General features: G+C 59.8%; 44 protein-coding genes and 3 pseudogenes (1 of these 47 cut by a window edge). 26 read left to right on the forward strand and 21 right to left on the reverse strand.

What is annotated here, in order from left to right:
* A protein-coding gene (locus ASTEX_RS18895) for a Tn3 family transposase (protein WP_013481240.1) crosses the window boundary here: on the reverse strand, nucleotides 1-2,964 show its 5' portion. It extends 15 nt beyond the left edge of the window; only the first 2,964 of its 2,979 coding nucleotides appear in the window; its start codon is at nucleotides 2,962-2,964; its stop codon lies off the left edge, out of view.
* Nucleotides 2,965-3,038: 74 nt separating this feature from the next.
* On the opposite strand from ASTEX_RS18895, the gene ASTEX_RS18900 reads away from it, so the two are divergent.
* From ASTEX_RS18900 to ASTEX_RS18930, 9 genes and pseudogenes are all read left to right on the forward strand, one after another.
* Nucleotides 3,039-3,371, forward strand: coding sequence for an ArsR/SmtB family transcription factor (locus ASTEX_RS18900; RefSeq protein WP_013481241.1), 333 nt, complete (start codon nucleotides 3,039-3,041; stop codon nucleotides 3,369-3,371).
* 15 nt (nucleotides 3,372-3,386) lie between these two features.
* Complete coding sequence (locus ASTEX_RS18905) at nucleotides 3,387-3,878, forward strand: arsenate reductase ArsC (protein ID WP_013481242.1); 492 nt, start codon at nucleotides 3,387-3,389, stop codon at nucleotides 3,876-3,878.
* 13 nt (nucleotides 3,879-3,891) lie between these two features.
* Nucleotides 3,892-4,893 (forward strand): ACR3 family arsenite efflux transporter, encoded by a 1,002-nt coding sequence (gene arsB / locus ASTEX_RS18910; RefSeq protein ID WP_013481243.1) that lies wholly within the window; start codon nucleotides 3,892-3,894, stop codon nucleotides 4,891-4,893.
* Nucleotide 4,894: 1 nt separating this feature from the next.
* Nucleotides 4,895-5,227 (forward strand): annotated as a pseudogene (gene arsC, locus ASTEX_RS20905) (arsenate reductase (glutaredoxin)); the annotation flags it as partial.
* Between the two features lie 105 nt (nucleotides 5,228-5,332).
* Nucleotides 5,333-6,025: an arsenical resistance protein ArsH gene (arsH, locus tag ASTEX_RS20910; RefSeq protein WP_245532594.1), complete on the forward strand. Its 693-nt coding sequence runs from the start codon at nucleotides 5,333-5,335 to the stop codon at nucleotides 6,023-6,025.
* A 10-nt stretch (nucleotides 6,026-6,035) separates the two neighbouring features.
* A pseudogene (locus ASTEX_RS20915) lies at nucleotides 6,036-6,506 on the forward strand (arsenate reductase ArsC); the annotation flags it as partial.
* Nucleotides 6,507-6,962 carry an arsenic resistance N-acetyltransferase ArsN2 gene (arsN2, locus tag ASTEX_RS20920; RefSeq protein ID WP_245532595.1) on the forward strand — a complete coding sequence of 152 codons (456 nt, stop codon included), beginning with the start codon at nucleotides 6,507-6,509 and terminating at the stop codon, nucleotides 6,960-6,962. It begins immediately after the preceding pseudogene.
* 31 nt (nucleotides 6,963-6,993) lie between these two features.
* Complete coding sequence (locus ASTEX_RS18925) at nucleotides 6,994-7,596, forward strand: alginate export family protein (RefSeq protein ID WP_168148193.1); 603 nt, start codon at nucleotides 6,994-6,996, stop codon at nucleotides 7,594-7,596.
* Nucleotides 7,487-8,281, forward strand: coding sequence for an alginate export family protein (locus tag ASTEX_RS18930; protein ID WP_083805658.1), 795 nt, complete (start codon nucleotides 7,487-7,489; stop codon nucleotides 8,279-8,281). Before ASTEX_RS18925 ends, ASTEX_RS18930 begins: the two co-directional genes overlap by 110 nt.
* 155 nt (nucleotides 8,282-8,436) lie before the next feature.
* Here ASTEX_RS18930 and ASTEX_RS18935 read toward each other — a convergent pair whose 3' ends face one another.
* Genes ASTEX_RS18935 through ASTEX_RS18945 form a run of 3 tightly spaced genes read right to left on the reverse strand, consistent with a single transcriptional unit; the run spans nucleotide 8,437 to nucleotide 9,458 of the window.
* A complete protein-coding gene (locus ASTEX_RS18935) occupies nucleotides 8,437-8,619 on the reverse strand; it encodes a hypothetical protein (protein ID WP_013481246.1) in 183 nt (60 codons plus the stop codon).
* Between the two features lie 52 nt (nucleotides 8,620-8,671).
* Nucleotides 8,672-8,998 (reverse strand): hypothetical protein, encoded by a 327-nt coding sequence (locus ASTEX_RS18940; RefSeq protein WP_168148195.1) that lies wholly within the window; start codon nucleotides 8,996-8,998, stop codon nucleotides 8,672-8,674.
* Nucleotides 8,999-9,041: 43 nt separating this feature from the next.
* The gene (locus ASTEX_RS18945) at nucleotides 9,042-9,458 is read right to left on the reverse strand and encodes a MerR family transcriptional regulator (RefSeq protein ID WP_013481248.1); all 417 of its coding nucleotides are present in this window, start codon (nucleotides 9,456-9,458) and stop codon (nucleotides 9,042-9,044) included.
* 66 nt (nucleotides 9,459-9,524) lie between these two features.
* On the opposite strand from ASTEX_RS18945, the gene ASTEX_RS18950 reads away from it, so the two are divergent.
* Nucleotides 9,525-11,729, forward strand: a complete 2,205-nt coding sequence (locus ASTEX_RS18950; RefSeq protein ID WP_013481249.1) for a heavy metal translocating P-type ATPase — start codon at nucleotides 9,525-9,527, stop codon at nucleotides 11,727-11,729.
* Between the two features lie 316 nt (nucleotides 11,730-12,045).
* Here ASTEX_RS18950 and ASTEX_RS18955 read toward each other — a convergent pair whose 3' ends face one another.
* The 6 genes from ASTEX_RS18955 to ASTEX_RS18980 form a co-directional block, all read right to left on the reverse strand.
* The gene (locus tag ASTEX_RS18955; RefSeq protein ID WP_013481250.1) at nucleotides 12,046-13,245 is read right to left on the reverse strand and encodes an IS256 family transposase; all 1,200 of its coding nucleotides are present in this window, start codon (nucleotides 13,243-13,245) and stop codon (nucleotides 12,046-12,048) included.
* Nucleotides 13,246-13,539: 294 nt separating this feature from the next.
* Entirely contained in the window at nucleotides 13,540-14,745 is a 1,206-nt protein-coding gene (locus tag ASTEX_RS18960; RefSeq protein ID WP_013481251.1) for a copper resistance protein B, read from the reverse strand.
* Nucleotides 14,742-16,604, reverse strand: a complete 1,863-nt coding sequence (locus ASTEX_RS18965; protein WP_013481252.1) for a copper resistance system multicopper oxidase — start codon at nucleotides 16,602-16,604, stop codon at nucleotides 14,742-14,744. Before ASTEX_RS18965 ends, ASTEX_RS18960 begins: the two co-directional genes overlap by 4 nt.
* Nucleotides 16,605-16,758: 154 nt before the next feature.
* Nucleotides 16,759-17,859 (reverse strand): acyltransferase family protein, encoded by a 1,101-nt coding sequence (locus ASTEX_RS18970; protein WP_013481253.1) that lies wholly within the window; start codon nucleotides 17,857-17,859, stop codon nucleotides 16,759-16,761.
* 6 nt (nucleotides 17,860-17,865) lie between these two features.
* A complete protein-coding gene (locus ASTEX_RS19635) occupies nucleotides 17,866-18,552 on the reverse strand; it encodes a DUF2231 domain-containing protein (RefSeq protein WP_144004843.1) in 687 nt (228 codons plus the stop codon).
* 95 nt (nucleotides 18,553-18,647) lie between these two features.
* The gene (locus tag ASTEX_RS18980) at nucleotides 18,648-18,971 is read right to left on the reverse strand and encodes a copper-binding protein (RefSeq protein ID WP_013481255.1); all 324 of its coding nucleotides are present in this window, start codon (nucleotides 18,969-18,971) and stop codon (nucleotides 18,648-18,650) included.
* A gap of 137 nt (nucleotides 18,972-19,108) precedes the next feature.
* On the opposite strand from ASTEX_RS18980, the gene ASTEX_RS18985 reads away from it, so the two are divergent.
* The 12 genes and pseudogenes from ASTEX_RS18985 to ASTEX_RS19035 all read left to right on the forward strand — a co-directional run bounded on the left by ASTEX_RS18985 (nucleotide 19,109) and on the right by ASTEX_RS19035 (nucleotide 28,984).
* Nucleotides 19,109-19,435: a hypothetical protein gene (locus tag ASTEX_RS18985; RefSeq protein WP_168148197.1), complete on the forward strand. Its 327-nt coding sequence runs from the start codon at nucleotides 19,109-19,111 to the stop codon at nucleotides 19,433-19,435.
* Nucleotides 19,432-19,872 carry a periplasmic heavy metal sensor gene (locus ASTEX_RS18990; RefSeq protein WP_013481257.1) on the forward strand — a complete coding sequence of 147 codons (441 nt, stop codon included), beginning with the start codon at nucleotides 19,432-19,434 and terminating at the stop codon, nucleotides 19,870-19,872. The genes ASTEX_RS18985 and ASTEX_RS18990 overlap by 4 nt, the downstream gene beginning before the upstream one ends.
* Complete coding sequence (locus tag ASTEX_RS18995) at nucleotides 19,869-20,444, forward strand: RNA polymerase sigma factor (protein ID WP_013481258.1); 576 nt, start codon at nucleotides 19,869-19,871, stop codon at nucleotides 20,442-20,444. The genes ASTEX_RS18990 and ASTEX_RS18995 overlap by 4 nt, the downstream gene beginning before the upstream one ends.
* 10 nt (nucleotides 20,445-20,454) lie before the next feature.
* Nucleotides 20,455-20,871 (forward strand): annotated as a pseudogene (flgC, locus tag ASTEX_RS19000) (flagellar basal body rod protein FlgC).
* A gap of 196 nt (nucleotides 20,872-21,067) precedes the next feature.
* Entirely contained in the window at nucleotides 21,068-21,442 is a 375-nt protein-coding gene (locus ASTEX_RS19005; RefSeq protein WP_041659820.1) for a hypothetical protein, read from the forward strand.
* A gap of 142 nt (nucleotides 21,443-21,584) precedes the next feature.
* Nucleotides 21,585-21,806 (forward strand): hypothetical protein, encoded by a 222-nt coding sequence (locus ASTEX_RS19010; protein ID WP_013481260.1) that lies wholly within the window; start codon nucleotides 21,585-21,587, stop codon nucleotides 21,804-21,806.
* A gap of 76 nt (nucleotides 21,807-21,882) precedes the next feature.
* Nucleotides 21,883-23,127, forward strand: a complete 1,245-nt coding sequence (locus ASTEX_RS19015) for a TolC family protein (RefSeq protein ID WP_013481261.1) — start codon at nucleotides 21,883-21,885, stop codon at nucleotides 23,125-23,127.
* Nucleotides 23,124-24,620, forward strand: a complete 1,497-nt coding sequence (locus tag ASTEX_RS19020; protein WP_013481262.1) for an efflux RND transporter periplasmic adaptor subunit — start codon at nucleotides 23,124-23,126, stop codon at nucleotides 24,618-24,620. The genes ASTEX_RS19015 and ASTEX_RS19020 overlap by 4 nt, the downstream gene beginning before the upstream one ends.
* Nucleotides 24,617-27,763 carry an efflux RND transporter permease subunit gene (locus ASTEX_RS19025; RefSeq protein WP_013481263.1) on the forward strand — a complete coding sequence of 1,049 codons (3,147 nt, stop codon included), beginning with the start codon at nucleotides 24,617-24,619 and terminating at the stop codon, nucleotides 27,761-27,763. Before ASTEX_RS19020 ends, ASTEX_RS19025 begins: the two co-directional genes overlap by 4 nt.
* 9 nt (nucleotides 27,764-27,772) lie before the next feature.
* Complete coding sequence (locus ASTEX_RS19030; protein ID WP_013481264.1) at nucleotides 27,773-28,144, forward strand: copper-binding protein; 372 nt, start codon at nucleotides 27,773-27,775, stop codon at nucleotides 28,142-28,144.
* A 141-nt stretch (nucleotides 28,145-28,285) separates the two neighbouring features.
* The gene (locus tag ASTEX_RS20135) at nucleotides 28,286-28,489 is read left to right on the forward strand and encodes a hypothetical protein (protein ID WP_013481265.1); all 204 of its coding nucleotides are present in this window, start codon (nucleotides 28,286-28,288) and stop codon (nucleotides 28,487-28,489) included.
* 90 nt (nucleotides 28,490-28,579) lie between these two features.
* On the forward strand, nucleotides 28,580-28,984 hold the full coding sequence (locus ASTEX_RS19035) for a copper-binding protein (protein ID WP_013481266.1): 405 nt from the start codon (nucleotides 28,580-28,582) through the stop codon (nucleotides 28,982-28,984).
* 8 nt (nucleotides 28,985-28,992) lie between these two features.
* Here the strand turns inward: ASTEX_RS19035 and ASTEX_RS21160 are convergent, their stop codons facing one another.
* The gene (locus ASTEX_RS21160; protein WP_144004844.1) at nucleotides 28,993-29,178 is read right to left on the reverse strand and encodes a TetR-like C-terminal domain-containing protein; all 186 of its coding nucleotides are present in this window, start codon (nucleotides 29,176-29,178) and stop codon (nucleotides 28,993-28,995) included.
* Nucleotides 29,179-29,461: 283 nt separating this feature from the next.
* On the opposite strand from ASTEX_RS21160, the gene ASTEX_RS19045 reads away from it, so the two are divergent.
* The 4 genes from ASTEX_RS19045 (at nucleotide 29,462) to ASTEX_RS19060 (ending at nucleotide 34,198) form a co-directional block, all read left to right on the forward strand.
* Nucleotides 29,462-29,749 carry a metal-sensitive transcriptional regulator gene (locus ASTEX_RS19045; RefSeq protein WP_041659822.1) on the forward strand — a complete coding sequence of 96 codons (288 nt, stop codon included), beginning with the start codon at nucleotides 29,462-29,464 and terminating at the stop codon, nucleotides 29,747-29,749.
* Between the two features lie 6 nt (nucleotides 29,750-29,755).
* On the forward strand, nucleotides 29,756-32,116 hold the full coding sequence (locus ASTEX_RS19050; protein WP_013481269.1) for a copper-transporting P-type ATPase: 2,361 nt from the start codon (nucleotides 29,756-29,758) through the stop codon (nucleotides 32,114-32,116).
* Nucleotides 32,117-32,425: 309 nt separating this feature from the next.
* A complete protein-coding gene (locus ASTEX_RS19055; RefSeq protein WP_013481270.1) occupies nucleotides 32,426-33,523 on the forward strand; it encodes an acyltransferase family protein in 1,098 nt (365 codons plus the stop codon).
* A 177-nt stretch (nucleotides 33,524-33,700) separates the two neighbouring features.
* Nucleotides 33,701-34,198: a DUF305 domain-containing protein gene (locus tag ASTEX_RS19060; RefSeq protein WP_013481271.1), complete on the forward strand. Its 498-nt coding sequence runs from the start codon at nucleotides 33,701-33,703 to the stop codon at nucleotides 34,196-34,198.
* 322 nt (nucleotides 34,199-34,520) lie between these two features.
* Here the strand turns inward: ASTEX_RS19060 and ASTEX_RS19065 are convergent, their stop codons facing one another.
* From ASTEX_RS19065 to ASTEX_RS20140, 10 genes are all read right to left on the reverse strand, one after another.
* Nucleotides 34,521-34,775, reverse strand: coding sequence for an NAD(P)-binding protein (locus ASTEX_RS19065; protein ID WP_041659823.1), 255 nt, complete (start codon nucleotides 34,773-34,775; stop codon nucleotides 34,521-34,523).
* A gap of 49 nt (nucleotides 34,776-34,824) precedes the next feature.
* Entirely contained in the window at nucleotides 34,825-36,828 is a 2,004-nt protein-coding gene (locus ASTEX_RS19070; RefSeq protein WP_013481272.1) for a heavy metal translocating P-type ATPase, read from the reverse strand.
* Between the two features lie 61 nt (nucleotides 36,829-36,889).
* Nucleotides 36,890-37,120 (reverse strand): hypothetical protein, encoded by a 231-nt coding sequence (locus ASTEX_RS19075; RefSeq protein WP_013481273.1) that lies wholly within the window; start codon nucleotides 37,118-37,120, stop codon nucleotides 36,890-36,892.
* A complete protein-coding gene (locus ASTEX_RS19080; RefSeq protein ID WP_013481274.1) occupies nucleotides 37,117-37,560 on the reverse strand; it encodes a hypothetical protein in 444 nt (147 codons plus the stop codon). Before ASTEX_RS19080 ends, ASTEX_RS19075 begins: the two co-directional genes overlap by 4 nt.
* Entirely contained in the window at nucleotides 37,557-38,498 is a 942-nt protein-coding gene (locus ASTEX_RS19085) for a cation diffusion facilitator family transporter (protein ID WP_013481275.1), read from the reverse strand. Before ASTEX_RS19085 ends, ASTEX_RS19080 begins: the two co-directional genes overlap by 4 nt.
* A 67-nt stretch (nucleotides 38,499-38,565) precedes the next feature.
* Nucleotides 38,566-41,757 carry an efflux RND transporter permease subunit gene (locus ASTEX_RS19090; protein ID WP_013481276.1) on the reverse strand — a complete coding sequence of 1,064 codons (3,192 nt, stop codon included), beginning with the start codon at nucleotides 41,755-41,757 and terminating at the stop codon, nucleotides 38,566-38,568.
* Nucleotides 41,758-41,768: 11 nt separating this feature from the next.
* Nucleotides 41,769-42,791, reverse strand: a complete 1,023-nt coding sequence (locus ASTEX_RS19095; RefSeq protein ID WP_013481277.1) for an efflux RND transporter periplasmic adaptor subunit — start codon at nucleotides 42,789-42,791, stop codon at nucleotides 41,769-41,771.
* The gene (locus ASTEX_RS19100; protein WP_013481278.1) at nucleotides 42,791-43,000 is read right to left on the reverse strand and encodes a hypothetical protein; all 210 of its coding nucleotides are present in this window, start codon (nucleotides 42,998-43,000) and stop codon (nucleotides 42,791-42,793) included. The genes ASTEX_RS19095 and ASTEX_RS19100 overlap by 1 nt, the downstream gene beginning before the upstream one ends.
* An 89-nt stretch (nucleotides 43,001-43,089) precedes the next feature.
* Nucleotides 43,090-44,400, reverse strand: coding sequence for a TolC family protein (locus ASTEX_RS19105; RefSeq protein WP_013481279.1), 1,311 nt, complete (start codon nucleotides 44,398-44,400; stop codon nucleotides 43,090-43,092).
* 65 nt (nucleotides 44,401-44,465) lie between these two features.
* Nucleotides 44,466-44,852, reverse strand: coding sequence for a hypothetical protein (locus ASTEX_RS20140; RefSeq protein ID WP_144004845.1), 387 nt, complete (start codon nucleotides 44,850-44,852; stop codon nucleotides 44,466-44,468).
* Nucleotides 44,853-45,003: the final 151 nt, after the last annotated feature.

Genomic DNA, 45,003 nt, shown 5'->3' on the forward strand with positions numbered 1-45,003 from the left:
AATGGGCCTGAAGCCTTCATCATCGAGCGCCGGTTCGTCCTCCCAGATGTAGTCCCCGGTGAGGTTGATGTGCTCCCAACCGAGAGGGGAGAGTGTCGACAGCCATTCATCGGGAACCTGCTGCCCACGGTCGCGCAGCGCGGCGACGGCCCGGCCCATATGAACGCTGTTCCAGTAGATGATAGCCGTCACCACGAGGTTCAGCGCCGACGCCCGGATGGACAAGTTCTCCTGGCTGCGATCGCGGAACCGGCCAAGACGATGAAGGTTGACGGCCCTGACGAGGGCGTTACGGGCCTCACCCTTGTTCAATTCTGCGGTCGTTTGTTTGCGGAGGTCCTTGTCGTTGATCCACTGCAGGGTGAATAGCGTGCGCTCGATTCTGCCCAACAACCTCATTGCATTGCTCAGGCCTTGCCGCTTGGGGGCGGAACTCAGTCGTTTCAGCAGGAGGGACGACGATACGGTCCGGGTGCGTAACGACGTCATCATATGCAGGATGTCGTCCCAGTAAGGGGCGATCTGGCTGGCATCAAGACGATCACCCATCACATCGTGAAGAACGCTATAGTCTTTCGCCGGCCGAAAGCCGTAAAGGCAGCGGCCATCGAGATTGGGGATACGCGGGTTGAAGGCATAGCCTAAAAGGTGGCAGGTCGCGAAGACGAGATCGTTGACGCCACCGCCGTCGACGTGGTGGCGCGTGACGGCCTGCCCCGTAGGCGTTTCGAGAAGGGCATCGAGCACATGCAGCGCCTCGCTCGCGGTCGCAGCCATGACGCGGGTGTGATAGGGCGCATAGCGGCCGCTGATCGCCGTGTAGAGTTTGATGATCGGATCTCGACCGTAATGGGCATTCACTTCGCCGGCGTTCTCGGCGGCCGCACCCAAAAAGATGTGCTGACCGTCGGAAGAAGAAATCGTAGGTGAGCCGAAAACCGTAGCGAACGCGTCCCCATGCTGGGCCTCGATCAGCTTCGCCAGCGCCAACGCGAAGGTATCCTCCCGGAAGTGCCAGATAGCTGTTTGCTGTAGCTGCCGGCGTGTGCGGCCAGGGCTGGCCTGAGCCATCTTGCTAAGACCGAGATTGGTTGCTTCAGCGATGAGCGCTGTGAACAGGGCGCGCTTGTCCGCACAAGGGCGCCCCGTCTGGAGATGCTCGAACGTTTCCGCAAACCCCGTCATCCGATCGACGTCCATCAGAAGATCCGTCAACCGGACCGTCGGCATATGACGGGACAGCAGCCCGGCAAAGGCCACCGCTTGCTCACTTTCCTCAGTGAAGACAGCTGGTACGCGAAGGCCTTTGGCGCCGATGCGGGTATCGCCCCGATTGTCTGCAAGATGCTTCGCGGCTGTCTGAAGGGCCGTCTCAAGTTCTGCCTTGCGCGCCGCGATATAGTCCCAGAAATTCGGGTTTATAGCGATGGGCAGCGTGCCTGACTTTTGAATCAATTCGAACTGGCCGCGTGGAAGCAGATAGGTTTCAATGGTCTGATAGGCCCTTGAGCCGACAACCGTCACGTCGCCCGACGCGAGGCGCGCCTTCAGCTCCAGCATAAAATGGATTTCCATCATCTTGTGATCGATACCGCCGTCGACCATCATGATCTGCTGACGGGCCCGCAAGGGTACAAACGGGAGGAACCGCGCAACCCAATCCGCCTCGGTCATTCGGCCCGGACTGCGGTGCCACCGCTGGCTCAATTCAAGGAGCGCCTCAACCAAGCCCTGATAACCGGCGGACGCCTTGAACTCGAAGGCCGCCAGAAACGGCGACGCGTAGCGCCGCACAGCCGCATATTCGGCACGTAACTCGACGAGGAGGTTGTTCTCGGCAGAAAACCGGCGTGTTGGATTGATGCTGCCGACGATCCTGCGGATCTCATCCCAGGTGGTGAAGGTGGTGATGGCAGGATCAAGCGCACGCCCAGTGTCATGAGCGTCGACAAGAACGACCGCCAGATCGCGCAGGAAGGCCATCGCGTCCTGGCTATTCAGCGCCTCCTCCTGGGCGCGCTCCTCACGCCGGCGATGGGCGCGGCGGACAGAGCGGGCGATCAGGGCCTCGAACATGTTGATCGCTTGATCGGTAAGGTCCAGCCCCAGCTCAAACACGGTCGCGGCCAATGTCGTGTAGCGTCGCGGCGCATTCATTTGCCTGTAGTTCTGCGCCGTCAGGCGCTTGCCTTCAGCCGCCAGATTGACCCTGCGCTCCATACCGATCAGTTCCGCGGTCTTAGGGGTTATGTCGATCTCACGAATAAGATCCAGACGCTGAATGATCGCGATCATTGCCCGGCTGCCTTGCGGACCCGGCGGTTCGCGCAGCCATGAGATCTGATGCTGGCGCCCATGTACCGGCTTATCCGAGACCAGCGCATCGAGTGCGCCTATGGCGAGGTCTGTCAGCGAGCCGTGGACGCCCTCGTAAAGATGGCTCTCCGCCTGATGAAGGGCTTGCGCCACCAACCGTTCCAATACGGTAACGCCTGGAATGATGATCCGGCGGCGCCGCATCTCCTCCGCCAGTGAGAATACCAGCGGGCGGGCCTTGGGTGACGCGATCGCCATGCCGCGCACCCAGTTCAATAATTCGGCCCGATGAGGCTGGGTCATTTCCTGAAAGCCGTAAGCTCGCCTAAGGACGTCCAGATGTTCGGAACGCGTTGCCGCTCGCTTGCAGGCATCCAGTAGCACGTCCGGACGGGTCGCTAATTGCTCGGCAAGGAACTGCACGGCCTCCGCAGGGATGGTGTCGCCGGCAGCGATCAGGCGGCCAGGGTAACGCAGGGAGCAGAGTTGCAGAGCCAGCGCAAAGCGGGTCTCGGCCTTTCGTCGCGTATTGACCAGGATGAGGTCTTCCGGATGGAGCGTCCAGTGCTCGATCAGTAAGGGCTCGTCGGTGGGGTGCGAAAGCAAACCCGCACGCTCTCTGGCCGTGAGGATGGATTTTCTGGGCATTGTCGGGACCTCGGCAGCGGAGGTTCATCTTTGCACGCTTGACATTGCATCAATATATCATTATAGCGCGATATATGGATAAAAAGGCAGCAACACAGGCATTCGCCGCCCTGAGCCAGGAAACCCGGCTCGATGTTCTTCGTTTGCTCGTTCGGGTGGGGCCGGAAGGCCTGCCGGCAGGAGATATCGGCGAACGACTGGGCGTGAAACAAAACACCATGTCGGCCAACCTGTCGGTCTTGCAGCAATCGGGTCTGCTGCGAAGCGAGCGGGAAGGGCGGTCGATCCGCTACTTCGCGGACTATGATGGTCTGCAAGGGCTGTTGTCGTTCCTGCTGGAAGACTGCTGTGGCGGCCGCAAGGAGTTATGCGAGCCGCTGATCCAGAAAATCGTCTGCGCCTGTTAGGCGGGAAACACACTCATGTCGAAACCCTACAACGTGTTGTTCATCTGCACGCAGAATTCTGCGCGCTCAATTCTGGCTGAGGCGATCGTAAACACCAGCGGTCAGGGGCGCTTTCGTGCGTGGTCGGCAGGGTCGCGGCCCAGTGGCTCGGTCAATCCCCATGCCCTCGCGCTGCTGAGCAGCCTGGGCATCGATACCGCATTCGCGCGCTCCAAAAGCTGGCACGACTTTGCATCTGATGACGCACCGAAGTTCGATTTCGTTTTTACGGTCTGTGATCAGGCCGCGCTCGAACCCTGCCCGATGTGGTCCGGCAGTCCGTTGAGCGCCAACTGGAACGTACCCGACCCGGCCGCAATGACGGGAACCGAAGCCGAAATCGGACTGGCCTTCAGCGATACCTTCCGCCTGCTGCAAAACCGCATCCGTCTGTTCATGAACCTGCCTGTCGAGAGTCTTGATCGCATCTCGCTGCAAAAGCGCGTCGACGACATCGGCAAAGCCTGAGTGAGATTTCATAATGGGTAAATTCGAGCGCTATCTTTCAATCTGGGTCGGATTATCGATCCTCGCGGGCGTGGTCTTGGGCCATCTGTTCCCTCCCGTATTTCAAACGGTCGCGCACCTGGAATACGCGCACGTCAATCTGGTGGTGGCCGTGCTGATCTGGGTGATGATCTTCCCCATGATGATCAGTATCGACTTCTCGACCATCGGCGAGGTTCGAAAAAAGCCCAAGGGCCTGATCATCACCTTCTTCATCAGCTGGTTCGTCAAACCCTTCAGCATGGCCGCCCTGGGCGTGGTGTTTCTCCAGTATATCTTCGCGGGCTTTATCCCGGCAGAAGACGCCAAATCCTATATCGCCGGATTGATACTGTTGGGGGCCGCACCCTGTACAGCGATGGTCTTTGTGTGGAGCCGGCTGGTCAAGGGCGACGCCAACTATACGCTGGTGCAGGTTTCGCTGAATGATCTCGTGATGATCGTGGCCTACGCCCCCATCGTCGCCCTGCTGCTCGGTGTGACGAATGTGGTGGTGCCGTGGGACACCCTGATCCTGTCGGTCGTGCTCTATGTCGTCATTCCGATCGTCGCGGGCTATCTGACCCGCAAGGCGCTACCCGCCGCCAGGGTCGACGGTTTGCTCGATGCCCTGAAGCCGTGGTCGATCATCGGCCTGTTGGCGACCGTCGTCCTGTTGTTCGGCTTTCAGGCGCAGGTGCTGCTGGAAAAGCCGCTGGTGATCCTGATGATCGCCATGCCGATCCTTCTGCAAAGCATCCTGATGTTCTTCCTGACCTTCAAATGGATGTGCAAGGTCAAGATTCCGCACAACATCTCCGCACCCGCCGCCCTGATCGGTGGCTCCAACTTCTTCGAACTGGCCGTCGCTGTCGCCATCAGCCTGTTTGGTCTGCACTCCGGCGCGGCCCTTGCCACCGTCGTCGGTGTTCTGGTCGAGGTGCCGGTCATGCTGTGGCTGGTGAAGGTCGCCAACAAACAAACGTACGAGGTCTAAGATGCAGCCGGTAATCTATCACAACCCGGACTGCGGCACCTCGCGCAACGTCCTGGCCGTAATCCAGGCCGCAGGCTACGAACCCGAGATCATCGAATATCTGAAGGTGGGCTGGAACGCCGACGAGCTTCGCAATCTTCTGGCCTATGCGGGCCTGACACCGAGGCAGGCGCTGCGGGAAACCAAGTCGCCCGCCAAGGAACTGGGTTTGCTCGATCCGGCCGTGACCGACGACGTGATCTTCGAGCAGATGCTGGTGCATCCGGTCCTTGTCAACCGGCCCATCGTCATCACCGATAAGGGCACAAAGCTGTGCCGCCCGTCGGAGGTCGTGCTGGACCTGCTGGACACCTGGCCCAAGGGGCCGTTCCTCAAGGAAGACGGGACGGAAATGATCAACAGCGCCGGTAAGCGCGTCGGTTTGCCTGGGTTGCCGAACATGGACGCCGAGAGCTTTCAGGCAATAGACGAGACCAAGCTGTTCGCGCCCGAGCCAATGCATCACGCGCCGCGCATTTTGCTGCTCTATGGATCGGTGCGGTCGCGTTCGTTCAGCCGTCTGGTCTCCGAGGAAGCCGCTCGCATCCTCAACCGCTTCGGGGCGGAGACGCGCACCTTCAACCCGTCGGGCCTGCCGCTGCCAGACGACGCCGATGTCAGCCATCCCAAAGTGCAGGAACTGCGCGAACTGGTGCAATGGGCCGAAGGCATGGTCTGGTGTTCGCCCGAGCGGCATGGCGCCATGACCGGCGTCATGAAATCCCAGATCGACTGGATACCGCTGGCGCTGGGATCGGTTCGTCCCACCCAAGGCAAGACCCTAGCGGTCATGCAGGTCTCGGGCGGCTCGCAATCGTTCAATGCCGTCAACCAGCTACGCGTGCTGGGCCGCTGGATGCGCTGTATCACCATTCCCAATCAGTCATCCGTCGCCAAGGCCTTCACCGAGTTCGACGAACACGATCGGATGAAGCCGTCCTCTTATTACGACCGCATCGTCGATGTCATGGAGGAACTGGTGAAATTCACCCTCCTGACCCGCGAACGGGCCGACTGCCTCGTCGACCGCTATTCCGAGCGCAAGGAAAGCGCCGAAGAGCTATCGAAGCGCGTCAATCTCCGCTCTATCTAAGGCCGCCGCCATGAAGGTTCTCTTTCTCTGTACGGGTAACTCCTGCCGCTCGATTCTCGGAGAGTTCACCTTCAACCATCTTGCGCCGAGTGGCTGGCGTGCCATGAGCGCCGGGAGCCGCCCGACGGGCTATGTCCATCCGAGATCACTGGCGTTGCTGGAAAGCGAAGGCATCTCGACGCAAGGCGCGTCCAGCAAGTCGTGGGAAGATCTGCCGGAGGTGCCGGATATCGTCATCACTGTCTGCGGCAGCGCTGCCGGAGAGGAATGCCCGGCCTATATCGGCACTGTTCTGCGCACCCACTGGGGCGTCGAAGACCCGGCCCATGTGACCGGCACAGAGGCGCAGATCAATGCCGCCTTCCGCAAGGCCTATACGATCCTGCGGGCGCGTATTGAAGCCTTTCTGGCGCTGCCGCTCGATAGGCTGGCGTCCGACCGAGGGGCCTTCAAAACCGCGCTCGACGAGATTGGCCAGTTGATGCCGACAGACGAAGCGGGCGTGTTCACGCTGATCGATCCGCGCGACGGTGATCTGGTCGCGGCGCTGGCCGCTGCCGGATTGCCGACCACGGACTTAGGCACAGCGCAACAGGCGTTTTGGCGTCATAGCGCTGGCGGTGAAGTTCGCGGTTTTGTGGGCATCGAGGCTTACGGCAAAGCCGGACTGTTGCGCTCGCTGGTCGTCCCGCAAGCCCAACGCGGCAAGGGTCATGGCGTTCGGCTCATCGACTTTGCCGTGGCGCAGGCCGATCGCGGCGGTTTGACGGAACTTTGGCTTCTGACCGACACGGCGGCTTCCTTCTTCGCGCGTGCGGGGTGGACACCGAGGCTCAGGGCCGATGCGCCCGACGACATTCAGTCCAGTGCCGAGTTCGCAGGGCTTTGCCCGTCCAGTGCATCCTGTTTTTCGCTTAGCGTTCCGGCCTACCTGTAGGCGGGCACCACTTACATATTCTGGGGGTTTCATGCGTCTGTTCCGATCTCTGACGGGGCCGAAGGCCCGATCCTGCGCGTCCATCATGGCGGGCGTTTTTCTGGCGCCTAACGGGGCGTGGGCCGAGACCCCGGTCGATGACCGCTGGCGGGTGAAGGTGTCGGGCGAAGCGCGAGGCCGGTACGAGACGCTGTCCGGGCAGTTCCGCGCGGGTGGCAAGGGCGGCGATCAGCTTCTGGCGTTTCGCACCCTGATCAAGGCCGAAGCCAAACGCGGGGCCTGGACCTTCGCGGCCGAAATGCAGGACTCGCGTAGCTATCTCGGTGACGCCGGCACGGCCTATTCGACAAGCTGGATCAACCCCGCCGATCTGCTTCAGGCCTATGCCGAGGTGGAGGTCAAGGATCTGCCCAGTCAGACCACAACGTCTGTCCAGATGGGGCGCATGACGCTCGACATCGGCAGCCGTCGCCAAGTGGAGCGGGTCGAGTTCGCCAACGTCATCTATAACTACACTGGCGTTCATGTACGATCGCGCACACCGGGCGGGGCGCAGTGGCACGCGCTCGACGTCGTGCCGGACAGCGCTGGCACCCGGCCTGACGGCGGAACTGTTCGTGTACGGGCTCGATGAGCGCGATGCCAAGGACAATCCGACGCCGAACCGGCACTACACGACGCCGGGTTTCCGCGTGTCCCGCGCCCCCAAAACCGGCCAGTGGGATCTGGATGTCGAAGGCGCGTGGCGGTACGGCACCCGCCGCAATACCAGCAATGCTAGCGACCGGCGCGATCTGAAGGTGCGCGCTTGGACGCTGCACGCCCACCTGGGCCGCACATTCGATATGAAATGGCAGCCGCGACTGGTGCTGGACTACGACTATGCCAGCGGCGATAAGAACCCGACCGACGGTCGCTACGATCAGTACGAGCGCCTGTTCGGCTCCCGGCGCACCGATCTCGGCAATACCAGCATCCACGGGCCGTTGACGCCCGCCAATATAAACGCGCCGGGGTTCAGGATCGAAGTGAAGCCGAATGCGCGCACCGATGCGCGTGTGGCCTACAAAGCGGCTTATCTGGCGTCCGATACCGATAACTGGGTGGTCGCCGGCGTTCGCGATCCGCAGGGCCGTTCGGGTTCGTTCATCGGCCACGCCGTCGACAGCCGCGTGCGCTATTGGTTCAAGCCGAAGCATCTGCTGGGCGAAGTTGGGGTGTCCCTGCTCCTCGATAGCGCGGTCGGTCGCAATGCGCCCAACGGCGCGCGTCAGGGCGATACCGCCTTCAGCTATTTGCAGCTTACGAGCTATTTTTAAGCTGAGGTTGAAAGCGGAATATAACGCAATTTCCCATAAGTTTACTTATGCGAAAAATTATAACTCATTGAAATTAAATTATATTTTAAGGAATTTGGTTTAGAGTGGCCGCAGTATACGCACTGCGGCCACCCCTCTAATCGAGGAACCCAGCCCTAGTTCTTGTGGTCCTTATGGGCGTCCGGTTGATCCGCCTTGTCCTTGTCGCAGCAGCAGCACGTTTCCATGGCTTCGCAACAGGATTTGACGGCGTCCTTGACCGCTTCCGGGGCGGCCGCATAGGCGGCACCGGCGGCAAACAGGGCAACAAAAGCAGATGTGATGATGATACGTTTCATCGGATAACTCCGTTAGATAGATTGAATGTAAGGTGTCTTATCTATCGGAGGATCAGCGCGGAGGCGGCACACGTGGGCCGAAGGTAATCCCGCCATAGTGGGCCGAATTGACGGTAAAGGTCAGGGCATCCGTCTTCATAACCACTAAGAAGTCATAGGACGCCGGTGCGATGACCGGACACTGAAGACCACAGGCCTTGCCGACGGCGGGCGCCTTTTCTGGACAGCAGGGCATCTCCGGTATTTCGTTCGCGGAAACGGCCCCCATCGCCGGATGGTTCATCATCGTCTCGGCGGCCGCCGGCGTGCTGACACACAGGATCATGGCCATCAGACCCATAATCATCGAGACAGCGTTGAAGCGGAGACGGCGTTGCATGAAATCGAATGTATAGCGGCTTTGACGTTTGGCCAACTGGACCTCATGCGCCCTGTGGTGCGGGCGCCAGCGACTCTATGATGGCGCAGTCGGCCACGATGTTGCAGTGGCAACTCTCGATCACCTGATCTAGCACGGTCTTTAGGGACTGAAGGTCTTTGATCTTTCGCTCCACCTCGTCCCGATGGGCACGGGCGATCACATCGACGGCCGCACACGACTGCGACCGGTCGTCAGAGAGCGTCAACAAGGCGCGCACCTGGTCGAGCGAAAAGCCCAGATCGCGCGCCCGACGGATGAAACTTAGCCGGTTCAAATGCGCGGGTTCATAGGCCCGGTAGTTACCTTGGGTTCGACTGGGCTGAGGGAGCAAACCATTCTTTTCGTAAAAGCGGATCGTTTCAACCTTGGTGCCCGTGGCGCGTGAAAGATCACCGATCGACAGATGTGCGGAACTCATGGCTTGACCCTATAGCGACTATAGGGTGTATATATCCAAGCCTGTTCCGTCCGTCGAGGTCTTGATATGGCGTCTCCCTCCCCCATCCGTCTACGCGTCGAAGGCATGGACTGCGGCGCGTGCGCGCTCAAAATTGAAACCGCGGTCAATCGACTGCCGGGCGCCAGCGATGTCGCCGTGTCCTACCAGAACGAGACGCTCGTTCTCAGTCTGGATGAGGACCTGACCCCTGCGGCGAAGCTCCAAGACCAGATTCGCAGCCTCGGATATGTACCGTCCGCACTGGCCGAAGAGACGCGTACGCTTCCAGCGGTAAAGAGCGCCGTGCCCTGGTGGAAAACCGGTAAGGGCAAACTGGTTTTGATGACCGGTCTGATGTTGGCCATCGGGCTGGGATTGGAACGCCTGCTCCCCTCCTACGCGCTCTACATCACCTCCATCGCCGCCCTGATCAGCGTGTTTCCGTTCGCACGCCGTGCGGTTTCGGGCGCGCTGGCCGGCTCACCCTTCTCCATCGAAACCCTGATGTCGGTGGCCGCCATCGGTGCGGTCTTAATCGGTGAAGGCGAAGAGGCCCTGACGGTCGTCTTCCTGTTTGCCGTCGGTGAGGTTCTTGAAACCGTTGCCGCAGGGCGTGCTCGCGCGGGTATCGAGGCCCTGATCGGTCTGGTTCCTCGCACCGCCCGTGTCGAACGCGATAGCGGCGTCGAAGAAATCCAGGCGGACGCTTTGGAAATAGGCGATATCGCCATCGTCCGGCCCGGCGATCGTATCCCCTCGGACGGAGAGGTGGTTGAAGGTGAAAGCGAGGTCGACGAATCGCCCGTGACCGGCGAATCTGTGCCCGTGTTCAAGGGATCGGGCGCAGACGTGTTTGCGGGCAGTATCAACGCTAATGGTACCCTGCGGGTGCGTATCACCCATAAGGCCGCCGACAACACCATTGCCCGCATCATCCACCTTGTCGAAGAGGCGCAGGAGAGTAAGGCGCCCACGGCACGCTTCATCGACAGGTTCAGCCTGTGGTACACACCGGCCGCCATGCTGGTGGCCGCCCTGATCATCGTCATTCCGCCCGTGCTCTTTGCTCAGGACTGGACGACGTGGATTTATCGGGGACTGGCGACCTTGCTCATTGCGTGTCCTTGCGCGTTGGTCATCTCAACCCCGACAGCGATTGCCTCGGGTCTGGCCGCCGGGGCGCGGCAAGGTCTGCTGATCAAGGGCGGCGCGGCACTGGAAACGCTGGGCAAGATCAAGGCGGTCGCGTTCGACAAGACCGGCACACTGACGCGCGGCAAGCCGCAGGTGACGGACATCATAGCCCTGACGGGTATGGTGGATGACTTTCTGGTGCGCGCCGCTGCCGTCGAAGCCAATACCAGTCACCCACTGGGCAAGGCCATTGTTGACGCCGCGCGCACCCGCGGGCTGGACATTCCCGCCGCCATTGGGGGTTCTACGGCCGTACCGGGCAAGGCGGTGACGGCGCGACTGAAGTCAGGTTTTGTCTCGGTCGGCTCCCCATCCTTTGCAGCTAGCAAGGCCGCGCTATCAGAAGAAACGACGGCCAGGATCAATGCCCTTGAGAAGGAAGGCAAGACCGTCGTGGTCGTCCTCAGCAGCAAGGTCGCCGAAGGGCTGATCGCCATACGCGATGAGTTGCGCGAGGACGCGAAATCCGCCGTCGCGGCCCTGAACGCGCGGGGAATACAGACACTGATGCTGACCGGCGACAATCGCCGGACGGCCGCCGCCATCGCGGCGCAGGTCGGCGTCGAGGCTGAGGCCGAGCTGCTGCCAGAGGCTAAACTCGCGCGGATTGCGCAGATCGCTACGGATAGCCCAATTGCCATGGTCGGTGATGGGATCAATGACGCGCCGGCTCTCGCGGCGGCCTCGGTCGGCATCGCCATGGGCGGCGGAACCGATGTCGCGCTTGAAACCGCCGACGCTGCACTGCTGAAGGATCGCGTCACAGGCGTTCCCCAGCTCATTTCCCTGTCCAGGGCAACGCTGGGCAACATCTGGCAGAACATCGCCCTGGCTCTCGGTCTGAAAGCGGTCTTCCTCGTTACGACCCTGACCGGTACGACGACCCTATGGATGGCGATCCTCGCCGACACCGGTGCGACCGTGCTGGTGACGCTGAACGCCCTGCGCCTTCTGGGGTTCGGGCGCCGAAAAGGCCACAAAGACAAACTGTGCGGCATAATGGACGCAGCAGAAAATCTGCTCGCGATCAAAACCGAGCTCAAAGCCCGGCGTTAGTGGATAAGCCAAGTCGGCTTCGCAGACGTGGACGTCACACTGCCAAGTCGATCCCCTAGGGCCTTTGTGGGTTTCTGCCCTTAGCTGTTTCAGGCTTGGAGGGCCCTCTGATCGCTCGGCGCAATCTATTCCAACACCACTATACCTGCATTACACCGCCTTTCCGACAGAAAGTGAGTTGAGGTCGAGAATGTCGGATCAGTGAGATGTTATATCACTTTTTAAATTCCGACATTTACGGAATAGGATCGTGTCCCGTGACGTGGTGTAACTGAGCGCTAGGCATCAGTGGTTTCCGGACGGGTCCGGATTTTCGTCAGCTTGCCACGGCTGGCATGCTGAGAACGGGATCATCGCTGAGTTGTGCGATGGTTTCAAGGGTGATGTAGCGGCCGCGTTGAACCGTCCACTCGTCGTTCTGCTCCAGCAAGATGGCGCCCACGAGGCGGATAATGGCATCGTCGTTCGGGAAGATGCCCACGACATCGCAACGGCGCTTGATTTCGCCATTGAGACGCTCAATCGGGTTTGTGCTGTGAAGCTTGATGCGGTGCTCCTTTGGGAAGGTCATGTAGGCCAGGACGTCATGCTCAGCCTCGTCCATGATCGTTGCCAGCTTTGGCATTTTGGGCCTGAGCTGATCGGCGACGTTTCGCCATTGTGCGCTGGCGGCTTCAGGCGTTTCCTGAGCGAAGGCGGTACCGATGAAGGCCGAGACGACCCGGCGGCCACTCTTGCCTGCATGGGCGCAGACATTGCGCATGAAGTGTACGCGGCACCGCTGCCAGGTGGCGTTCAAAACCTTCGATACCGCGCCTTTGATCCCGATATGTGCATCGGAGACGACCAGCTTGACGCCGCGCAGACCACGACGGGTCAGGTTGCGTAAGAACTCTGCCCAGATCGGTTCAGCTTCTGACGTGCCGACCTCCATGCCAAGAACCTCCCGGCGGCCGTGGGTATTGACGCCCACAGCGATGATGACGGCGACGGAGACAGTCCGGGCCCCACGGCGAACTTTCAGGTAGGTGGCATCGATCCAGATATAAGGCCATTCCCCCTCGATCGGACGATCGAGAAACGCCTTCACGCGCTCATCGATTTCCTCACAAAGGCGGCTGACCTGGCTTTTCGAGATGCCGCTCATGCCCATGGCCTTGACCAGGTCGTCGATAGACCGCGTCGAGATGCCCTGAACGTAAGCTTCCTGGATAACGGCAGTCAGTGCCTTCTCGGCCATGCGCCGTGGCTCCAGAAAGCTCGGGAAATAACTGCCTTTGCGAAGTTTCGGAATACGCAGTTCGACCGTGCCGGCGCGTGTTTCCCAATCCCGATCGCGATAGCCGTTGCGCTGGACCATACGTTCGCCGCTCTTCTCGTGGTAAGCCGCGCCGGTCACAGCGCCGACCTCCATTGCCATCAGGCGCTCGGCGGCAAAACCGATCATCTCACGCAACAAATCGCTGTCGGAGGTCTTTTCAACAAGCCCTTTCAGGGCCATCATCTCTTTGGTCATCGGTGGTTCTTTCGTCTCTGGAATGAGTGTAGGAACCCAAACCATATCCGAAAATCACTGATGACCAACCCGCGACGCTTCAGGCTCGCCTGGCCCTTGAATGGGGCCGCGAGCCTAGCGCTTCGCTCTTACCCAATTACACCACCCGGTGGGACACGACCCGGAATAGACCACAAAATGCGAAAACCCGCCATTGCGTAAGACAGCTATATCGACGTTCCCCGTCGCGTATCCACGCATTCTATGCAAGGCATGCGGTCGATGATGGCCATCGACCGCATCGGAAAAGCAGCTTTAAAAGAATGTTCGGATACCGATGACAACACTGGTCTGGTGCGACTTTTCGCCAGCCAGTTTCGCAAAATCCGCTGTCTTCCCGAACTTCTGGTCAAATGAAAAACCGACGTAAGGACCAAAGTTCCTCTTGACCTCGTATCGTAAACGCCAACCGAGTTCGACGTTGGACACTCCACTACCGATGCCAGTCTCATGCGAATCTTGGGCAGCAACGTTGATCTCGCCCCGAGTTTGCAAAACCCAACGCTGTGTCAGGCGAAGATCGTGGTAAATCTCACTGCGCCCTATCAGCTCGCCCTTGTTCGAAAGGAACAGGGCGTTCTCGTTCTCCAACCAAAATGGAAGCTGGGTTTCGGTTCCCAGCGTCAAGTAGGTCCGAGTGGGTGTTGGAGCGAAATCATGACGCACGCCGACCTGGAGATCGGTATATACGCCAATAGGGCGAGAATAGAGCGCCTGGAGCTCACCATCGCTGACCCCGTCTTTCGACGACCCCGTCCCTTCAGACTTCACTACAAAGCGATTAAGGTCCCCCCCATACCAAGCTTCGCCTGACCAGCGATAACCATTACCGCCCGAATTGCTCTGATATTCTGCAAGGTTGAGCATCATTTTCGATACGGTTGCGCCGCCGTGTTCCATGCGCAATTGCTTTACGGCCCGGTCCATTTCAGGCTTGCCAAAAAACCGATCCGCAACCCTGTCGGATGGCGCCGCTGGCGGCGGGCCCATGGGGATGCCCTCTTCACCATTCGGGCCCGGCATGTCCATTCCAGCCATGTCGCTCTGGTCCTGCAGCATGTTTGCCATGCCGCCATCTGCTTGGGCGTTATTGGCGGCCGCAGCGCCCATATCCATTTCAGCCATGGATTTGTCGCCCATATTCATGCCGGGCATGGCGTCAGGTTTCGCAGCGCCGTCCGCCTTTGCGTCACTCTTTCCCATGTCCATTTGACCAGACATATCCATGCCTGGAATTGAAGATATGTCAGTCGGAGTAGTGGCCGACGCCTTCTTCTTGGTGGCCCGCTTCACCGTCTTTTTAACGGCGGGCTTCTTCGCAGTTGTCTTTTTCGGTGCGGGTTTGGCAGCCGGCATTTGCATGCCTGGCATAGCCATGCCGGGCATGGCGGAATGGTCCTGAGCCACGGCAGGCATGGCGAACAAAAGCGGGGCGGCGGCAATGATCAGTGCACACTTCATTGAGCAGCTCCTTCGAACGGACGAACGGCAAACACCTGGAACATGCCTGCGTGCATGTGGTAGAGCATATGGCAGTGGAATGCCCAGTCGCCCGGCTCCGCCGTAAAATCCCAGGAAACTCTTCCCCCTGGAAGGACAATAACTGTGTGCTTTCTGGGCTTGTGTTCGTTGGGCGCACCGATCACCAGATCGAAGAAATGCCCGTGAAGATGGATCGGATGTGCCATCATCGTATCATTAATTAGCGTTACCCTGACCCTCTCGCCTTTTTCGAAGGTGTACGGCTTGGTGGAGTCGCTGAATTTTACGCCGTCGAAGCCCCAGATAAAGCGCTCCATGTTCCCGGTCAGGTGAATGTCCATGGCGCGCGTAGGCGTCCGAGGATCAGGGTTCGGTTGAAGTGACACCAAGTCCTTATAGACAAGCACACGATGACCAACACTATCCAGCCCTTGCCCGGCCTCGCCCGTCCTATCCACAGGCATGGGGGCGATCGTCTGCACACCCGGCCCCATTTTAACGCCGGGAGCGTTCAAAGGATTGCGCATGGACATATCCATTTGCATGCCACCGCCCTTCATATCGCCCATCGTATCAGAACCGCGTGGTTTCGGCGGCGCCATTCCAGCCACCGGCGCCTTCATCTCGGCCATACCCGACATGTCCATCGAACCGTGGTCCATGCCTTTCATTCCGGACATGTCACCTGGCGAAACACCGCCTTCCATAGACATACCGCCCATGGAGCCCATATCCATCCCCATGTCACGCATATTGCCAATCGGCCGTTTGCGAAGTGGCGGTACCTCGGCCGTCATCCCCGCTCGCGGCGCCAGGGTGGCACGCCCGTAGCCCGAACGGTCGACGGCTTCGGACATTATCGTAAAGGCCTTGTCTTCAGTCGGATGGACAATGACATCGTAGGTTTCCGCATTTCCGATCTGAAATTCATCGACTTCGACGGGACGAACCAACTGGCCGTCCGCCGCGACAACCGTCATCTTCAGACCTGGGATACGGACGTTAAACACCATTTGCGCGCCGGCATTAATGAAACGCAGGCGCACACGCTCGCCAGGATTGAACAGGGCCGTCCAGTTGTCGTCGGGGCCATGGCCGTTGACAAGAAACTTCAGGGCAGCACCGGTAACGTCTGAAATATCAGTAGGGTCCATGAGCATTTTGGCCCAGTCAAGCCGCTCAGCAAGGGTCTGATCCTCACCCTTCAACAAGCCAGCGACCGTTTGCCGCTGATAATTGAAGGCACCCGCCTCCTGCTTCAACCGCGCAAATATCATATGTGGGTGCATGTAGGTGAAATCGGACAGCATCACGACATATTCCCGATCCGACTGAACGGGATCGGCGTCGGCCGGATCGATAATGATGGGGCCATAATGGCCCATCTGCTCCTGGAGACCAGAGTGACTGTGGTACCAGTAGGTGCCGCTCTGAATGATAGGGAATTCATAAACGAAGGTTTCACCCGGTTTGATACCGGGAAAACTCACGCCTGGGACGCCGTCCATCTGGGGTGGAACAAGCAGGCCATGCCAGTGAATTGAGGTTTCTTCCTTCAGACGGTTCGTGACGGACAGCCTGACGTTTTGCCCCTGCTTCAGCCGCAATAGCGGCGCCGGCACCGTGCCATTGACCGTGACCACATGGCCCATTCGTCCGTCAAATTCCAAATGGCTTTCGGTCACATCAAGCGAAATATTTGGACCGGTCAGGCTGGGCAACTCGGCTAGGCCTCGAGTGGCGCTTTGCGCCCACCCCGGGAACATGGCCGTCAAAGCAGTTCCGCCGCCCATGGCAGCCACCGCGCGCAAAAGACCGCGCCGATCCAAATCCTTCATTGTGTTATCCCGTCAACTTGAAATACTTGATGCGGTAAACCGCTCTCTACGTATCTACGCGCCGGCGAAGCCTATCCCTCACTTCTAGATCAAAAAAGGACGTGAAGCTATGCGGTCGCTGGCGTCATGAATCCGCGACCAGATCTGCACCAAATTAACTGCGTTCGGCTAAGTTGTATATTCGCCGTGAGATCGCCTTGGCAAAAAGGTGGGATGGGCTTTCGACATATCGGTACATGACGGCTGATATCGCGAGTGATGCACCAAACCCGCAAATAACAAACGTCATAGCCGGGACCGCAGCCCCGCTAAGGCTTTCGTGAACGATCCAAGAGAGCCCAACTACAATCGGCCAATGAATCAGGTATAGCGAGTATGAGCGATCCCCTAACCATTGAAAAATATGTGGCGGCTGAATCGCTTTGGTTAGATCCATCGATGCCAGAGTAAACACAAGGCCTACAGCCGGCAGACCAACGAGCGCGACGCGCGCCCATTCGGCGGCGCTTCCGCGTAAACCAGGTGACACAGAGTTAAAATAGGCCGCGCCCATCAGCATCAGAAAGAGGGCGAACATAGCGGCGAATAAGCTGGTAAAACGTTGTCCTTTTTGTAACGCAACAGCAATCCAGCAGCCCATTAGGAACTCCAGCGGCAACGGCGCTAGCGCGAGGTGGATTATCGATGCTCGATTAGACGGCGGAAAAAACAAACCTGAGACGAGCACTATCATGGTCCAAACCCCGAGGCCGAAAAGTCGTGTCTTTCCCGGAAACATCAACAACGCCGCAAAGATCAGGTAGAAAATCACCTCATAGGACAGAGTCCACGCAGGTCCAAGCAAAGGACTGCCGTCATAAGGCATTAGGCTGATCTGACACAATGCCGGGCAGACCGTCTCTTTGGGCATCGCCTGCGGAAGCGCGACAGCGATCATAACGGTCAAGGCAAGTGCAGCCCAATAAGGCGGGTATATTCGCCCAGCCCGTCCAGTTAAGAAAGCGACGCTGCTACGCTCAGCGTTGCTTTTCCCAAATGACGACCAGGCCATCAGAAATCCCGACAGCACGAAGAAAATGTCCACGCCGGACCAAAGTAAACCTGACCCAGGAAGCAGCCATCCCGCCGAGAACCTTAGTCCCGCGTACTGACCAAGGTGATGAACCAGCACGGCAAGCGCCGCCACACCTCGCATAGCCTGAATGGAAGGCAACACCGAAGTGCCAGGTCGCATAGACAATTCGGTATCGTTCATGCCACGTCAGAAGTTCATGTGCCCAGCGCCGTGGGTAATTTCGCCGCCCATGAACGCTTGGGTCAGGATGACGACCACTGCCAAAGCCAACAGAATTTCATAACCCCGCGAGCTTGGCCTAGTCGCCGCGACTTCGGCAGGACGTTTGAAATACCAGAGCGCTAACAACAAGAAGGGAATCGCGGTGCCCGTCCAGCGGTGCAGCGTCAGTACCAGTTCGTCTTGCGCGGTCGGCCATCCCGCATCCATCCAGCCGGCCGGAGCAGCGACAAATGCGCCAAGCGCCGCCAGCGCCAGCAAAATCTTGTTCGCGGCTGTATACAACGGCTGTTTGCGGACGGCACCCGCCAGCTCAAGGAACGCAACAACAAGCGTCAGAGCGATAGGAAAATGAATTAGCGCTGGATGCCATGCGCCAAGCCAAGCTACCAACCGCCCGACATACGTCGTCGGTTTGGGCTTGTTCATATCCATGCCCATCGACATGCCGCTGTCGGTCGCGGTGGGCCAACTCATTTCCATCCCTGGCATATCGCTCATTGCTGCCTCTGATCCGTCAGACGCCGCCGAACTCGCGGCCGCTGAGGACGATTCCTGAGCGTGATTTTTATGCGCCGAAGCAGGGAGCGCGGCCATCGACATGACGAAGAGCGTGCCGAACATAGCCAGCCATTTGAAAATATTAGTCTTCACAGAAGTCGCTCCATCTGTATCGACTGCGCCACAGCGCGCATCGAGAAATTGGGAAAGGTAAAAGAGCCCGGGGTGAGGACCGGGCTCTCTTCACGCTACTTGCCGTGAATCTCGGAGATCACCGGCTTTCCGTCCTGGTTTTTCAGAACGAAATGGACGCTTTGACCAACTGTGAGGCCGCTCGTCAGCTCAGGCTTTTCCGTCTTGAACGTCATTGTCATGGCCGGCCACTTCAACGCAGCAATAGGACCGTGAGAAATCGTGATTGAAGCGCCTTTAGCGTCGATCGCCTTGATAACACCCTCGCCCTCCGCTGTCTGTGAGACTGCGTGTTCCTTACCCGCGTGGGCGAAGGCGGCAGGTGTGGCCGCAAGGATTGAAAAACCGGAAGCCGCGATAGCGATAAGCAATTTTTTCATGTCATGAACTCCTACGAATGGGCGAACGACCCACGTAATAAGGAGTACGCGCGCCAAAACACTTCCCCTCACCGCCCTTCAAAAAAATAAGGACGGCGTAAAAAGTTTCTGCGATCTTTGCGGGATTTTGAATAGCAGTGCGTATTGTCAATGGGCGTGGTGGAGAACTGGTAATGAGTAGCAGGTTGGAAAAGCTAATAACGATCTTGAATAGTGGCGCCTCCGCTGACCGGCTGACCGGTTTGGAAACCGACGTCATGCAGGGCATTAATGAGCGCAGACAGGAATTCAGAGTAATTTCAGCAGTTGCGCCGTTTGGTTTTGCATCGATCGGCTTGGCGATGGCCATCGGCGTATTCGTAGGGAGCCTTGCCGCTCTGGGCTCGATGGAAAAATCAACGGGCACACCCCTAAACTCTGGTGCCCGGCTGGCGCCCTCCAGCCTCCTGGAGAGTGACCGTTGAACGTTACCAAAGCCATATTATTTACTCTTGCGCTCTCAATCCTTGGTGCGGTTTTGGGGGCCTGGGGCGGGGCGCAATATGTTTTGCGCACGATAAACCATAACCCGCCGCTTCATGAGATCGTTCACAAGAAACTCAACCTGACACCGGCGCAACAAAAGACGATCGAGGCCTTGGAAGCAGACCATGCGTTGAAAGAGCACGCGCTCGAAGCAGAGATGCGAGCTGCCAACCTGCAACTCGCCCAAGCCTACAAGGCCGATCCGACTTACACGACCAACGTTCAGGCGGCCGTCGATCGCTGCCACATGGTCATGGGAGAAATGCAGAAGGAAACCATGCGTCACGTAATCGCCATGCGTGCCGTTCTGACGCCGCAACAGGCCAAGGAGTTTGACGATACGGTCATCCAGGCGCTCAGTGATCAAGCACAGTGAGTTCCGGGGAAGCCACGTCCGATACCGACCTGGCAAAGCTCGCAGCGACGGGCGATGACCGAGCATTTTCTGAATTGGTGCGCAGACATAAGGACCCCCTGTTTCGTCTGTTGAGGAGGTATGCGGGAAACCCGGACGACGCCTATGAAGCGGTGCAGGAAGCCTTCATTTCCGCGTGGAGTGCATTGGATCGTTACGACGCTTCAAGACCGTTCGGAGCATGGCTTCGAACGATCGCAATCAACAAGGCCCGCGACCGCAGCCGGCGAGCTGCGGTCAGACGGCTGATATTTTCGTCCAAGTCCGTCGATGATGCGCAAGCCATGGCCGTTCATGACGTGAGCATAGCACCGGAACAGATTTTGACGGACGGCGAAGACGCTCGTCGCCTTGAACTTGCAATCAGCCGGTTGCCCGCGAACCTTAAGGAGCCCCTCCTGCTCACGGCATTCGACGGGAATTCTCAACAGGCGGCAGCAGATATTTTGCGCGTATCGGTGAAGACGATTGAAACGCGCGTCGCACGCGCTCGGAAAAAACTGTCGGAACAACTTGGGGGTAGGCTTCTTTAGGGAGACGATCATGGTCAAGAGCACGGGCGATGCAGTCAGCGCGGTCGCGGTGTCAGCCTTAAGGGCGCAACAGGCCCGCATGCGGATCATCGCCGAAAATATCGCCAATTCCAGTTCAACCGCAAAGGCGCCTGGCGGCGAGCCTTACCGGCGGCAAGTACCAGTCTTCAAAGTCGACGATATTGAAGGCGCCAAGGGCGTGGCCTTGGCCCGGGTCGAACCCGATACGTCGCCCTTTCCGCAGGAATACGATCCAAGTCATCCCGCGGCCAACAAGGATGGATAAGTCTTACTACCGAATGTCTCGGGAATGATTGAAACAATGGATATGCAATCGGCGATCCGGGCCTATGAGGCAAATTTGAATATTCTTGAAAACCAGGACGCCATCGATAAATCCTCCCTGTCGATTCTCGACAAGGGGTAAACGATCTCGGTGCGTATACCTCTATGGAGGATACCCATAACGTTTCATTTGGTTGACTATCGCGCTTGGAGATTGTCATGCGCAAAGCAACGATTATGTCGTTCGGGTTTTGTGCTATGTGCTTATCGGGCGCGACCTGTTGCCTGTGACGGGATAACGCAGTGGAAATCAGTTGCATTTCATTGACATTTAAGAATTGGACTATACGCTGAATTTTATGGTCAAGGTCGTCCTTTACATTTTTGCCGTGATCGGGCTTCTCCTCTCGCCGCTTGCCGCTCAGGCCGCCGCGCGCGATTGCGGGACCATGTCCGGGCAAACTATGCAGATGACGGGCCACACTGACAGCAACATGGATTGCTGCGACCACGCCAAGAGCGAAAAGTCGTCGGACAAGGCTTGTTTTAACAACTGCATGGTCATGTGCGGCGTCAATGTTGGCAGCGCCTCAGACGGCTCGGTCATTCTGCCGGTGCTTGCCATCGAGCAAGTGACTTTCAATGATAAGGCACCTGCGCTCTTTGCCCAAGAGCCAAGTCTCGTCGTTCCTCCTCCCAAATCAAACGCGTAATAGGCGGACTCCGCCTTCGTTTACGCCCTTCAAGGCCCGGCTGTCCCATGCCTTCGCGCACACAGCCCGGCGTTGAGTATCGCTTGACCGTGATGCCACGTGCCGCGGGCAAGCCTCAGATCTGATTTGAGGAGCTATCTCCATGACTATGCGTCAAACCCTCGCCGCCACGGCGTGCGCCATCACCCTTGGCCTGCTGGCCGTCTCCGCCGCCTCGGCGCAAGCTGCCGATGGTAAGCCGTGCCACAAGTGCGACTACCGCACGGCGCCACCGTCGCCCAATCCCCACGATGTCATGCCGCGGATCGTCAAGGTTCCGTGCGCCCCGGCTGACATGGGCGATTGCCTGAAAACCGGAAAGTAAAGGCGTCGCCCACCCCTGCCGCGATGGCGGCAGGGGTGGGTCTCTGTCTTCGTATTTTCATTTTCAGGAATATTCCATGCGATTCGTCTCCCTCGCGGCGCTGTCCGCTCTGCTGACTCCCCTTGCGTTCTCCCCGCCGGTGCTGGCAGCGCCTCTCACGTTCGATGCAGCGATCAAACTGGCGCAACAGAGCGCGCCAAGCCTGGCCGCCAAGGGCGCCGATGTCGATGCCGCGCGCGCTGCAAGCCTGGCGGCCGGCCGTCTGCCCGATCCCAAGATCCGCGCCGGCGTCGAGAATTTCCCGGTATCCGGCCCGCCCGCCGGCTCCTTCAACAAGGATAGCATGACCATGATGACGCTGGGTGTCATGCAGGACATGCCCAATGCCGACAAACGTCGGGCCGCACGCACGCGCGCAGACGCCGATTTCGGCTTCGCTCAGGCCAGTCAGTCGGTCGAAGCCCGCGATGTTCGCCTCAATGCGGCGCTCGCGTGGGTCGATCTTTATTACGCCAAGCAAAAACTCGCCGCGCTCGATGACGTTGAAAAAGCAATAGCCCCTATCCGGTCTAGCGCGCCGTCGCAGCTGGCCAACGGCGTCATCCGCCCCGCGCAATCGCTTGACGCCGAACAGTTGCAGGCTTCCTTAAGCGACCGCCGTGCCGATCTGGTGGCGGACATTGCGAGGGCCCGAGCGGAGTTGGTCCGCTGGACCGGCGACGATACCGCCGATGTCACTGGCGCGCCACCGGACTATACCGTCGATCCATCCGCCATCCGCGCCAATCTCGACAACAGTCCAAACCTGGCGCTCTATGGCGCCGCGAGCCGGCAGGCCGATGCGGATGTGGCGATGGCGCGGGCCGAGAAGCGGCCGGACTGGGGATGGGATGTCACCTACCAGCACCGCGACGGTATGTATGGCGACATGGTCTCAACCGGCGTGACCTTCAGCCTGCCCTTGTTCTCCAAGTCTCGGCAGGACCCGATCATCGATGCGAAGAGCCAAGCCGCGACGCGCGCCCGCCTCGACCAAGACGCCATGCACCGCCAGCTTCAAGCGCAACTTGATGCCGATCTGGCCGATCATCTCATGCACCATGACCGCCTAATGCGGGCACAAACCACGCTCGTGCCGCTGGCGCAGAAGAAGGCCGATCTGGAACTGGCCAGCTATGGCGCTGGAACGGCCACGCTCTCAGACGTGCTGACCGCGCAACTCGCCCTGGCCGAAGCCCGGATCGATGCACTCTCCCGCGAAGCCGACGTCGTCCGCGACAGCGTGCGCCTCAACCTGACCTACGGGAATACCAGCCAATGACCCGCCCGCAAACCATCACTCCGCTTTATTTGGGCATAGCCGCCTCTGCCCTCGTCATCGTTGCCGGCGGCGTTGGCTTCGGCCTGGCCAGACTTCAGCACACCTCGGGGGCAATGCCCGCCACGGATACAGCCGGCAAGGGCAAGGTGCTTTATTGGTATGACCCGATGGTCCCCGCCCAGCATTTCGACAAGCCGGGCAAGTCACCGTTCATGGATATGCAACTAAAGCCGCGTTATGCCGGTGAAGCCGATCCCGCAGAGGGCGGCGTACAGATCGATCCGTCCAGACTGCAAAATCTCGGCGTCCGGCTGGCGAGTGTCGAGCGCGGCGATTTCACCGCCACCTTCGATGCCGCCGGCTCGCTCGACTTCAACGGGCGCGATGTCGCCATTATTCAGGCGCGCGCCAACGGTTTTGTCCAGCGTGTCTACGCCCGCGCGCCCGGCGATGTCATCGCCGCCGGCGCCCCGATCGCCGATATCCTCGTACCGTCATGGGGCGGCGCGCAGTCCGAATATCTCGCTGTCATTGCGACCCACGATCCGTCCCTCGAAGCGGCAGCCCGGCAAAGGCTGGTGTTGTTGGGGATGTCGGCGGGATTGATCGACAACGTAAAGCGGACAGGCAAGATCAGCAATGTGGTGACCATCACAACGCCGGTTGGAGGGGCGATCCAGACACTCGACGCCCGCCAGGGCATGACTGTCTCCATGGGTCAGACGCTGGCGCAGGTGACCAGCCTGTCGTCCGTCTGGCTGACCGCAGCCGTGCCGGAGGTTCAGGCCGGGCGTGTCAAGATCGGCCAAACCGTGACGGCGGATTTGGCGGCGTTTCCGAGTGAGACCTTTACCGGTCGGATCGCCGCTATCTTGCCGACAACCCAGACCGACAGCCGAACCTTGAGTGTTCGCGTCGAATTGCCCAATCCAGGTGCTAAATTGCGCCCCGGTATGTTCGCGACCGTCCATCTGGCCGGCAATAGCAGCCAAGCCCTGTTTGTCCCAACGGAAGCTCTCATCCGCACGGGCAAACGAACCCTGGTCATGCTGGGTGATGGCAAGGGCCGCTTCACGCCAGCCGAGGTTCAGACGGGCCGTGAAAACGGCGACCGCACCGAGATCATTGCGGGACTCAACGAAGGCGACAAGGTCGTTGCGTCCGGCCAATTCCTAATCGACTCAGAAGCCAGCCTGTCGGGAATCAATGCCAGGCCGTTGACCCCCATGTCGCCACCGTCAGGCGCTGCGGCGGCGGCACCGGCCCTCTATTCAACCAAAGGTGTCATCGAACAGCTCAAAGGCAACTCGATCACGCTCAGCCACGAGGCAGTGCCGGCGATCGGCTGGCCAGCCATGACCATGACCTTCAAGCTGTCGTCGGCCAATCTCGCTAAGGGCATGAAGGTCGGTGATCACGTCAGCTTCGGCTTCGTTCAAAAAGCTGACGGCCCGGTTATCCAGAAGATCGACGCGATGGGAGGCATGCAATGATCGCTGCCGTCATTCGCTGGTCGGTCAGGAACCGCTTTTTCGTTATACTGGCGACTCTGGCCATCGTCGCCGGGGGTATCTTCGCCATCAAGGCCACGGCGGTCGATGCCCTGCCCGATCTGTCGGATGTCCAAGTCATCATCCGCACGCCCTATGCCGGTCAAGCGCCACAGATCGTCGAGAACCAGGTCACCTATCCTCTGGCCACGACCATGCTGTCGGTGCCGGGCGCCAAGACCGTGCGCGGCTATTCCTTCTTCGGCGACAGCTTCGTCTATGTCCTGTTCGAGGACGGCACCGACCTCTATTGGGCGCGCTCGCGCGTGCTCGAATATCTCAACCAGGTGCAAGGCCGGTTACCTGCGGAGGCCAAGCCGTCTTTGGGGCCTGATGCTACCGGGGTCGGCTGGGTCTATGAATATGCCCTGGTCGATAAGACCGGCCAGCACGATCTGTCTCAGTTGAGATCTTTGCAGGACTGGTTCCTGCGTTATGAACTGAAATCCTTACCCGGCGTGGCCGAGGTTGCCAGCATCGGGGGCATGGTCAAGCAATATCAGGTCGTGCTCGACCCGATGAAGCTCGCCGCCTACGGCATCACGCATCAGCAAGTCGTCTCCGCCATCCAGAACGCCAATGGCGAAAGCGGCGGCTCGGTCCTGGAACTGGCCGAGGCTGAATACATGGTCCGCGCTGGCGGCTACCTGAAAACTCTAGACGACTTCCGCGCCATCCCGCTGAAGACAGCGGCAGGTGGCGTACCGGTGACGCTCGGCGAGGTCGCCACCGTCCAGATCGGCCCAGAGATGCGTCGTGGCGTCGCCGAGTTGAATGGCCAAGGCGAGGTCGCGGGCGGCGTGGTCATCCTGCGTTCGGGCAAGAACGCGATGGAGACCATATCCGCGGTCAAGGCCAAGCTCGCCGAACTCAAGAAAAGCCTGCCACCTGGCGTCGAGGTCGTCACCACCTATGACCGCTCGCAATTGATTGGCAGGGCCATCGGCAATCTGCGTGAGAAGCTGATCGAGGAATTCCTGGTCGTGGCTATCGTCTGCGCTCTGTTTCTCTGGCACGTGCGCTCAGCCCTGGTCGCGATATTGACCCTGCCCATCGGAGTCATGATTGCGCTCATCGTTATGCACAGCCAGGGCGTCAATGCCAACATCATGTCGCTTGGCGGCATCGCCATCGCCATTGGCGCTATGGTCGACGCGGCTGTGGTGATGATCGAGAACGCCCATAAGAAGGTCGAGCACTGGGAACATGATCATCCGGGCGCTGTGCTTAAGGGTGACGAACGCTGGCGGGTCATAACCGAGGCCGCGACCGAAGTTGGCCCGGCTCTGTTCCTCAGCCTGTTGATCATCACCTTTTCCTTCATCCCGGTCTTTACCCTACAGGGCCAGGAGGGACGGCTATTCTCGCCTCTGGCCTTCACAAAGACCTACGCCATGGCGGGTGCCGCCATTCTGTCGGTGACACTGGTGCCAGTACTGATGGGATACCTAATCCGGGGCAAGATCCCCAAGGAGACAGCCAATCCGCTGAATGTCGTCCTGACCGCGATCTACCGCCCGTTCCTTGCCTTCGTTTTGAAAGCGCCACGGTTGACATTATTTCTGGCAGCCCTCGCCTTCGCCACGACAGCATGGCCTCTAACCCGCCTGGGTGGCGAGTTCATGCCGCAGGTCGACGAGGGTGACCTGCTCTATATGCCATCGGCTTTGCCGGGCCTATCGGCCGACAAGGCATCGGAACTGCTCCAGCAAACCGATCGCCTGATCAAGACGGTGCCTGAAGTCGCAACCGTCTTCGGCAAGGCCGGACGCGCGGAAAGTGCGACCGACCCTGCCCCTATGGAGATGTTCGAGACCACCATACAGTTCAAGCCGCGCGATCAGTGGCGTCCCGGCATGACGCCGGACAAGCTGGTCGAGGAACTGGACCGGACGGTCAAGGTTCCAGGCCTGGCTAACGTCTGGGTGCCGCCGATCCGCAACCGCATCGACATGCTGGCGACCGGGATCAAGAGCCCTATTGGCGTCAAGGTCTCAGGCAGCAATCTCGCCGAACTCGACCGCATCGCCCACGACGTCGAGACCGTCGCCAAGACCGTGCCGGGCGTCAGCTCGGCCCTGGCCGAGCGGCTGACTGGGGGCCGCTACGTCGATGTCGATATCGACCGGGCGGCAGCCGGGCGCTACGGCCTCAATACCAGCGACGTCCAATCGATCATATCCGGCGCCGTCGGCGGCGAAAATGTCGGTGAAACGGTCGATGGCCTGGCGCGTTACCCTATCAATGTCCGCTATCCCCGCGAAGACAGGGACAGCCTCGAAGGGCTGCGCAATCTGCCCATTCTTACGCCTTCTGGTGCTCAGATCACGCTCGGCACTGTAGCCAAGGTCGAGATCGCGGAAGGCCCGCCCATGTTAAAAACCGAGAACGGCCGGCCGTCTACCTGGGTATATATCGACGTCCGCGACCGCGATCTGGCTTCCGTTGTTGGTGATCTGCAAAAGGCAGTGGCCAAGGACGTCAAACTGTCACCGGGCGTCTCGATCGCCTATTCTGGTCAGTTCGAATACCTGCAACGCGCTATCGAACGCCTGAAGCTCGTGGTGCCGGCGACGCTCGTCATCATCTTCCTGCTGCTCTACGTCACCTTCGGACGTTTCGACGAGGCGGCCCTGATCATGCTGACCCTGCCGTTTGCCCTCACCGGCGGCATCTGGACGCTTTACCTCCTGGGCTTTCACCAATCAGTGGCCACAGGCGTCGGTTTCATAGCCCTGGCCGGCGTTTCAGCCGAGTTCGGCGTGATCATGCTGATCTATCTCAAGGATGCGCTGAAAGCACGCGGCCCCGATCCTTCACCGAGGGAAGTTGAGACCGCTGTCAGTGAGGGCGCGCTCCTGCGTGTCCGCCCCAAGGCCATGACGGTCTGTGTCATCCTCGCTGGCCTGTTACCGATCCTGTTCGGGCATGGTGCTGGCTCCGAAGTCATGAGCCGCATCGCCGCACCCATGATCGGCGGCATGCTGACCGCGCCACTTCTGTCCATGCTCGTTGTACCCGCCGCATATCTGCTTATTCGGCGCCGCAGGCGTTCAAATCCCCCACAGTCCAACTCGCAACAATAGGAGATGCCTATGAACACGAAACTATCCATTGCCGCCCTGGCCATCTTGGCCCTTGCCATTCTCTCAACAGCCCCCCTGGCCAGCGCGCAGGACGGCATGAAAGGCATGGACGGGATGTACGACATGGCCGGCATGAACGTGAAGAGCATGCCGAGGACCGGTTCCGGGACCGGTGTGATCAAGACCATCGACGTGAAGAGCGGCAAGATCACCATTGCGCATGGCCCTATCGCCTCGCTGAAATGGCCCGCCATGACCATGACCTTCAGCGTCAATCCGGCTTCGTTGTTGAACGGCCTTAAGGTCGGCCAAAAAGTCGCCTTCGACGTCTCAATAAAGGGCTCGGACAGCACGATAACGGCCCTGCAACCGGCACAATAGGAAACACAGGATCGTCTCACTAATCACAACAAGAAAGGAGACTATCTAAGCCGTACCTTCCCAACCAACAACCTACCCTAGGATCCGGCGCATCGAGCAAACGAACGTGCCGTATCCAAAATTGAAATTGGAGATTACAAAATGAAAAACTTCATAACAGGAAGCGCTTCGCCCCGTAGGCTCATGGCCCTGGCTAAGCTGACGGCTCTGATCGCCGCCGTCGCGCTCACCACATCCGCCTGTTCATCCCTGAGCACGGCGAACGCAGGCTATCACACAGAAAAGGCGTCACCCAATCCGCACGATCCGACTTATAAGATCGTGCCAGACAAATCGTCCAATTAATATTTGCACTCCGCGGCTGCACGCTCATTAATGCAGCCGCGAATCCGTCGGCCACTATGCCATACAGAAAATCGACTTTAAGGAGCACACATGAAAACGAAACTGTTCACGACCGCCGGCATGGCCCTGTTTATCGCGGTGTTGGCCGCCTGCAGCCCGAAGCCCGCCGCCGACGCTGCCTCCGCTTCGGCCGAAAGCCCGGTTGCCGCTATGTCAGATATGTCGGGCATGGCTGGAATGTCGGATATGTCCGGCATGGCCATGGATACTGCGGCGAAGACTGGCACGGGCGTCGGAACTGTGACCGCAGTTGACAAGGCGACCAGCACGATCACTATTCAGCACGAGGCCATTCCGGCGGTTTCCTGGCCGGCCATGACCATGGCGTTCAAGGCCAACCCCGCGTCACTCGTCGACAAGGTCAAGGTCGGCGAGAAGGTGACGTTCGGCGTCTCCGTAAAGGGCAGCGATGCCGAGGTCACCTCGATTCAATAGGGCCCGGCCTAGCCGACACCGTTCTCTATCAGCCGGCGGAAATGGGCATCTATTTCTGCCGGCACCGCTTTGGCGCCGCCGTCGAGCCACTGCGTCATCACCGCCATAAAAGCCCCGACAACGAACGCGACCGTCGTCTCGCGCCGATCGGTTTGCCCCCTGCCCTTCAGATCGACACGGACCAAATCGGCCAATATCTCCTTGATGCTACCCAAGCTCACGGACAGCCCGTCGTTTCCTATCAGCGCGCGATAGGCCGGTAGATGGCGCCGTGCAGGCGACGCATGCGCTCGTGGTCCATTAGCGTCCTCCACCCGATAACCTTCCACCCAGGTTATGCCTGAGCCGATTTGATTCAAATCAGTTTTACCTGACGAAATGGACGTACTGTCCAGCTATAACGAAAATGTTTCGCATTGAACCCGTCGGCGCCCTTGCAAGCATACCCCATGGGGTATATATACCCCCCATTGGTATATGGAGCTCCCCGTGTCGGAACACCCCAGTCACACCGAAGAGACCCCTCGGCTCAACCGAACCATCGGCCAGCTCGAAGGCATCAAGCGCATGATCGGCGAGGGCCAATATTGCGTCGATATCCTTACGCAGCTGCGTGCCGTGCGCAGCGCCATCAAGACAATCGAGCTCAGTGTCCTGGAAACCCACATGAAGTCGTGCCTGGCCAAGTCCTGCCAGTGCGGCGACGAAACTCAGCGCGACCAGCAGATTGGCGAGATCATGCTGCTCCTCAAGAAGTACGAGTAGAACGCCATGGATCACGATCAGCATAGCGACGGCGCACCAAAATCCTGCTGTCACGGAAAAGCGGAGGGCGGTCAATACACTTGCCCGATGCATCCGGAAATCCGCCAGAGTGGCCCAGGTCAATGTCCGATCTGCCACATGAATCTAGTGCTCGCGGCCGACAAGCCCGCGGAAAAACCAGCGGAAGCCTCGGACCATGGCCATTGTGAGCACCACGGGCATGGCCACGAACACCATCACAAACTTGCCGCCAAGCCCGTGTCAGCGCCCAAGGCCGGTGAAGCCGTCATCTACACGTGTCCGATGCACCCGCAGATCCGTCAGGAAGGTCCAGGCTCCTGTCCAATCTGCGGCATGGCGCTCGAACCCGAAACGATCACGCTCGAAGAGACCGACAATCCCGAGCTTCGCGACATGACGCGCCGGCTGTGGATTTCCGCAATCCTGTCCGTACCTGTGGCGGTTCTGGCTATGGGCGCGCATTTCGGACTATCCGCCCTGGTCCCGGACAGAATTTCCGTCTGGATACAGCTCGTCCTGGCTACGCCCGTCACCCTGTGGGGCGGTTGGCCGTTCCTCACGCGCGGCTGGGATTCGCTGAAGACCCGAAACCTCAACATGTTCACCCTGATCGCACTGGGTATCCTGGTCGCTTGGGGCTATTCGGTCGTCGCCGTCCTAGCGCCGGACGTATTCCCACATATGCCCGGCATGACACCCGATATCTATTTCGAGGCAGCCGCGATCATCACGACTCTCGTCCTTGTCGGCCAGGTCCTGGAACTCAAGGCGCGCGCCCAGACCGGGAATGCAATACGGGCCCTCCTGAAGCTGGCCCCGGCGATCGCGCACCGTATGCAGGACGGAAACGAAGAGACGATACCCTTGGAGCAGGTCCAGCCAGGCGACCTGCTGCGCGTACGACCGGGCGAAAAAATCCCGACCGACGGTGAGATCATCGAAGGATCGAGCCACGTCGACGAATCCATGCTGACCGGCGAATCCATGCCCGTCGCCAAACAGGGCGGCGACAAGGTTACAGGCGCCACCGTCAACCAGTCCGGAAGTTTCGTCATGCGGGCGACCCGGGTCGGAAACGACACACTACTCGCCCAGATCGTCGCGCGCGTCGGCCAGGCGCAGCGTTCGCGTGCGCCCGTACAGCGGGTTGCCGATATCGTGTCCGGCTATTTCGTGCCGGCCGTCGTAGTCGTCGCCGTCATGACATTTGTCGCCTGGATAGTCTGGGGTCCAGATCCCAAACTCGGCCACGCGATCCTCAACGCCATCGCGGTCCTAATCATCGCCTGTCCTTGTGCGCTTGGCTTGGCCACGCCGATGTCGATCATGGCCGGCACCGGCCGCGCGGCGCGCGAGGGTATTCTCGTCCGCGATGCGGCCGTGCTCGAAGCCTTCGAAGGCGTGGACACACTTGTACTCGATAAGACCGGAACGCTCACGGAGGGCAAACCGAAACTGATCGCGGTCAAGGCCACCGGCGGGCTCTCCGACGACCGGCTACTTGCCCTCGCCGCGGCCTTGGAGGCGTCAAGCGAACATCCGATCGCAGATGCCATCGTTCGGGGTGCCAAGGAGCAGAGCCTGCCAAGTTTGAAGGTCGAGGACTTCCAGTCTCCGACGGGCAAAGGCGTGACTGGTAAGGTCGATGGCGCAGCCCTCGCACTTGGCAATTCCGCCCTGGTCGGAGAGAACGCGGAGCTAACCGAACTCGCCCGGCCTTTCCGGGAACAGGGCCAGACGGCGATCTACGCGGCCGTGGACGGCAAGCCGGCCGGAATCATCGTTGTCGCCGATCCCATCAAGACGTCGACACCGGAAGCGCTGAAAGCCTTGAGGGCTGAAGGCCTGCGCCTGGTCATGCTGACTGGGGACAACGAGGCTACGGCGCGCGCCGTCGCCAAGACCCTCGGCATCGAGGATGTCGAAGCCGGCGTGCTGCCCGACCGGAAGGCGGAAGTCATCGAAGGACTGATAGCGAAGGGCCGCAAGGTCGCCATGGCCGGTGACGGCGTCAACGACGCACCCGCCCTCGCCGCGGCCACGGTTGGCATCGCGATGGGCAACGGAACCGACATCGCCATGGAAAGCGCCGGCATAACCCTCATAAAGGGCGACCTTCGAGGTATCGTTAAGGCGCGCGGTCTGAGCCAGGCCGTCATGCGCAATATCAAGCAGAACCTGGTGTTCGCCTTCGCCTACAATATGGTGGGCGTACCGATCGCCGCTGGCGTCCTGTATCCGGCGTTCGGGCTGCTGCTCTCGCCGATCATTGCCTCGGCAGCCATGGCCTTCAGCTCTGCATCTGTAATCGCCAATAGCCTTCGTATTCGCAATACCCACCTATGAGTTTCGCCGCTACGCCGCTCGTTTCGTAATTATTGCGCCAGTCAACGCTCTGGGTTCGATTGATGGAACCCTTGCCTCTAATCGTGCGGATGATGCTAAATGCCGATGCCAAGGTGGCGAAGCTTCGAGCTTTGGCTGTAACTCGTGGATAGCCGTACCGCTGGGGCCTCGCCACAACATGCGCAAGACAACATCGAATGTTAGAGTTTATAGCTTAATTTGCGTCCTGACCACTTCACTGGTCCAATAGTTGCATTCCCCTCACGCGCGAACGCAAATTCCCCTTTTGGGGTCAGATCGGGACAGACAATGCCGCAGAACCTCAAACCGTTGACTGCCTTACGCTTCTTCGCGGCCATGTGGGTCGTCGCATTCCATTTCTGGCCCAACTTGGGCGTGGTCATGCCGGCGATCGTCGGTAAAGGCTATCTCGGTGTGGAGTTGTTTTTCGTTCTGTCCGGCTTCATCCTCAGCCATGTCTATCTCGAACGCTTCAAGAACGGGACCTATCACTATGGCGAGTTCATCTGGGCGCGGCTGGCACGCATCTACCCTGTCCATATAGCAATCCTCGTCGGTCTCGGCCTCCTAATGGCAGGCCTGACCGTCGTCGGCATTCAGGCTGGTGACAAGCTGCTGGTGTGGTCTTCACTGCCCGCCCAAGTGACACTGACCCAAGCATGGGGCCTCGCGCCTCAGGGCGGCTGGAATCATCCGTCATGGTCGATCTCGGCCGAATGGTTCGCATACCTGACCTTCCCGGCGTTTGCTTTCCTGATGGTCCCCATGTGGAACCGGCCTCGCCTTGCCGTGGGACTGGCCGCCGCCTTCCTCATCCTTCTCTATATCGCCTTCGGCTCGATTGCCGGCTTCCCCTTGACCCGCGCCACCATTCTCTGGGGCGCCCTTAGGATCGTTCCCTGTTTCGCGCTAGGCTGCACGTTGTGGCTTCTCTGGAACACCGGAGCCATCCGCACGCGCGCAATTGCATCCGGGGTGACTTTGGGCGGGTTCTCCTCGCTTGTCGCATCGACTTTGTTCGGTCTACCCGATTTCGTCAGCGTTCTTGCCTGCGGCGGAATAATCCTGGGTCTGGGAGCGCTGGCGAGAAATGGATCTTCGATATTGTCGTCGTCCTGGCTGGTCTATCTCGGCGAAGTGAGCTTCGCGGTCTATATGATCTGCATCCCATGGCAACTCGTCTTCAGCCGAGGCTTCCAGAAACTTGTCCACATCGATCCGGAACATATGCCGGTAGTATTGTGGCTTATCATGGTCGCCGGCGTCGTCCCGGTCGCCATCGTTGTCCACCACCTGATTGAGCGACCAGCTCGCAACCTGATGCGCCGCGTCGACTTCAAGCGCGATGCCGTTAATGTCCGTGGACGGCTAAAGATAGAATACTAATGGCGACCGTTATATTTTGCCGCGTTCACGTCGACGTATCTAACATCCATCGAACAAGTCTTGGCGTGTTTGTCAGCATCATTTGATTCACTTAGCGGATATTTGCATTCAAGCCTTAGCCTCGGTATCGATAAACCTCCTCGGGATCCGTAGACCTGAGCGGAAACGGAGGTCGCAATGGAAGGTCACGAATCCAGCCACGTGAGCCATGACAGGGCGATGCAGGGCAAGGGCCACTATGTCAAATTCTGGATATCCTTGGCCGTCAACGCGGCTCTGATGTTCGTCCTTATGTTCGTGATGATCGACACCTTCTCCGAGTTCATTCCGAACCTGAACTTCCTCTACATGGCGTTCGTGATGGCCGCGCCGATGGGTATCATCATGTTGGCAAGTATGCCGATGATGTATTCGGACAACCGGAAGAATTTGATTAGTTATGCGGTCCTAGTCTTGCTCTTCGTCGCCAGCTTCGCCTTCATCCGCCATCAAACCTTCGTCGGCAACAACGGCTTTCTCGCGTCGATGATTCCGCACCACTCCGGTGCCATCCTGATGTGCCGGAATGCCAAGATCACTGACCCTGAAATTGTCACCTTGTGTGGAAACATCGTGAAATCTCAGCGACAGGAGATTGATGAAATGAAAGCTATCCAAGCAAGGAAAAAACCGTAGACAGCGCGTTCGTTCGAAATGGTGCTGCCCCAGTGGAGGACTTTGAGAGCGTGAGCGAACAATTAAGGTATGCGCTCAGTATGTCCTGGCTCGAAGGCGACCGGAGAAGGTCTATACAGGCACTTTTGAGATAGTGTGAATTCGCTAGATTTTGCTCTCGAAACGCACCAGCGCCTCGAGTTCGCCATAGGGCAGTATCTTGCATTCAAATCCGGCACTCGACTAAAGGCTAGGCGGCGCAGTTGTGCAACGACCTCTTCCCTTCGATTATCTGACGCGACCAGATACAGACCATCAGCGGTAACTGCGCAGGCAAGGTGAACTACGTGGCATAGTCTTCAAGAAAGTCGGCGAACTCCAGCCGATCAGGCCGCCCTTCGGGATCGCCGGGCATAGCCAAACCGGGCAGGCCATTGAAGGTCCGCGGCGTAAACAAGGTCAGGGTGTCATAGCGAAACCGCCACGCATCGCCGATCCGCCGGCTGCGATCGAGGATGATGAAATCAAGCCCAGCCTTCTGAAGATAGTACCCTGCGGACAGTCCCGATTGCCCGGCGCCCAGAACGATTAAATCCATGACCGCAGGCACTGCCGGTTTCGAAGGTTTCGTCGGCCCCTTCTGCCGCCTAAGCATCGCGCCCCCCCTTCCAGCCCAGAAGCCGCATGGCATTGGCCGTCACGAAGACCGTCGCGCCTGTGTCCGCCAAAATCGCGGGCCAAAGCCCTGTGATGCCCAGAACCGTTGTGACCAGAAAAACGGCCTTCAGACCGAGTGCGATCGTGATGTTCTGATAGATGTTGGTCATGGTCAGCCTGGAGAGGCCGATCATGTCGGCAATATCCATAACACGACCATGCAGCACGGCCGCATCAGCCGTCTCCAGCGCCACATCCGTCCCGCCTCCCATGGCGATACCGACATCCGCGGCCGCAAGCGCCGGCGCATCGTTGATACCGTCACCAACCTTCGCGACGACCTCGCCCTGATCCTGCAGATCCTTGACGATCATTTGCTTCTCTTCGGGCATCAACTCGGTTCGAGCCTGCATGCCGAGTTGCGAGGCGATGGCCTCACCGGTGCGCTTGTTATCGCCCGTCAGCATGAGCGTGGTGATGCCCTGACGCTGCAGCGCCCATACCCCGGCCTTGGCGTCTTCGCGCGGCTCGTCGCGCATGGCGATGAAGCCGGCGATCTCGTCATCGACGATCAGGACAGACACCGTCTTGCCCTCGTCATTCAGCCGCTGGATGCTTTGGCGCATATTGCCGCCCAGCGGCATGTAGTCTTCGGTCGCCTTGGGTGAATAGAGGCGCACGGACTTGCCATCGACCGTACCCGCAACGCCCTTACCGGCCACCGCCTTAGAGCTTTCAGCCGTGCCATGGTCGATATTACGGGCCTTGGCTTCATTAAGGATAGCGGTCGCGAGCGGATGGCTCGAACCCGCCTCAAGCGTAGCGGCAATGCGCAAGACCTCGCCCTCATCCATCCCATTGCCATGGATGTCGGTGAGCTTTGGTTTGCCTTCGGTCAGCGTCCCGGTCTTATCCATGGCGACATAGGTCACCTTGCGGAAGGTCTCCAGAACCGCGCCGCCCTTCATAAGAAGTCCACGTTTGGCTCCGGCCGATAGCGCCGCTGCGATCGCGGCCGGCGTCGAGATAACCAGCGCGCAGGGACACCCGATCAAAAGCACAGCCAGGCCCTTGTAGAGCCATTCCGACCAGTCACCGCCAAAGGCCAGGGGCGGAATGACGGTGACGAGGAACGCAAAAACGATGACCCCAGGGGTGTAATATTTGGAGAAGCCGTCGATGAAGCGCTCGGTCGGCGCCTTGGCCTCCTGCGCATCCTCGACGAGCTTGATCACCCGGGAGATCGTATTGTTCTCGGCGGCAGCGGTCACCTTGATACGCAACACGCCTTCCTGATTGATCGTCCCGGCAAAGACCTGATCATCCACCGTCTTGCGCTTCGGCACGGACTCGCCCGTTACCGGCGCCTCATCGATCGCGCTTTCGCCTTCGACAATCACGCCATCGGCCGGCACGCGGTCGCCGGGGCGCACGACCACTATGGCATCAACCGCCAGCTCTTCAGCCGGCACCTTGCGCGTCTTGCCGTCACCCTCATCCAGGAGCGCGTCCTTGGGGACAAGTGTCGCCAACTCCCGGATACTGGCCCGGGCCCGATCGGCCGCAATCCCCTCAAGCAACTCACCCACGAGGAACAGGATGATGACGACAGCCGCCTCTTCGGCGGCATCGATGACGATGGCGCCAATGGCCGCTATCGTCATCAGGGTCTCGATCGAGAACGGGTAGCCGCGCGCCACGCCTTTGGCCGCGCGCCGAACGATGGGGATCAGGCCGACCATCATGGCCGCCACATAGCCCCAAGGGGCACTTTGCGGTATGAGCTTGGCCAGAAGGAAGGCGACAGCGAAGGCGGCGGCGCACAGGAGCGTCAGGCGCGCCTTGGGGCTCTGCCACCACGGTCCATCGCTCGGGCCGTGGTCGTGGCCGTGCAGACCTTCCAGATCGTCCCCGTGCTTATGGTCGTCGTCATTGGCGGCCTTGCCGCCGGTCTTGCCCTCGGCCTTCGAGGGCGGGTGGGAATCGTGGGCCATTTGATGTCCTTTGCGCGCGGAAGGGGGAACTCAGCCGCTCCCTTCCGTGGATGTGTCCGAGCTATTTGTCCGTGCTGCCGCTTTGCGACGCTTCGGCTTTCGGGGCCGTGGCGGGGCTCGCCGGCGCGTTCGGCACCTTGACGATCTTGTAGAATTTGTCGCGAGGCGCAGGGGACATCTTTACCACCTTGACGGTGTATCCCTTGTCACTCTCAGGCGTGCTGGCACAGGCACCGAGCGTCGTCACGGCCAGGGTCAAAGCCAGCAGGTTTAAGCGTTTCATCGAATTCATCGGGCATTTCCTTCCAGAATTGGCGTGACGAAGGCTTCGTCGAGCGTTTTGCAGACGGCCTCAACGCGGTCGGCGCGCATGCGCGCGTCATCGCCGTCGCGCAGGCGCTTGACCAGGAGGAGGTCATGGCAGGCCAGACGCGCTTTGCGCTTTTCAGCTTCGGACGTGCTGGTCAAAGCCCGGCATACGCTTTGCATTTTCTGAACCTCGGTGTTCGATGAATTGCGGATCTGGTTTTTGGTGCGCACGTCGCCGACCCTATAGGCCGTCGAATGGCGCAGCGGCCATTTGGCCTCCCACATGCACTGCAACTTAGATTTGCGGGCATCTGACTCGGGTCCGGTGGTCTGAGTAGCGGCTTGGGCGAATACCGGGGTCGCCGTCAGGGAGGCCATCAGCATCGCGCCGATAGCCCCCACTATGGGCAGTTTACGTCTCATGTGTCGGTGTCCTTCGACCATGTCGGTGTTTCAATGCCGACGTGGGTGCGCTCGACCTGCACGGTTGCGTGCGCGATCCCAAACGTCGCGGCGATTTCATGGGCGCGAGCGAGGATGAGCGCCTCGTCCGCCCCCGGATTGACCAGAAGATGCGCCGTCAGGCTGTTTTCGCCCGTCGTGACGCTCCAGATGTGAAGATCGTGGACGTCCTTGACCCCGGCGACCGCTGCCAGTTCGGATTCGACCTTCTGAAGGTCCACCCCCGCAGGCACACCTTCCAGCAGGACGTGAAAACTCTCTTTGAGAAGCTTCCAGGTTCGCGGCAGCACCCAGAACCCGATCAGTACCGCCAGGATCGGATCGATCTGCGGTATCTTCGTCACGTAGATCAGGACGGCGGCGATGATGACACCCAGCGAACCCAGCATGTCGGCCAGAACTTCGAGATAGGCGCCCTTCATGTTCAGGCTTTCGTCCGATCCGCCCTGCAGCACACGCATGCTGACCAGGTTGACGATCAGCCCGAGGACGGCGACGATCAGCATGCCTCCCGTCTGGACCTCGGGCGGCTGGTTAAAGCGCTCATAGGCCTCGTAGAGGATGTAGATGGCGACGGCGAAAAGGACGATCGCATTGAAGACCGCTGCCAGCACTTCGAACCGCCGGTAGCCAAACGTGCGCTTTGAGTCGGCAGCCTTTTTGCCAATCTGAATAGCGATGAAGGCGATGATCAGCGCCATGACATCGGTCATCATGTGCGCGGCGTCCGACAACAGCGCCAGACTATTGAAAACGAAACCACCGATAATCTCGGCAATCATGAACGTTCCGGTCAAGCCGATTGCGATCAGTAATCGCTTCTCGTTGGCCTGGCGTCCCGCATGTGCATCCCCGGCCATCCCGGCAGATGCGCCCCCCTGACTATGATCGTGCGCCATAAGCGCCTCCTTTCAATTGGGGAAAAAGAGCGGGGTGCGACGTATGAGGCCGCACCCCTCCGTCGACTTACAGGCCTTCGCCGTGTACCTCCCTGTTGGGGGCTGGCCTGTTCTTCTCAAGCGTCTTCTCCTTGCCGTGCACGATGCGATAGAGCGCCGGCAGGATCAGCAGAGTGAGGATGGTCGAGGAGACAATGCCGCCGATGACGACCGTAGCGAGCGGACGCTGCACTTCGGAACCGGCACCGACGTTGAAGGCCATCGGCACGAAGCCCAGCGAAGCCACCAGCGCCGTCATCATCACCGGACGCAGACGGGTCAGCGCCCCTTCGATGATGGCATCGTCCAGCAACTTGCCTTCGGCTCTCAGCGACTTGATGAAGGTCAGCATCACCACGCCGTTGAGCACCGCCACACCGGATAGGGCGATAAAGCCCACCCCCGCAGAGATAGAGAGCGGAATATCCCGTATGGCCAGAGCCACGATCCCCCCTGTCAAGGCCAGCGGCACACCCGAGAACACGATCAGTGCGTCCTCCATAGTGCCGAACAGCATGAAGAGCAGACCGATGATCAGGATCAGCGCGATCGGCACGACGATCTGGAGGCGCTTGGCCGCCGAGGTCATCTGTTCGAACGTGCCGCCGTAGTTCACCCAATAGCCTTCCGGCAGCTTGACCTGCGCCCCGACCTTGTCTTGCAGGGTCGTAACGAAGGTGCCGAGGTCGGCGCCACGGACGTTGGCCGTGACCACGACGCGGCGCTTGCCCTGTTCGCGGCTGATTTGGTTGGGACCATTGATCATCTCGATATGCGCCACATCCTGAAGCGGGATGAAGCTCGCACCGGTCATGCCCTCTGCAGAGTCCCCGTCATTGCTGACCGGGATGCGCAGGCGGCCGATCTCGGCGAGGTTGGCGCGCTGGGTTTCCGGCAGACGCACAATCACATTAAAACGGCGGTCGCCTTCGAAAATTTGGCCCGCTTCGGTGCCGCCCAGAGCCGTGGACACCACGTCCTGCACGTCGCCTATGCTGAGACCCAGACGCGCCATGGCGGTGCGATCCGGCGTGATCTGCAGCATGGGCAGGCCCGAAACCTGTTCCACGCGAACGTCCTCAGCACCGGGGATCGTCTTCATCACCTTCTGGATGTCATTGCCGGTCTTCAGCAACTGATCGAGATCGTCGCCGAAGATTTTGACGGCCACGTCCGAGCGTACACCGGAGATAAGCTCGTTGAAGCGCATCTGGATGGGCTGGGTGAACTCGTAGTTATTACCGGGAATTTCCTCGACCGCCTTCTGCATGCGTTCGACGAGGCTGTTCTTAGGCTCGTTCGGATTCGGCCACTTCTTGCGGTCTTTCAGGATCACAAAGGTGTCGGCCACGGAGGGCGGCATGGGGTCCGTCGCCACTTCAGCGGTACCGATCTTGGCGAAGACACGTTCCACTTCCGGGAACTTTTTAAGTCGCGCCTCGACGGCGGCCTGCATATGGATCGACTGCGTCAGGCTGGTGCCCGGGATACGCATGGCGTGCAGCGCCACATCGCCCTCATCCAGTTGCGGGATGAACTCCGCCCCCAGGCGCGTGGCCAGGAAGCCGGACAGGACGACCAGTACGATGGCAATGCCGACCAAGGCGTAGCGCGCCTTGATGGCCAGCTTCAGAATGGGCTCGTAGACCTTACGGGCCCCGCGCATGACGAAGCTTTCCTTTTCCTGCACCTTGCCCGTGACGAACATCGCCACAGCGGCCGGAACAAAGGTCAGGGACAGCACCAGAGCCGCGGCCAGAGCCATGACGACGGTGGCCGCCATCGGGTGGAACATCTTGCCCTCGACGCCCGAGAGCGCGAAGATAGGGAAGTAAACGATGGTGATGATCAGCACGCCGAACAGAGACGGCTTGATGACTTCCGTCGAGGCCTTTGAGGCCAGAGCGAAGCGTTCGTCGCGCGTCAGAAGCCGCCCGTGGTGGTGTTGCGCCTCGGCAAAGCGCCGCAGACAGTTTTCCATGATGATGACGGCGCCATCGACGATCAGACCGAAGTCGAGCGCCCCCAGCGACATCAGGTTACCCGAGACCTTATTCTCGACCATGCCCGTGATGGTCATCAGCATGGCCACCGGGATAACCATGGCTGTGATGATGGCCGCGCGGATATTGCCGAGCAGCAGGAACAGGATGACGATGACCAGCAGCGCGCCTTCGGCGAGGTTCTTTTCAATCGTCTGGATGGTGCGTTCGACCAGCGTCGTGCGGTCATAGACCGATACCGCCGACACGCCTTCCGGCAGAGACTTGTTGGCCGCTGCGAGCTTTTCCGAGACGGCTTTTGCCACGGTACGCGAGTTCTCGCCGATCAGCATATTGACCGTGGCGACCACGACCTCCTTGCCGTTCTGCGTGGCCGCGCCCGTCCGCAGTTCTTCGCCCAAAAGCACGTCGGCGACATCGGCGATGCGGATGGGCACGCCCATACGCGTCTGGACGACGATTTGCTTCAGATCTTCGATCGTGTTGGCCTGGCCGGGGACACGGACGAGGAACTGCTCGCCGCTCTTTTCGACATAGCCCGCGCCTCGGTTGCTGTTGTTGGTCTCCAGCGCCTTGATGACATCGGCCATCGTCAGGCTGTAGGCCGACAGACGCTCAGGGAACGGCGTCACATGGTATTGACGTTCAAACCCGCCGATGGTGTTGACTTCGGTCACGCCCGGCGTGTTGCGCAGTTGCGGGCGGATGACCCAGTCCTGCAGCGTGCGCAGATCTTCCGGGGTATAGGCCGTTCCGTCAGCCTTGCGGGCATCGGGTTTGGCTTCGACCGTATACATGAAGATTTCACCGAGGCCGGTCGAGATCGGCCCCAGTTGCGGCTCCGATCCGGCCGGTAGCTGGCTCCTCACCGACTGTACCCGCTCGTTGACGAGCTGACGGGCAAAGTAGATGTCCGTGCCTTCCTTGAAGACGACCGTGACTTGCGACAGGCCATAACGCGAGATAGAGCGCGTATATTGCAGGCCGGGCAGACCGGCTATGGCCGTTTCCACCGGGAAGGTGATGCGCTGTTCGGCCTCAAGGGGCGAATATCCAGGCGCTTCGGTGTTGATCTGAACCTGCACATTGGTGATGTCGGGCACGGCATCGATGGGCAGGCGGGTGAAGTTATAGACGCCGAGGGCCGACAGGGCCAGCACGACGATCATGACGATCCAGCGGTGCCGAATCGACTGCGCGATGATTTTTTCAAGCATGATGATTCACCCTAGTGCTCATGCTCGGCGCCGGACTTGGCGATATCGGCACGGATGAGAAACGCGCCTTTGGTGACGATGGTCTCGCCGCCTTGAAGTCCGCCGGTGATTTCGACCATGCGGGCCGACTGGCGACCGACCTGGACCGGGACCGCCGTATAGGTGGTGCCGTTTTTGACGAAGATCACTTGCTTTTCCTCCAGGGTCTGGAGCGCGTCGACCGGAACCGCGATGTTTGCGGGTGTCTGAGTCGTGACGAACTGGCCCTCAATCGCCATGCCTGGACGCAGATCTTCCGCGGCGGATGCCGGCAGCTTGACAATCGCCGTCAGGGTTTGGGTGCGCGGATCGACCGAGGGCAGCATGGACGAGACGGTGGCGGTGATCACCTTGCCGCCCAGGGTCTTGATGGTGACCGTCTGCCCGGAGCGCACCGATTCGGCGTCACGCGGGAACAGGTAGAACGAGGCCTGGATGGCGTTCGAGCTGGCGATCACATACATGGCGCGTTCGCCGGCGGTGATGTCGCCGACATTGGCGTTCTTCTCGATGATCGTGCCGGAAATGCCGGCTGGAACCGAATAGGTCTGCAGGCTCTCGCTCGATTCGACACGCGCCAGGGTCTGGCCTTTGCTGACCTTTTGGCCCAGTTGCGCGGTCATCGACATGATGCGGCCCGGATACCAGGCACGCACCTCGCCGCGACCTTCCGGTGCGATTTCGACACGGCCCGCAATGGTTACGGTTTCGTCGATATTCCCGGGACCGGCAACACCGATTTCAACCCCGCCGGCCTTGGCGGCTTCATCGGTCATGGTCGTCTTTTCGACACCGGCTTCTTCGCCGTGACCTTCTTCACCGCCTTCGGCGCCGTGACCATGGCCGTCACCCTCGCCTTCGGCCTTAGGCGCTTCAGCCGCGGGCTTTTCCGCAGCCGGGGCTTCCGGCTTTTTCCCGCAGGCTGACAGCATAACCAGACCGGCAACGCCGGCCAGCAGCAGTGAGCGCGAAAGATACGTATTCAACGACGTCATTAGTGTGCGTCCTTCTCGCCTGAGGCGTGAGCATGGCCGTCTTCGGCTTCGGTGTGCGAAGCGCTGGCTTCATTGACTTCGGCGGCTGCGGCCTGTTCGTCCTTGGCTGGCGGATCGCTCGGCTTCTCACCGCACGCGGCGAGCGACAGGAAACCGACCGCGGTGGCAGCGACGATCAAACGGGAAACTGTCTGGGTTTTGGAGATCATGGATACAGTCCTTTTGAGCACGCCCTCGGCCGACACAGCGGCAACGAAAAGGCGCGAGATTGTTTGAGACTTTGGGCGTACGCGGACCCTTACGGGTTGGTGCTATCCGTCGGAATCAGGGGGACCCACTGGCCGGCCAAGCGATCGCGTCCGGCCTTCTCGACCTGGAACGATTTCAGCACCTCGACACGACGGGCCTTGGCCTCAATGAGGGTCTGTTGCGCACCGATGACATCGCGGTAGGTGAAGCCGCCGCGCGCGAAACCCTCACGGACCTGAGACACAGCCTTTTCGGCCTGCGGGATCACCTCGGCCTCAATTCGCTTCGCCTCTTGCGCCAGATTGTTCATCCGGATGGTCGCGGCTGCGATATCGCGCTGGCGGAAACGCTCCGCCACTTCGATATCAGCCGACGCGGCTTCAGCTTCAGCTCGTGTGCGGTCGATATTGCCCTGATTGTTGTTGAAGCGATTCAGCGGGATCGACCCACCGACGAGAAAAGCCGCCGACCCGTCCGCGCGGAAATATCGGATACCCGCCGAGAAGGTTGGGTCCTGAACGCGACGGGTGGTTTCAACCCGAATCTGCGCGGTTGAAGCGCGTTGACGGGCACGCAGAGCTTCGATGTCGGGCGTTTCCATCAGGTTCGGCTCGGCATTCAGCGCACTGGTGTTTTCCAGAGAGGCCGCGTCGAGCGTGAAGTCGGCCCCGCCGCCCCAGAGGGCAGCCAGTTGCAGTTTCAGTTGGCGCGCCTTGGCTTCGGCCTGATCGACCGCGATCCTTGCGTTCGCGACTTCCGTATCCGACAGCGAACCGGCAAACAGCGGATCACGGGCGGCGCTCACGCGACGGCTGATTTCTGCATGCGATTGCTCGGCCAGTTTGAGACGTTCGCGCGCCACACCGATTTCGGCTTCGGCGGCCACCGCTTCAATCCAAAGGGCCTGGGCCGTATTCATCGCTTCCCAGGTCCGGGCACGGCCTTCAGCGCGGACCAGTTCCTTCTCCGCCGCCGCCGCGCCGACGCGCGCCTGGCGCTTCGGCTTGCGTTCCATCTCTTGTTGGTAGGTCAGCGTGAATTCCGCGGAATTCAGACCGTTATAGGGATTGGAGCCCAGGAAGTTTTCGGCGTCGATGCCGACCGTAGGGTTCGGACGGACACCGGCTTGGCGGATATTGGCGTCAGCCGCCGCCAGACGACGATTTGTCGCGGTGACGGTCGGGTCCGCAGTGCCCGCGCGCGTCATGGCCTCGGCCAGCGACAAGGGCACGGATTGAGTCGTAGCGGTCGTTTGGGCCGCGGCCCAGAACGGGGTGGCCACCATCAGGCAGGCCGCGATCAGACCCGCGGATGCGAGTTGTCGCTTTGCGCGGTTACCGCGCATATGGGGGGATTTCATTGGAATGCTCGTAAAAGGTCTAAGACAGACGGCACACGGGCCGTTCAGGCGTCAGTAGAGTCCGATTACGCGCGCGGAGGGTGGAAGGGCATAGCCGGGGCACGGCCAGTCAACGGCAAGGCTTCGCCGCTTTGAAGCCCGGCGTCAGCCAGGTTCAGACGGACACTAAGCTCATGTGCGCCCGCGGCCAGGCCTTGAGAGACCTCGCCGGAATTGTGATGGTGGTGATGGATAGCGAGGATGTCGTTTGGGACGGGCTCTTCCGACCGCAAGTGTCCTTGGCATTCGCCCCCCTTGTCGACGCAGGAGGCAACCCAACCTCCATCAACCGTTTGCTGGTCGCCCGCGACCTGGTGCTCCAAAACCTGAACACTCGCATGCGCCGACGCAAAGCCGGACAGCATGACAGCCACCACGCAGAGCAGGGTGCTGAAAGCCGAAAGGCGAGACATCAATGTGCGCTGTGCGTGCATCATACCGGTGATATTCGAGTGGTTGCGTAAACATATAATGAATGCTGACCGAATGTGAAGGTGTTATCTTATACCTCTAGCCACAATGACCATTATATTATGACTTCATCTACAAGGAAGGGTTTGGTTT

Source organism: Asticcacaulis excentricus CB 48 (assembly GCF_000175215.2).
Classification (GTDB): Bacteria; Pseudomonadota; Alphaproteobacteria; order Caulobacterales; family Caulobacteraceae; genus Asticcacaulis; species Asticcacaulis excentricus.

What these genes read in the sequence shown, in the direction of transcription:
- ASTEX_RS18980 (WP_013481255.1), bottom strand. Translation starts at nt 18,971, where the DNA reads ATGAAAAAATTGCTTATCGCTATCGCGGCTTCCGGTTTTTCAATCCTT.
- ASTEX_RS19055 (WP_013481270.1), top strand. Translation starts at nt 32,426, where the DNA reads ATGCCGCAGAACCTCAAACCGTTGACTGCCTTACGCTTCTTCGCGGCC.
- ASTEX_RS19045 (WP_041659822.1), top strand. Translation starts at nt 29,462, where the DNA reads ATGGAGCTCCCCGTGTCGGAACACCCCAGTCACACCGAAGAGACCCCT.
- ASTEX_RS18900 (WP_013481241.1), top strand. Translation starts at nt 3,039, where the DNA reads ATGGATAAAAAGGCAGCAACACAGGCATTCGCCGCCCTGAGCCAGGAA.
- ASTEX_RS19085 (WP_013481275.1), bottom strand. Translation starts at nt 38,498, where the DNA reads ATGGCGCACGATCATAGTCAGGGGGGCGCATCTGCCGGGATGGCCGGG.
- ASTEX_RS18905 (WP_013481242.1), top strand. Translation starts at nt 3,387, where the DNA reads ATGTCGAAACCCTACAACGTGTTGTTCATCTGCACGCAGAATTCTGCG.
- arsN2 (WP_245532595.1), top strand. Translation starts at nt 6,507, where the DNA reads ATGCCGACAGACGAAGCGGGCGTGTTCACGCTGATCGATCCGCGCGAC.
- ASTEX_RS19020 (WP_013481262.1), top strand. Translation starts at nt 23,124, where the DNA reads ATGACCCGCCCGCAAACCATCACTCCGCTTTATTTGGGCATAGCCGCC.
- ASTEX_RS18970 (WP_013481253.1), bottom strand. Translation starts at nt 17,859, where the DNA reads ATGAACGATACCGAATTGTCTATGCGACCTGGCACTTCGGTGTTGCCT.
- ASTEX_RS19060 (WP_013481271.1), top strand. Translation starts at nt 33,701, where the DNA reads ATGGAAGGTCACGAATCCAGCCACGTGAGCCATGACAGGGCGATGCAG.
- arsH (WP_245532594.1), top strand. Translation starts at nt 5,333, where the DNA reads ATGGACGCCGAGAGCTTTCAGGCAATAGACGAGACCAAGCTGTTCGCG.
- ASTEX_RS18935 (WP_013481246.1), bottom strand. Translation starts at nt 8,619, where the DNA reads ATGAAACGTATCATCATCACATCTGCTTTTGTTGCCCTGTTTGCCGCC.
- ASTEX_RS19015 (WP_013481261.1), top strand. Translation starts at nt 21,883, where the DNA reads ATGCGATTCGTCTCCCTCGCGGCGCTGTCCGCTCTGCTGACTCCCCTT.
- ASTEX_RS18930 (WP_083805658.1), top strand. Translation starts at nt 7,487, where the DNA reads ATGTACGATCGCGCACACCGGGCGGGGCGCAGTGGCACGCGCTCGACG.
- ASTEX_RS20135 (WP_013481265.1), top strand. Translation starts at nt 28,286, where the DNA reads ATGAAAAACTTCATAACAGGAAGCGCTTCGCCCCGTAGGCTCATGGCC.
- ASTEX_RS18945 (WP_013481248.1), bottom strand. Translation starts at nt 9,458, where the DNA reads ATGAGTTCCGCACATCTGTCGATCGGTGATCTTTCACGCGCCACGGGC.
- ASTEX_RS19100 (WP_013481278.1), bottom strand. Translation starts at nt 43,000, where the DNA reads ATGATCTCCAAAACCCAGACAGTTTCCCGTTTGATCGTCGCTGCCACC.
- ASTEX_RS19025 (WP_013481263.1), top strand. Translation starts at nt 24,617, where the DNA reads ATGATCGCTGCCGTCATTCGCTGGTCGGTCAGGAACCGCTTTTTCGTT.
- ASTEX_RS19090 (WP_013481276.1), bottom strand. Translation starts at nt 41,757, where the DNA reads ATGCTTGAAAAAATCATCGCGCAGTCGATTCGGCACCGCTGGATCGTC.
- ASTEX_RS19010 (WP_013481260.1), top strand. Translation starts at nt 21,585, where the DNA reads ATGACTATGCGTCAAACCCTCGCCGCCACGGCGTGCGCCATCACCCTT.
- ASTEX_RS19035 (WP_013481266.1), top strand. Translation starts at nt 28,580, where the DNA reads ATGAAAACGAAACTGTTCACGACCGCCGGCATGGCCCTGTTTATCGCG.
- ASTEX_RS18925 (WP_168148193.1), top strand. Translation starts at nt 6,994, where the DNA reads ATGCGTCTGTTCCGATCTCTGACGGGGCCGAAGGCCCGATCCTGCGCG.
- ASTEX_RS18965 (WP_013481252.1), bottom strand. Translation starts at nt 16,604, where the DNA reads ATGAAGGATTTGGATCGGCGCGGTCTTTTGCGCGCGGTGGCTGCCATG.
- ASTEX_RS19075 (WP_013481273.1), bottom strand. Translation starts at nt 37,120, where the DNA reads ATGAATTCGATGAAACGCTTAAACCTGCTGGCTTTGACCCTGGCCGTG.
- ASTEX_RS18955 (WP_013481250.1), bottom strand. Translation starts at nt 13,245, where the DNA reads ATGACCAAAGAGATGATGGCCCTGAAAGGGCTTGTTGAAAAGACCTCC.
- ASTEX_RS20140 (WP_144004845.1), bottom strand. Translation starts at nt 44,852, where the DNA reads ATGTCTCGCCTTTCGGCTTTCAGCACCCTGCTCTGCGTGGTGGCTGTC.
- ASTEX_RS18950 (WP_013481249.1), top strand. Translation starts at nt 9,525, where the DNA reads ATGGCGTCTCCCTCCCCCATCCGTCTACGCGTCGAAGGCATGGACTGC.
- ASTEX_RS19095 (WP_013481277.1), bottom strand. Translation starts at nt 42,791, where the DNA reads ATGACGTCGTTGAATACGTATCTTTCGCGCTCACTGCTGCTGGCCGGC.
- arsB (WP_013481243.1), top strand. Translation starts at nt 3,892, where the DNA reads ATGGGTAAATTCGAGCGCTATCTTTCAATCTGGGTCGGATTATCGATC.
- ASTEX_RS19070 (WP_013481272.1), bottom strand. Translation starts at nt 36,828, where the DNA reads ATGGCCCACGATTCCCACCCGCCCTCGAAGGCCGAGGGCAAGACCGGC.
- ASTEX_RS19065 (WP_041659823.1), bottom strand. Translation starts at nt 34,775, where the DNA reads ATGGATTTAATCGTTCTGGGCGCCGGGCAATCGGGACTGTCCGCAGGG.
- ASTEX_RS18940 (WP_168148195.1), bottom strand. Translation starts at nt 8,998, where the DNA reads ATGCAACGCCGTCTCCGCTTCAACGCTGTCTCGATGATTATGGGTCTG.
- ASTEX_RS19050 (WP_013481269.1), top strand. Translation starts at nt 29,756, where the DNA reads ATGGATCACGATCAGCATAGCGACGGCGCACCAAAATCCTGCTGTCAC.
- ASTEX_RS19105 (WP_013481279.1), bottom strand. Translation starts at nt 44,400, where the DNA reads ATGAAATCCCCCCATATGCGCGGTAACCGCGCAAAGCGACAACTCGCA.
- ASTEX_RS19080 (WP_013481274.1), bottom strand. Translation starts at nt 37,560, where the DNA reads ATGAGACGTAAACTGCCCATAGTGGGGGCTATCGGCGCGATGCTGATG.
- ASTEX_RS19030 (WP_013481264.1), top strand. Translation starts at nt 27,773, where the DNA reads ATGAACACGAAACTATCCATTGCCGCCCTGGCCATCTTGGCCCTTGCC.
- ASTEX_RS18960 (WP_013481251.1), bottom strand. Translation starts at nt 14,745, where the DNA reads ATGAAGTGTGCACTGATCATTGCCGCCGCCCCGCTTTTGTTCGCCATG.